58 protein-coding genes (2 of these 58 only partly in view) are annotated in these 57,096 nt (G+C 51.0%); 38 read left to right on the top strand and 20 right to left on the bottom strand.

The features are described 5' to 3' along the window. The 12 genes from nuoE to ACTS9Y_RS15710 all read left to right on the top strand — a co-directional run. Positions 1-144, top strand: partial view of an NADH-quinone oxidoreductase subunit NuoE gene (gene nuoE / locus ACTS9Y_RS15765; protein WP_442586844.1) — the 3' end only. The gene continues 336 nt to the left of window position 1, outside the view; only the last 144 of its 480 coding nucleotides appear in the window; its start codon lies off the left edge, out of view; its stop codon occupies positions 142-144. 11 nt (positions 145-155) lie between these two features. After that, complete coding sequence (nuoF, locus tag ACTS9Y_RS15760; protein ID WP_442586843.1) at positions 156-1,505, top strand: NADH-quinone oxidoreductase subunit NuoF; 1,350 nt, start codon at positions 156-158, stop codon at positions 1,503-1,505. Between the two features lie 50 nt (positions 1,506-1,555). Then, positions 1,556-3,988 (top strand): NADH-quinone oxidoreductase subunit NuoG, encoded by a 2,433-nt coding sequence (nuoG, locus tag ACTS9Y_RS15755; RefSeq protein ID WP_442586842.1) that lies wholly within the window; start codon positions 1,556-1,558, stop codon positions 3,986-3,988. A 1-nt stretch (position 3,989) separates the two neighbouring features. Further along, a complete protein-coding gene (gene nuoH / locus ACTS9Y_RS15750; RefSeq protein WP_442586841.1) occupies positions 3,990-5,018 on the top strand; it encodes an NADH-quinone oxidoreductase subunit NuoH in 1,029 nt (342 codons plus the stop codon). A 51-nt stretch (positions 5,019-5,069) separates the two neighbouring features. Beyond that, positions 5,070-5,561 carry an NADH-quinone oxidoreductase subunit NuoI gene (nuoI, locus tag ACTS9Y_RS15745; protein WP_379030951.1) on the top strand — a complete coding sequence of 164 codons (492 nt, stop codon included), beginning with the start codon at positions 5,070-5,072 and terminating at the stop codon, positions 5,559-5,561. A gap of 18 nt (positions 5,562-5,579) precedes the next feature. Next, positions 5,580-6,209 (top strand): NADH-quinone oxidoreductase subunit J, encoded by a 630-nt coding sequence (locus ACTS9Y_RS15740; RefSeq protein WP_442586840.1) that lies wholly within the window; start codon positions 5,580-5,582, stop codon positions 6,207-6,209. 2 nt (positions 6,210-6,211) lie between these two features. After that, on the top strand, positions 6,212-6,517 hold the full coding sequence (nuoK, locus tag ACTS9Y_RS15735) for an NADH-quinone oxidoreductase subunit NuoK (RefSeq protein WP_055825950.1): 306 nt from the start codon (positions 6,212-6,214) through the stop codon (positions 6,515-6,517). Positions 6,518-6,522: 5 nt separating this feature from the next. Then, positions 6,523-8,613, top strand: coding sequence for an NADH-quinone oxidoreductase subunit L (gene nuoL, locus ACTS9Y_RS15730; RefSeq protein WP_442586839.1), 2,091 nt, complete (start codon positions 6,523-6,525; stop codon positions 8,611-8,613). After that, positions 8,613-10,121, top strand: coding sequence for an NADH-quinone oxidoreductase subunit M (locus ACTS9Y_RS15725; RefSeq protein ID WP_442586838.1), 1,509 nt, complete (start codon positions 8,613-8,615; stop codon positions 10,119-10,121). The genes nuoL and ACTS9Y_RS15725 overlap by 1 nt, the downstream gene beginning before the upstream one ends. A 16-nt stretch (positions 10,122-10,137) precedes the next feature. After that, positions 10,138-11,583, top strand: a complete 1,446-nt coding sequence (nuoN, locus tag ACTS9Y_RS15720) for an NADH-quinone oxidoreductase subunit NuoN (protein ID WP_442586837.1) — start codon at positions 10,138-10,140, stop codon at positions 11,581-11,583. After that, positions 11,583-11,864 carry a DUF2818 family protein gene (locus ACTS9Y_RS15715; protein WP_442586836.1) on the top strand — a complete coding sequence of 94 codons (282 nt, stop codon included), beginning with the start codon at positions 11,583-11,585 and terminating at the stop codon, positions 11,862-11,864. The genes nuoN and ACTS9Y_RS15715 overlap by 1 nt, the downstream gene beginning before the upstream one ends. Before the next feature lie 136 nt (positions 11,865-12,000). Next, on the top strand, positions 12,001-12,534 hold the full coding sequence (locus tag ACTS9Y_RS15710; protein ID WP_442586835.1) for a phosphatase PAP2 family protein: 534 nt from the start codon (positions 12,001-12,003) through the stop codon (positions 12,532-12,534). Positions 12,535-12,638: 104 nt separating this feature from the next. Here ACTS9Y_RS15710 and ACTS9Y_RS15705 read toward each other — a convergent pair whose 3' ends face one another. Together ACTS9Y_RS15705 and ACTS9Y_RS15700 are read right to left on the bottom strand one after the other, a co-directional pair. Next, the gene (locus ACTS9Y_RS15705) at positions 12,639-13,277 is read right to left on the bottom strand and encodes an FMN-binding negative transcriptional regulator (RefSeq protein ID WP_442586834.1); all 639 of its coding nucleotides are present in this window, start codon (positions 13,275-13,277) and stop codon (positions 12,639-12,641) included. 18 nt (positions 13,278-13,295) lie between these two features. After that, the gene (locus tag ACTS9Y_RS15700) at positions 13,296-13,496 is read right to left on the bottom strand and encodes a hypothetical protein (RefSeq protein ID WP_442586833.1); all 201 of its coding nucleotides are present in this window, start codon (positions 13,494-13,496) and stop codon (positions 13,296-13,298) included. 103 nt (positions 13,497-13,599) lie between these two features. On the opposite strand from ACTS9Y_RS15700, the gene ACTS9Y_RS15695 reads away from it, so the two are divergent. From ACTS9Y_RS15695 to infA, 3 genes are all read left to right on the top strand, one after another. Then, positions 13,600-15,009 carry an aminotransferase-like domain-containing protein gene (locus ACTS9Y_RS15695; RefSeq protein WP_442586832.1) on the top strand — a complete coding sequence of 470 codons (1,410 nt, stop codon included), beginning with the start codon at positions 13,600-13,602 and terminating at the stop codon, positions 15,007-15,009. Positions 15,010-15,295: 286 nt separating this feature from the next. Then, the gene (locus tag ACTS9Y_RS15690; RefSeq protein WP_018985697.1) at positions 15,296-15,502 is read left to right on the top strand and encodes a cold-shock protein; all 207 of its coding nucleotides are present in this window, start codon (positions 15,296-15,298) and stop codon (positions 15,500-15,502) included. 88 nt (positions 15,503-15,590) lie between these two features. After that, positions 15,591-15,827, top strand: coding sequence for a translation initiation factor IF-1 (gene infA, locus ACTS9Y_RS15685; RefSeq protein WP_055825931.1), 237 nt, complete (start codon positions 15,591-15,593; stop codon positions 15,825-15,827). Positions 15,828-15,903: 76 nt separating this feature from the next. On the opposite strand, the gene ACTS9Y_RS15680 is transcribed toward infA, so the two are convergent. Together ACTS9Y_RS15680 and ACTS9Y_RS15675 are read right to left on the bottom strand one after the other, a co-directional pair. Next, positions 15,904-16,122, bottom strand: a complete 219-nt coding sequence (locus tag ACTS9Y_RS15680) for a DUF2798 domain-containing protein (protein ID WP_442586831.1) — start codon at positions 16,120-16,122, stop codon at positions 15,904-15,906. Between the two features lie 23 nt (positions 16,123-16,145). Continuing rightward, positions 16,146-16,889 carry an SDR family oxidoreductase gene (locus ACTS9Y_RS15675; RefSeq protein WP_442586830.1) on the bottom strand — a complete coding sequence of 248 codons (744 nt, stop codon included), beginning with the start codon at positions 16,887-16,889 and terminating at the stop codon, positions 16,146-16,148. Positions 16,890-17,022: 133 nt separating this feature from the next. Between ACTS9Y_RS15675 and ACTS9Y_RS15670 the strand changes: the two genes are divergently transcribed. Further along, entirely contained in the window at positions 17,023-17,664 is a 642-nt protein-coding gene (locus ACTS9Y_RS15670) for a TetR/AcrR family transcriptional regulator (RefSeq protein WP_442586829.1), read from the top strand. A gap of 13 nt (positions 17,665-17,677) precedes the next feature. Here the strand turns inward: ACTS9Y_RS15670 and ACTS9Y_RS15665 are convergent, their stop codons facing one another. Then, positions 17,678-18,232 carry a TetR/AcrR family transcriptional regulator gene (locus ACTS9Y_RS15665; RefSeq protein WP_442586974.1) on the bottom strand — a complete coding sequence of 185 codons (555 nt, stop codon included), beginning with the start codon at positions 18,230-18,232 and terminating at the stop codon, positions 17,678-17,680. A gap of 44 nt (positions 18,233-18,276) precedes the next feature. Next, positions 18,277-19,008 carry a hypothetical protein gene (locus ACTS9Y_RS15660; RefSeq protein ID WP_442586828.1) on the bottom strand — a complete coding sequence of 244 codons (732 nt, stop codon included), beginning with the start codon at positions 19,006-19,008 and terminating at the stop codon, positions 18,277-18,279. A 225-nt stretch (positions 19,009-19,233) separates the two neighbouring features. On the opposite strand from ACTS9Y_RS15660, the gene ACTS9Y_RS15655 reads away from it, so the two are divergent. From ACTS9Y_RS15655 to ACTS9Y_RS15630, 6 genes are read left to right on the top strand one after another with little or no spacing between them, the layout of a single operon-like run. Then, complete coding sequence (locus tag ACTS9Y_RS15655) at positions 19,234-20,280, top strand: AAA family ATPase (RefSeq protein WP_442586827.1); 1,047 nt, start codon at positions 19,234-19,236, stop codon at positions 20,278-20,280. Beyond that, positions 20,277-21,137: a DUF58 domain-containing protein gene (locus ACTS9Y_RS15650; RefSeq protein WP_442586826.1), complete on the top strand. Its 861-nt coding sequence runs from the start codon at positions 20,277-20,279 to the stop codon at positions 21,135-21,137. The genes ACTS9Y_RS15655 and ACTS9Y_RS15650 overlap by 4 nt, the downstream gene beginning before the upstream one ends. A gap of 9 nt (positions 21,138-21,146) precedes the next feature. Beyond that, on the top strand, positions 21,147-22,043 hold the full coding sequence (locus ACTS9Y_RS15645; RefSeq protein WP_442586825.1) for a hypothetical protein: 897 nt from the start codon (positions 21,147-21,149) through the stop codon (positions 22,041-22,043). Next, complete coding sequence (locus ACTS9Y_RS15640) at positions 22,043-23,008, top strand: vWA domain-containing protein (RefSeq protein WP_442586824.1); 966 nt, start codon at positions 22,043-22,045, stop codon at positions 23,006-23,008. The genes ACTS9Y_RS15645 and ACTS9Y_RS15640 overlap by 1 nt, the downstream gene beginning before the upstream one ends. Beyond that, positions 23,008-23,544, top strand: a complete 537-nt coding sequence (locus ACTS9Y_RS15635) for a hypothetical protein (protein WP_442586823.1) — start codon at positions 23,008-23,010, stop codon at positions 23,542-23,544. The genes ACTS9Y_RS15640 and ACTS9Y_RS15635 overlap by 1 nt, the downstream gene beginning before the upstream one ends. Then, complete coding sequence (locus ACTS9Y_RS15630) at positions 23,544-24,497, top strand: vWA domain-containing protein (RefSeq protein ID WP_442586822.1); 954 nt, start codon at positions 23,544-23,546, stop codon at positions 24,495-24,497. The genes ACTS9Y_RS15635 and ACTS9Y_RS15630 overlap by 1 nt, the downstream gene beginning before the upstream one ends. A gap of 9 nt (positions 24,498-24,506) precedes the next feature. Here the strand turns inward: ACTS9Y_RS15630 and ACTS9Y_RS15625 are convergent, their stop codons facing one another. Together ACTS9Y_RS15625 and ACTS9Y_RS15620 are read right to left on the bottom strand one after the other, a co-directional pair. Continuing rightward, entirely contained in the window at positions 24,507-25,664 is a 1,158-nt protein-coding gene (locus ACTS9Y_RS15625; protein WP_442586821.1) for a metallophosphoesterase, read from the bottom strand. A gap of 135 nt (positions 25,665-25,799) precedes the next feature. Then, a complete protein-coding gene (locus ACTS9Y_RS15620; RefSeq protein WP_442586820.1) occupies positions 25,800-26,663 on the bottom strand; it encodes a zinc dependent phospholipase C family protein in 864 nt (287 codons plus the stop codon). Positions 26,664-26,807: 144 nt separating this feature from the next. Between ACTS9Y_RS15620 and ACTS9Y_RS15615 the strand changes: the two genes are divergently transcribed. Further along, positions 26,808-28,007 (top strand): glycosyltransferase, encoded by a 1,200-nt coding sequence (locus ACTS9Y_RS15615; protein WP_442586819.1) that lies wholly within the window; start codon positions 26,808-26,810, stop codon positions 28,005-28,007. 339 nt (positions 28,008-28,346) lie between these two features. Further along, the gene (locus ACTS9Y_RS15610) at positions 28,347-28,670 is read left to right on the top strand and encodes a DUF1330 domain-containing protein (protein ID WP_442586818.1); all 324 of its coding nucleotides are present in this window, start codon (positions 28,347-28,349) and stop codon (positions 28,668-28,670) included. A gap of 87 nt (positions 28,671-28,757) precedes the next feature. On the opposite strand, the gene pstB is transcribed toward ACTS9Y_RS15610, so the two are convergent. From pstB to ACTS9Y_RS15580, 6 genes are all read right to left on the bottom strand, one after another. Further along, positions 28,758-29,537 (bottom strand): phosphate ABC transporter ATP-binding protein PstB, encoded by a 780-nt coding sequence (pstB, locus tag ACTS9Y_RS15605; protein ID WP_442586817.1) that lies wholly within the window; start codon positions 29,535-29,537, stop codon positions 28,758-28,760. A gap of 25 nt (positions 29,538-29,562) precedes the next feature. Further along, complete coding sequence (gene pstA / locus ACTS9Y_RS15600; RefSeq protein WP_442586816.1) at positions 29,563-30,501, bottom strand: phosphate ABC transporter permease PstA; 939 nt, start codon at positions 30,499-30,501, stop codon at positions 29,563-29,565. 90 nt (positions 30,502-30,591) lie between these two features. Further along, complete coding sequence (gene pstC / locus ACTS9Y_RS15595) at positions 30,592-31,518, bottom strand: phosphate ABC transporter permease subunit PstC (protein WP_442586973.1); 927 nt, start codon at positions 31,516-31,518, stop codon at positions 30,592-30,594. Positions 31,519-31,653: 135 nt separating this feature from the next. Further along, positions 31,654-32,649, bottom strand: coding sequence for a PstS family phosphate ABC transporter substrate-binding protein (locus ACTS9Y_RS15590; RefSeq protein ID WP_442586815.1), 996 nt, complete (start codon positions 32,647-32,649; stop codon positions 31,654-31,656). Positions 32,650-32,790: 141 nt separating this feature from the next. Continuing rightward, positions 32,791-33,792, bottom strand: coding sequence for an anion permease (locus tag ACTS9Y_RS15585; RefSeq protein WP_442586814.1), 1,002 nt, complete (start codon positions 33,790-33,792; stop codon positions 32,791-32,793). Between the two features lie 9 nt (positions 33,793-33,801). Continuing rightward, positions 33,802-34,458 (bottom strand): DUF47 domain-containing protein, encoded by a 657-nt coding sequence (locus ACTS9Y_RS15580; RefSeq protein ID WP_442586813.1) that lies wholly within the window; start codon positions 34,456-34,458, stop codon positions 33,802-33,804. Positions 34,459-34,626: 168 nt separating this feature from the next. On the opposite strand from ACTS9Y_RS15580, the gene prfB reads away from it, so the two are divergent. Continuing rightward, positions 34,627-35,731, top strand: a protein-coding gene (gene prfB, locus ACTS9Y_RS15575; RefSeq protein ID WP_442586812.1) for a peptide chain release factor 2 whose coding sequence is annotated in 2 segments (ribosomal slippage) — positions 34,627-34,707 and positions 34,709-35,731 — 1,104 coding nt in all. Because the reading frame shifts where the segments join, the coding sequence is not laid out codon by codon here. 66 nt (positions 35,732-35,797) lie between these two features. Here the strand turns inward: prfB and ACTS9Y_RS15570 are convergent. The 4 genes from ACTS9Y_RS15570 to acs form a co-directional block, all read right to left on the bottom strand. Next, complete coding sequence (locus ACTS9Y_RS15570; RefSeq protein WP_442586811.1) at positions 35,798-36,187, bottom strand: YchJ family protein; 390 nt, start codon at positions 36,185-36,187, stop codon at positions 35,798-35,800. Between the two features lie 65 nt (positions 36,188-36,252). Then, a complete protein-coding gene (locus ACTS9Y_RS15565) occupies positions 36,253-36,717 on the bottom strand; it encodes a hypothetical protein (RefSeq protein ID WP_442586810.1) in 465 nt (154 codons plus the stop codon). A gap of 24 nt (positions 36,718-36,741) precedes the next feature. Continuing rightward, on the bottom strand, positions 36,742-38,316 hold the full coding sequence (locus ACTS9Y_RS15560; protein WP_379056285.1) for a peptide chain release factor 3: 1,575 nt from the start codon (positions 38,314-38,316) through the stop codon (positions 36,742-36,744). A 195-nt stretch (positions 38,317-38,511) separates the two neighbouring features. After that, positions 38,512-40,488 carry an acetate--CoA ligase gene (gene acs, locus ACTS9Y_RS15555; protein WP_442586809.1) on the bottom strand — a complete coding sequence of 659 codons (1,977 nt, stop codon included), beginning with the start codon at positions 40,486-40,488 and terminating at the stop codon, positions 38,512-38,514. Positions 40,489-40,608: 120 nt separating this feature from the next. Here acs and glnE point away from each other — a divergent pair, with 120 nt between their 5' ends. After that, positions 40,609-43,326, top strand: coding sequence for a bifunctional [glutamate--ammonia ligase]-adenylyl-L-tyrosine phosphorylase/[glutamate--ammonia-ligase] adenylyltransferase (glnE, locus tag ACTS9Y_RS15550; RefSeq protein ID WP_442586808.1), 2,718 nt, complete (start codon positions 40,609-40,611; stop codon positions 43,324-43,326). A 29-nt stretch (positions 43,327-43,355) separates the two neighbouring features. Here the strand turns inward: glnE and dhaK are convergent, their stop codons facing one another. Further along, on the bottom strand, positions 43,356-44,354 hold the full coding sequence (gene dhaK / locus ACTS9Y_RS15545; RefSeq protein WP_442586807.1) for a dihydroxyacetone kinase subunit DhaK: 999 nt from the start codon (positions 44,352-44,354) through the stop codon (positions 43,356-43,358). 63 nt (positions 44,355-44,417) lie between these two features. Continuing rightward, the gene (gene dhaL / locus ACTS9Y_RS15540; protein WP_442586806.1) at positions 44,418-45,050 is read right to left on the bottom strand and encodes a dihydroxyacetone kinase subunit DhaL; all 633 of its coding nucleotides are present in this window, start codon (positions 45,048-45,050) and stop codon (positions 44,418-44,420) included. A 392-nt stretch (positions 45,051-45,442) separates the two neighbouring features. Between dhaL and rpsB the strand changes: the two genes are divergently transcribed. The 12 genes from rpsB to fabZ form a co-directional block, all read left to right on the top strand. After that, a complete protein-coding gene (gene rpsB / locus ACTS9Y_RS15535) occupies positions 45,443-46,198 on the top strand; it encodes a 30S ribosomal protein S2 (protein WP_442586805.1) in 756 nt (251 codons plus the stop codon). Between the two features lie 141 nt (positions 46,199-46,339). Beyond that, positions 46,340-47,215 carry a translation elongation factor Ts gene (gene tsf, locus ACTS9Y_RS15530; protein ID WP_442586804.1) on the top strand — a complete coding sequence of 292 codons (876 nt, stop codon included), beginning with the start codon at positions 46,340-46,342 and terminating at the stop codon, positions 47,213-47,215. Between the two features lie 134 nt (positions 47,216-47,349). Continuing rightward, a complete protein-coding gene (gene pyrH, locus ACTS9Y_RS15525) occupies positions 47,350-48,066 on the top strand; it encodes a UMP kinase (RefSeq protein WP_442586803.1) in 717 nt (238 codons plus the stop codon). Positions 48,067-48,110: 44 nt separating this feature from the next. Further along, positions 48,111-48,668 carry a ribosome recycling factor gene (gene frr / locus ACTS9Y_RS15520; RefSeq protein WP_442586802.1) on the top strand — a complete coding sequence of 186 codons (558 nt, stop codon included), beginning with the start codon at positions 48,111-48,113 and terminating at the stop codon, positions 48,666-48,668. A gap of 27 nt (positions 48,669-48,695) precedes the next feature. After that, on the top strand, positions 48,696-49,460 hold the full coding sequence (gene uppS, locus ACTS9Y_RS15515; RefSeq protein WP_442586801.1) for a polyprenyl diphosphate synthase: 765 nt from the start codon (positions 48,696-48,698) through the stop codon (positions 49,458-49,460). Positions 49,461-49,463: 3 nt separating this feature from the next. After that, positions 49,464-50,291 carry a phosphatidate cytidylyltransferase gene (locus tag ACTS9Y_RS15510; protein WP_442586800.1) on the top strand — a complete coding sequence of 276 codons (828 nt, stop codon included), beginning with the start codon at positions 49,464-49,466 and terminating at the stop codon, positions 50,289-50,291. A 9-nt stretch (positions 50,292-50,300) separates the two neighbouring features. Then, positions 50,301-51,509: a 1-deoxy-D-xylulose-5-phosphate reductoisomerase gene (gene ispC / locus ACTS9Y_RS15505; RefSeq protein ID WP_442586799.1), complete on the top strand. Its 1,209-nt coding sequence runs from the start codon at positions 50,301-50,303 to the stop codon at positions 51,507-51,509. Next, positions 51,506-52,882 (top strand): RIP metalloprotease RseP, encoded by a 1,377-nt coding sequence (rseP, locus tag ACTS9Y_RS15500; RefSeq protein WP_442586798.1) that lies wholly within the window; start codon positions 51,506-51,508, stop codon positions 52,880-52,882. Before ispC ends, rseP begins: the two co-directional genes overlap by 4 nt. A gap of 11 nt (positions 52,883-52,893) precedes the next feature. Beyond that, positions 52,894-55,215 (top strand): outer membrane protein assembly factor BamA, encoded by a 2,322-nt coding sequence (bamA, locus tag ACTS9Y_RS15495; RefSeq protein WP_442586797.1) that lies wholly within the window; start codon positions 52,894-52,896, stop codon positions 55,213-55,215. Between the two features lie 52 nt (positions 55,216-55,267). Further along, on the top strand, positions 55,268-55,765 hold the full coding sequence (locus tag ACTS9Y_RS15490; RefSeq protein ID WP_442586796.1) for an OmpH family outer membrane protein: 498 nt from the start codon (positions 55,268-55,270) through the stop codon (positions 55,763-55,765). 46 nt (positions 55,766-55,811) lie between these two features. Next, entirely contained in the window at positions 55,812-56,873 is a 1,062-nt protein-coding gene (gene lpxD / locus ACTS9Y_RS15485) for a UDP-3-O-(3-hydroxymyristoyl)glucosamine N-acyltransferase (protein WP_442586795.1), read from the top strand. 8 nt (positions 56,874-56,881) lie between these two features. Next, on the top strand, positions 56,882-57,096 hold the start of the coding sequence (gene fabZ, locus ACTS9Y_RS15480; protein WP_442586794.1) for a 3-hydroxyacyl-ACP dehydratase FabZ. The gene runs 250 nt beyond the window's last position; the window shows 215 of its 465 coding nt (coding positions 1-215); its start codon is at positions 56,882-56,884; its stop codon lies off the right edge, out of view.

Genomic DNA, 57,096 nt, shown 5'->3' with positions numbered 1-57,096 from the left:
GATGGCAAGTTCTGTTTGAAAGAGGGCGAATGCATGGGCTGTTGCGGTGGTGCGCCGTTGTTGCATGTCAACAACAGCCAGATGCATGAATTTCTGACCACTGAAAAAGTGGATGCGCTCATTAATGAGTTAAACAAGGGCTGAAGGAACTGTTTATGGCAAATACTTCAACTACCCAAACCAAGCAGGCAGCAGCCCACCAGGCTGCCGTGGTCAAAACCGATCTGGCCGGGCAAACGCTGGTCACTTTACGCACGCTGACAGAAGAAAACCCTGCCTCACTCGCTACCTATGAAAAGCTGGGCGGTTATGTACAGCTTAAACGGCTAGTAGCAGAAAAAACCAAAGCGCCGGAAATCATCAGCCAGATCAAAGTCTCCAACTTGCGCGGACGTGGCGGGGCGGGTTTCCCCACCGGCCTGAAGTGGAGCTTTATGCCACGGTATTACGATGGCACCAAATACCTGGTGTGTAATACTGATGAAGGCGAACCAGGCACGTTTAAAGACCGCGACATTATCCGTTATAACCCGCACCAGCTGATCGAAGGCATGGCGATTGCCGCTTACACCTTGGGCGCACGCGTAGGCTACAACTATATTCACGGTGAGATCTGGCAGGATTACGAGATATTTGAAGCCGCACTGGCAGAAGCACGTGAAGCTGGCTATCTGGGTGAAAACTTGTTTGGCACTACCTTCAGTTTTGATCTGTATGCAGTACATGGCTACGGCGCTTATATCTGCGGCGAAGAAACGGCGCTGATCGAATCGATAGAAGGCAAAAAAGGCCAGCCACGCTTCAAGCCGCCATTTCCTGCCAGTTATGGCGTGTTTGGCAAACCGACCAACGTCAATAATACCGAGAGTTACACTTCCATTCCGTGGATCATGCAGCATGGCGGCCAGGCATTTGCCGATCTGGGCGTGCCTAACTCAGGGGGTAGCAAGTTATTCTCAGTGTCAGGCCATGTCGGAAAACCTGGCAACTATGAAATCAAAATGGGTACGCCGTTTAAAGATCTGCTAGAGATGGCTGGTGGCATCTGGAAAGGCCGTACATTGAAAGCGGTGATTCCGGGCGGCCCATCAACCGCAGTGATGCCAGCGAGCGCGATTGAAAATGCGACCATGGATTACGATGGCTTGAGCAAAGCCGGTTCCAGCCTGGGGGCGGGTTCCATGATAGTCATGGACGAAACCACCTGCATGGTGAAGACCCTCAAGCGCCTGAGCTATTTCTTTTATGAAGAGAGTTGCGGTCAATGTACGCCGTGCCGTGAAGGTACCGGCTGGGTTTACCGCATCATTGAACGTATCGTGAACGGCAAAGGCAAAATGGAAGACCTGGATTTGCTGACCGATTTAAGCAATAACATTTCCGGGCGCACGATTTGTGCACTCGGGGATGCTGCAGCAACACCGGTGTTGAGCTTTATCAAACACTTCCGCCCAGAATTTGAATATTACATACAGCATGGTAAATCCATGGTGGATGGTAAATAAAAATCTATTTTTGAGACCACCTCAACAAATAAATTTTAGAGATAGCAGACATGTTAAATATCGAAATTGACGGCAAACCACTAGAGGTCGAACACGGCAGCACCATTATTGATGCTGCGGATGCGGTAGGCATTGCCATTCCGCGTTTCTGCTATCACAAAAAACTGTCGGTAGCCGCCAACTGCCGCATGTGCCTGGTACAGGTCGAAAAATTTAACAAGCCATTACCCGCCTGCGCCACACCAGTGGCCGACGGCATGAAGATTTTCACACGCAGCAAGGCTTCAGTCGAAGCGCAAAAAAGCGTGATGGAATTTTTGCTGATCAACCACCCGCTGGATTGCCCGATCTGTGATCAGGGTGGTGAGTGTGATCTGCAGGATATCGCGGTGGCTTATGGTGCTTCCGGTTCTCGTTACACCGAAGAAAAGCGCGTGGTATTCAACAAGAATATCGGGCCGCTGGTGAGTACCGATATGACGCGTTGTATCCAGTGTACCCGCTGCGTGCGCTTCCTCAAGGAAGTCGGCGGCATGCAGGAACTGGGCCTGGTCAACCGTGGTGAACATGCTGAAATCACCGCGTATGTCGATCAATCCGTAAACTCCGAACTCAGTGGCAACATCATTGATTTATGCCCGGTAGGCGCATTGACCAGCAAGCCTTTCCGTTATTCTGCGCGTAGCTGGGAGCTGGTGCGCAGACCTTCGATTGCCCCGCATGACGGCCTGGGTTCACATGTGGAAGTACACGTCAAAGATAACAAAGTCATGCGCATCCTGCCGCGTGAAAAAGAGTCGATCAATGAATGCTGGCTGTCTGACCGCGACCGTTTCTCCTATGAAGGCCTGAACAGCCCGGAACGCCTGAAAGTGCCTATGATCAAGCACAATGGGCAATGGCAGGAAACCGATTGGAAAACAGCGCTGGAATTTGCCGCTGGCCAGTTAAAAGACATCACCAAACAATACGGTGCTGACGCCCTGGGCGTGCTGGTGTCACCCAACAGCACCATGGAAGAAGGCTACCTGATCAAACAGCTGGCCGATGGCCTCGGTTGCGGCAATGTCGATTACCGTTTGCGTCAGACTGACTTCCGCCTGGACGGAAAGCGTACAGGTACGCCATGGATGGGCTGCAATATCCAGGAGATCGAAGAGCTGGACCGCATCCTGCTGATAGGGTCCAATATCCGTAACGAACATCCATTGCTCGCGCAGCGTATCCGTAAAGCGGTCGCCAATGGTGCTGAGCTGAGCATCGTCAGCCCGTTAGATAATGATCCATTGATGGATATTGCACACAAAGTCATTGTGCGCCCTAACGACATGGTGAATGTGCTTGGCCAGATTTTAAAAGGCATGTCCGGCCTGCAAAAGCTGTCGCTGTGCCTGCCGCCAACACTGAACAAGTTACTCGAAGAGATCAAGGTACGTCCAAACACGCAGAAAATCGCGGAAAGCCTGGCCGGTATCCGCGAAGACCTGATCCTGATCGCCCCTAAAGTCGGTATTTTCCTCGGCAATATGGCGCTGAGCGACCCACGCTTTACTGAAATGTACAGCATGGCAGAAGCCATAGGCGGTATCAGTGGTGCCAAGGGCGGTATCTTGCCACCGGCTGCCAACAGCACCGGCATGCATATGATAGGCGTGATGCCTTCCGCCACAGGCATGCACGCGCGTGCCATGCTGGAAGTGCCACGCAAGGCCTATTTATTATTGAATATAGAGCCTGAACTGGATTGCCAGCACGCGGCATTGGCGAATGATGCCATGGCAAAAGCGGAGTGCGTAATCGCATTAACCGCATATAAATCATCCGCTTTGGAAAACGCCGATATCTTGTTGCCGATCGCGCCATTTACCGAAACTTCCGGTACATTCATGAGCATGGAAGGCCGTGTGCAAAGCTTCCAGGCTGTGACGCGTCCTTTGGGTGAGTGCCGCCCGGGCTGGAAAGTCTTACGTGTACTGGCGAATACCTTAGGCCTGCCAGGATTTGACTACAACAGCTCAGAAGAAGTGAAAAATGCTGTCTTCAACGGTGAAAAACCTTCTGCTGTGGTCTGGCGTAGTCTGAATAACAACCTGAAAGAGCTGGTTGAAATCCAGGTCAATATCAAGAAACTGGGTTTGCAACGCATAGGCGAAGTGCCGCAGTATGAGTCTGACCCTATCGTGCGCCGTTCAGCCCCTTTGCAGAAAACCAAATATAACATCCGCCCGATGGCGCGCATGCATGGCGAGCAGTTGGCCGAGTTAGGTTTGCAGGATGGCGATATTGTGGTCGCGCGCCAGGATAAAGGCAGTGCAGTACTGAAAGTGCGCCTGGATAACCATGTGGCCAAAGGCTGCGTGCGCGTGGCAGCGGCACACCCGCTGACGGTGGGGCTGGGTGACCTGATGGGCGATATCACTATTGAAAAAGCGGCGGTCGAGCAAGTGGCGATTTACGAAAAACAACTGACCGAGATGGCATAACATGCAATTCTTCTCTGAATTATTTGGATCCTACTGGCCAGATGTGCAACTGGTGGCGTGGACACTGGTAAAAATCATTGCCATCGTGCTTCCATTGATGATTTGTGTCGCTTACCTGACTTATTTCGAGCGCAAGGTCATCGGCTATATGCAAGTGCGTATCGGCCCTAACCGTGTGGGCCCGTTTGGTTTGCTGCAACCCATCGCCGATGCTTTAAAGCTGTTGTTTAAAGAAATCATCCTGCCGACTGCGTCAAATAAAGTGCTGTTTTTTATTGGCCCTATCCTGACCATTGCCCCGGCGTTTGCTGCCTGGGCGGTGATCCCGTTTGATGCCACGCTGGTATTAGCCAATATTGATGCCGGTTTGTTGTATATCCTGGCCATGACTTCAGTTGCGGTGTACGGTGTGATTATTGCCGGTTGGGCGTCCAACTCCAAATACGCATTCCTGGGTTCACTGCGTTCCGCCGCACAAATCGTGTCTTATGAGATCGCCATGGGCTTCACACTGGTGGGTGTGCTCATGTGTGCCAATTCACTCAACCTGGGCAAGATCGTGATGGGGCAGGAGGGTGGTTTCTGGCATTGGTACTTTATTCCTCTGTTCCCGTTATTCATCGTGTATTTCATCAGTGCCGTGGCCGAAACCAACCGCGCCCCGTTTGACGTGGCAGAAGGTGAATCCGAGATCGTGGCGGGTTTCCACGTTGAATATTCCGGCATGGCGTTTGCGGTATTCTTCCTGGCGGAATATGCCAACATGATACTGGTGTCCATGCTGGCGGCATTGATGTTCCTGGGTGGCTGGTTATCGCCACTGCCATTCTTGCCAGACAGCATTTTGTGGCTGTTTGCTAAAGTCGCTTTCCTGTTGTTTATGTTTTTATGGTTCCGCGCGACTTTCCCGCGTTACCGCTATGACCAGATCATGCGTCTGGGCTGGAAAGTATTTATTCCAATCACACTGGTATGGATAGTCGTGGTGGCCGCCATGATGCAAACGCAGTGGGCTTATCTGTTCCATTAATGGATTTCAGACATTGGACAATGCACAACCAGGGATAACAGAAACCTTACCATGTTGAACGCGATTAAAAATACATTAGGCAGTTTGATGTTATGGGAAATGCTGAAAGGCATGGCCCTGACAGGACGCTATTTCTTTGCCAAGAAAATCACTATCCAGTACCCGGAAGAGCGTACGCCGCAGTCGAACCGTTTCCGCGGCTTGCATGCCTTGCGCCGCTACCCTAATGGTGAAGAGCGTTGCATCGCCTGCAAATTGTGCGAAGCAGTCTGCCCGGCGATGGCGATCACCATCGAGTCTGACCAGCGTGAAGATGGCAGCCGCCGGACTACCCGCTACGATATTGACCTGACCAAGTGTATTTTTTGCGGTTTCTGTGAAGAGTCCTGCCCGGTAGATAGCATCGTCGAAACACGTATTTTTGATTACCACGGTGAACAACGCGGCGACCTGTTATACACCAAGGAAATGTTGCTGGAAGTGGGCGATAAGTATGAGGCAGAAATCGCGGCCGATCGTACCCAGGACAAGGCTTATCGCTAGGCGCGGACAGGAAAAACCATGATATTTACCGATATAGTTTTTTATGTGCTGGCAGCGATCCTGCTGTTTTCTGGCATTCGCGTCATCACTACCCGCAACCCGGTGCATGCCGCCTTGTTCCTGGTGTTGTCCTTTTTTACCGCAGCCGGGATCTGGCTGTTGCTGGAAGCTGAGTTTCTCGCCATCGCACTGATCCTGGTGTATGTCGGGGCAGTGATGGTGCTGTTCCTGTTTGTGGTGATGATGCTGGACATCAATATCGACAAGCTGCGTGAAGGGTTCTGGTCTAATCTGCCACTGGCATTGACATTCGGGGTGGTGATGATGGCTGAGATGGTCATTGTACTATCAGCGAAAAACCTCAATCCTAGCCAGGCAGTCACAGCGCCTGAGGGCTTTAGTAATACCGCCGCGCTGGGCAAAGTGTTGTATACCGATTATTTGCTGCCGTTTGAGCTGGCCGCCGTGGTGCTGTTAGTGGCCATGATTGCAGCGATTGTGCTCACACTGCGTGAGCGCCAGGATAACAAATCCATGAACCCGTCCGAGCAGGTCAAGGTAAAGCGTAGCGACAGGCTGCGTATTGTGTCTATGCCTGCTGAAGTAGAGCCACCAGCACCACCCCCGGCACCAGAGGAGAAAAAATAATCATGGTCGGCTTGTCTCATTACCTGATTTTAGGCGCCCTGATGTTTGCTATCAGCGTGATCGGTATCTTCCTTAACCGCAAAAACGTGATCATTCTGCTGATGGCGATTGAGCTTATGCTGCTGGCGGTGAATCTGAATTTTATTGCCTTCTCGCATTACCTCAACGATATTGCAGGCCAGGTATTCGTATTTTTCATCCTGACGGTGGCGGCGGCTGAATCAGCGATTGGCCTTGCCATCCTGGTCGTGCTGTTCCGTAATCTGCATACCATCAATGTTGACGATCTGGATCAGCTAAAAGGTTAAGTGTAATGACAATCAAACAAATCCTGATACTTATTCCTTTGCTGCCCTTGCTGGCCGCAGCGGTCGTTGGTTTATTCCGCAATTACCTGCCACGCTGGGCTGCGCACGTTATTACCATTGCCGGCGTTGGCGCTGCGTTCGTCTTGTCTGTGAATATACTCAACCAGACGCTGGCTGGCTTTACCCTGAATGAATCGGTATACACCTGGCTGAATTCAGGTGACATTCATTTTGAAGTCGGTTTCCTGATCGACAACCTGAGTGCCATGATGATGGTGGTGGTGACTTTCGTTTCATTGATGGTGCACGTGTACACCATAGGCTATATGCATGAAGACCCAGGCTACAGCCGCTTCTTCAGCTATATCTCGCTGTTTACTTTCTCCATGCTGATGCTGGTGATGAGTAATAACTTCATGCAACTGTTTTTCGGCTGGGAAGCGGTAGGCCTGGTCTCTTACCTGCTGATTGGTTTCTGGTTCACGCGGCCCACGGCGATTTACGCCAACCTGAAAGCTTTTCTGGTCAACCGGGTAGGTGACTTTGGTTTCCTGCTCGGCATAGGCATGGTGCTTTATTATTTTGGCAGCGTGGATTACGCCACCGTGTTTGAGCGTGCACCTTCGCTTGCCGAGACACAGGTCAATATTCTGGGCAGCTCTTCCTGGTCATTGATGACAGTCACTTGCCTGCTATTGTTTGTTGGCGCGATGGGTAAGTCGGCACAGGTGCCGTTGCATGTCTGGCTGCCAGATTCTATGGAAGGCCCGACCCCGATTTCTGCCCTGATTCACGCAGCGACCATGGTCACCGCCGGTATCTTTATGGTGGCACGCATGTCGCCACTATATGAATTATCGACCACTGCTTTATCCACCGTGATGGTAATTGGTGCGATTACCGCCTTGTTTATGGGTTTCCTGGGCATTATCCAGAACGACATCAAACGCGTGGTGGCTTATTCCACGCTGTCACAGCTGGGCTATATGACGGTTGCGCTCGGTGCTTCAGCCTATTCTGTGGCCATCTTCCACCTGATGACACACGCTTTCTTCAAGGCATTGTTATTCCTGGGGGCAGGCTCTGTCATCATGGGTATGCATCACGATCAGGATATCCGCAACATGGGGAACCTGAAAAAATACCTGCCTATCACCTGGATCACTTCACTGATCGGTTCGCTGGCCTTGATCGGGACGCCATTCTTCTCCGGTTTTTACTCGAAAGACAGCATTATTGAAGCAGTGGAGTTATCGCATATCCCTGGTAGCGGTTTTGCTTACTTTGCTGTGATCGTCGGTGTGTTCGTGACTGCATTCTATTCATTCCGTCTGTATTTCCTGGTCTTCCATGGCGAGGAAAAATGGCGCGTGACATCGCATGCACATACTGCTAAAAATCACGCAGCACATGACCATGACGCGCACGATGCACATGCTGACGCGTATCATGATGATGATCACGCCCATGACGATGCCCATCACCATGGCCTGGGGCCTAACGATGATCCGCATGAACCAGGCTGGGTGGTGACGCTGCCGTTGATCCTGCTGGCGATTCCATCACTGGTGATCGGTTATTTCGCGCTGGAACCCATGGTGTTCGGCGACTTCTTCAAAAACGTGATTTTTGTGAATCCCGAAGCCCACCCGGCGATGGAGCATCTGGCACACCATTACCATGAGTTCATGCACAGCCCGGCAGGTATGGCGATTCATGGCTTCGCCAGCTTGCCGTTTATCCTGGCAGCCTCTGGCGTGTTGCTCTCCTGGTTCTTCTATATGAAACGTCCGGATATCCCGGCCGCGATCCAACAGCGCTTCGACCTGGTTTACCGCATACTGGATAACAAATACGGTTTCGACAGCTTTAATGAAAAATTCTTTGCCGGTGGCTCTCGTTACCTGGGCCGCTTGCTATGGAAATTTGGCGATATCACATTGATCGATGGCGCGATGGTCAATGGCACCGCCAGGACCATGGGCAAGATCGCTGCCAAACTACGCAATGTGCAATCAGGTTTAATTTATCACTACGCTTTTGCAATGATTATTGGCGTATTCCTTCTCATGTCTTTCTTTGTAAAAATTAATTAATGATGCAAGCCGACCTCACAAGTATTTCATGGTTAAGTCTGGCCATCTGGCTACCGGTATTCTCCGGCGTGCTGGTATTGCTGCTCGGGGGCGACCACAAGGCAACACTGACGCGTTGGCTGGCACTGGCTGGCAGCCTGGTCAGTTTCCTGGTCACACTCCCGCTGTACACACAGTTTGATGTGCAGGATGGTTTCTTCCAGTTTGAAGAGCTATTGCCGTGGATCCCCGCGTTTAATATGCACTATCACCTGGGTGTGGATGGCTTCTCCATGCCATTGGTACTGCTGACCAGTTTTACGACCGTGATCGTGGTGCTGGCCGGCTGGGAAGTGATCACCAAGCATGTGGCCCAGTATATGGCGGCTTTCCTGATCATGAGCGGCATCATGATAGGCGTGTTCACTGCGCTCGATGCGATCCTCTACTATGTGTTCTGGGAAGCGATGCTCATCCCCATGTTCCTGGTGATCGGTATCTGGGGCGGGCCTAACCGCGTCTATGCCACGGTCAAGTTTTTCCTGTATACCTTGCTGGGTTCCTTGTTGATGCTGGTGGCGTTTATTCACCTGTATCACCAGACTGGCAGTTTTGAGCTGGCCGATTACTACTTGCTGCCGCTGAGCATGCAGGCACAGATCTATATTTTTATCGCCTTCTTTATGGCGTTCGCGGTCAAGATCCCGATGTGGCCGGTGCATACCTGGTTACCGGATGCGCACGTGGAAGCCCCTACTGGTGGTTCTGTCGTGCTGGCGGCGATTGCGCTGAAACTGGGAGGCTATAGTTTCCTGCGCTTTGCCATGCCGATTGCGCCGGATGCCTCACATTATTTCAGTACCGCCATGATCGTGTTGTCACTGATCGCGGTGGTCTACATTGCCCTGGTCGCCCTGGTGCAGACTGATATGAAGAAACTGATCGCGTATTCTTCTATCTCGCACATGGGTTTTGTGACATTGGGCTTTTTCATGTTCAGCCAGCTGGCGCTGGAAGGGGCGGTGATGCAGATGATCTCGCACGGCTTTATTTCTTCTGCCATGTTCCTGAGCGTAGGCGTGCTGTATGACCGCGTGCACAGCCGTGAGATTTCCGCTTATGGTGGTGTCGCCAACAAGATGCCGGTATTTGCCGGATTCGCGGTGCTGTTTGCCATGGCCAACAGCGGCTTGCCTGGTACCTCAGGCTTTGTCGGTGAGTTCATGGTGATCCTGGCCGCAGTGAAGTTCAACTTCTGGGTCGGCTTTGCGGCGGCCACCACACTGATTTTTGGTGCAGCCTATACCTTGTGGATGACGAAACGGGTATTTTTTGGTGATGTGACTAACCATCATGTGGCAGAACTGAAAGATTTGAATAAACGTGAATTCCTGATCCTCGGCGTTCTGGCTATTCTAGTGATCGGCTTTGGTTTGTATCCGCAACCGATTACTGAAGTCATGCAGGCGACTAGTAGTGAATTCCTGAAACATATGGCGATCTCAAAATTGCCGGTCACAGGCTATTAAGGCAGGATGTAAGAAAATGGATAATATGCAATTCGATTTGCTCGCCCTGTTGCCGGAACTGGTATTGCTCGGCATGGCCATGTTTATTTTGCTGCTGGATTTATTTATCCTGCCGCAAAACCGTTCCATCATTTATGGCCTGAGCCAGTTCACGCTGTTTGCAGCGGCATTCTTTACCTTTAAAACGCATACGCCTGCGGTTGGCTTTGCCTTCTCGCATATGTTTATCGACGACACTCTTTCAGACGTCATCAAAATGATGATGTACCTGGGAACGTCATTGATTTTTATCTATAGCCGTAAATACCTGCAAGACCGCAACCTCTACCGTGGTGAGTTCTACGCCATGGTGCTATTTGGCTTGCTGGGCATGATGATCATGGTTTCCGGTCATAACCTGCTGACTATTTATATCGGTCTGGAACTGCTGTCACTCTGTCTATACTCCCTGGTGGCGTTTGACCGCGATAACCCGCGCGCCTCAGAAGCCGCCATGAAGTACTTTGTGCTGGGTGCGCTGGCTTCAGGCATGCTGCTATACGGCATGAGCATGATTTACGGGATGACCGGCAGCCTGGATGTCAGTGATATCGCCAATAGCATTATGCAACAGAACAAGAGCCCGATATTGATCATGGGGCTGGTGTTCCTGGTGTCCGGTATCGCGTTCAAGTTTGGCGCTGTGCCTTTCCAGATGTGGGTGCCAGATGTGTATCAGGGTTCACCAACACCCATGACACTGCTCATCGGTTCCGTGCCCAAGCTGGCAGCTTTTGCAATGACGGTACGCTTGCTGGTGCAAGGTCTGCACCCGCTGGCGCAAGACTGGCAGGATATGCTGATGTTGATGGCGATCCTGTCCATCGTCATTGGTAACTTCAGTGCCATTGTGCAAACCAACCTTAAGCGCATGCTGGCTTATTCCACCATCTCGCATGTCGGCTTTATTCTGTTTGGCATGATGAGCGCGAATGCCAACGGCTTTGCCTCAAGCTTCTTTTATATCAGCACTTATGTACTGACCTCGATTGCCGGTTTTGGCATTATTCTGTTGTTAAGCCGCCAGGGCTTTGAAGCGGAAGAAATCGATGACCTGAAAGGCCTCAACCAGCGTCATCCGTGGTTTGCTTTCCTGATGCTGATCATTATGTTCAGCATGGCCGGCATCCCGCCAACGATTGGTTTTTATGCCAAATTCACCGTCTTGCAAGCGGCATGGCAGGCCGGGTTCACCTGGCAAGTGGTGCTGGCAGTATTGATGGCAGTGATTGGTGCTTTCTACTACCTGAATATCGTGCGCAAAATGTATTTTGACGCACCTTTGGATAACACGCCGCTGACTGCCCCGGTAGATATGCGTTTTGTATTAAGCGTACATTCACTGGCATTGCTGGGCCTGGGCTTGTTCCCGGAGATACTGCTCAGCGTCTGTGGCCGTAGTTTATTGATGAGCCTGCAATAATGTTGACCAAGTTTCTATATCTGGTGTTAATGGTGTTTATGGCCAATCTGGGCTGGATCTCGGATAAATGGCTGGGCATCGCAGGCACTATCAATCAATTATGGCAACGCTTTGCAGTGTTGCTGCCTGCGTATTTCATCACACTGGTGATCGCTTATTTTGTCGAGCAGCTGGTCATGGGCCAAGTCTGGCCTCAAGGCTGGGAGTTTTATAGCATCACCCTCTGTCTGTTCCTGGTGTTTTCATTTCCGGGCTTTGTCTACCGCGTGTTGTGGAAATAGTTCCTGGCTATATAGGCACGTCACATTAGTTTCACGAATCCTTCACGATAGGTTCAAGCATCCCCGTCACACTACGCTCACCTAAGTAGTCGGCTAACCCCAGCAGTATCAAGGTTAGTCCCGGAAAGGACTTGAGATGCTAAAACTACAACAAACGTTGGGATGGGTGCAGTCGGTAGACAGCCGGTTGTGTGTCAAAGTCAGTCATACCGGGCAGTATCGTTTTATCCGCCACTCGTTTCGCGCTATCTCGCGCATGGGTGATGGCATGTTCTGGTACTTGCTGATGCTGGTGATCGCCGTGACTCAAGGGCAACATGGTTTGTATGTTTGCCTGCAAATGCTCACCGTCGGACTGTCCGGCACGCTAGTCTACAAATGGCTCAAACATCGCACCAGTCGCCCAAGGCCGTTCCAGGTGCGCCAGGATGTATTGTTAAGCGGAACGCCACTGGATTATTTCAGTTTCCCCTCTGGCCATACCTTGCACGCCGTCGCATTCGGCATGGTCGCCGTGCAGCATTATCCGCAATTATTCCCGATTATTTACCCGTTTGTCGTATTGGTCGGTATGTCGCGTGTGGTATTGGGACTGCACTACCCGAGTGATGTGCTAGCCGGTGCAGGCATAGGCTATGTGTTAGTGGCACTGTATTCACCGCTGTTTTAAACTGGCTTTCACATAAATAAAACGGATGCTGTGGCATCCGTTTTTAATTGCTGCATACGATCTAGCATTCCATCCTAAATTCTATCTGCACCCAAGCGCCTACCTTACAGATGATTGACGCGGGCAATGACAGATGCCATTGCATGGTCTTGCTGTTGATCACGCGCACGTAACCCCTGCAGCACACCCAACTGATTCTCAACAGCTTGATTCTGGCTGGCTTTGCATTTACCTGTCAGGTGGGTAATCTCTATTTCAATGCCCACAACAGCGTCTATGAGTTTGTCTATAAACGCGGCAGGTGCATCGTCAAGCCGCCACGGCTTTTCAAATCTACTCTCGTGATCTGCGGTCAGTGTTTCAAGATGCGCGCGCAACCATTGGGCATCATCCATGAGTTTGAATGTGCCGTGTGCATGCACCACCACATAATTCCAGGTCGGCACCACCATGCCTGCGCGCGCCTTGGTTGCATACCAGGAAGGGGAGATATAAGCATGCGGGCCATGGAAGATCGCCAGTACTTCCTGGCCATCCATGATCTCTTTGCATAGCGGGTTGGCTCTGGCGACGTGACCGATCAAACTGCCTAATGCGTCTTTCTTTTGCGCGAAGTGCAGCGGCAGGTGATTAGCATTAATACTATTTGATGAGGTTGATACCAGTGTTGCCAATGGGTACGCACGCACCGTCTCGTGCAAGGCATCCGTATCAGTCTCGGAAAAGTGTTTTGGTATATACATGCTCAATGCTTCTGTTAGTTAAAGCGGTAGAAGCTGGCCTCTGACCAGTACGAATTGCTGCTGCGCCTGCGCTGAAGGAAGGCACAAAGCGCCTGCAGAGATGTTGGCAACACATACTGCGCGGTTGCCATCTGCAACGATGCTCTGCGAAGGCGCGCTTCCACGCTGGATAAGTAAACAGATGACTGCCACTACAACGCTGATGATGAAGTATTTCATACGGACTCTTACCCTTGATAACGCTCGCATCATAAGCATGATTACATGTACACTACATATACAATTTATAAACAATTAAACACACTGTACCGGCCCTATGACCATGCCAGTTACGCAAGCACTCATTACATTAAATCCGCTGGACGCTATCCCGCTGGTGGAGCAGATCGTCACTGGTATTAAACAACTGGTGGAACAGCGGGTGTTGCGTGCCGGGATGCGATTGCCATCCATCCGCGATTTCGCCGTGCAGCATGACATCAGCCGTTTTACCGTGGTCGATGCCTACGACAGGCTGGTCGCGCTAGGCTATTTATTATCAAGACGCGGTTCTGGGTTTTATGTCGCCCCACTGACAAAAGTTGAAGAAGCCACGCCGCAAACAACTTTTCTCGAACGGGCAGATGATGTGCTGTGGCTGTTACACAATACTTTCAGGGATGTGCCCGATGTGGTCAGGCCAGGTTGCGGCTGGTTGCCCGGCGATTGGCTGGATGAAAAAGTCATCCAAAAAAGCCTGCATGAGCTTTCCCGCAAGCCAGGGTCGTTTTTGACTGCTTATGGCGATGTCAGTGGCTATCTTCCTCTGCGTCAGCAACTGTCTCAGAAAAATCTTGCCGATATCGGTATCAGTGCAGATGCACAGCAGATCATTATGACCAATGGTGCATCGCACGGGCTGGATCTGGTGGCCAGGCTATTTATCCAGCCAGGCGATGTGGTGCTGGTGGATGACCCAGGCTATTACACCTTGTTTGGTTACCTGAAATCCCTGGGTGCCAGGCTGATAGGCGTGCCACGTCTGACCAATGGCCCGGATATCAATGTGCTGCAACAGCAGCTTGAAACTTACAAGCCCAAGCTTTTCTTCACTAATACAGTGTTACATAACCCGACTGGCACCAGTACCAGCGCAGCGATTGCGCATCAGTTATTGCAACTGGCAGAAAAGTCTGGCTTATATATCGTCGAAGATGACATTTACGGGGATTTTCATTCGCAGCATGCGACGCGGCTGGCAGCGCTCGATCAGCTGAATCGGGTGATTTATGTCAGCAGTTATTCCAAAACCATCTCGGCCAGCATGCGGGTTGGTTTTATAGCCTGCCATCGCGAGCTGGCCATGCGGTTGCTTGACCTGAAACTGCTGACAGGGCTGACCACTTCCGAGATCAATCAGCGCATCATGTACCAGATCCTGGTAGAAGGGCGCTATCGTAAACATATTGAAAAAATACGCACAAGGCTGGAAATCAAGAGAGGGCAGGTGATACGCGAGTTAGAAGCCTGTGGGTTACAGATTCATGCCGAACCGGCTGGTGGCATGTTTGTGTGGGCGCAGCTTGCGGATGGGGGCAATGCTGCTGAAGTAGCGACCATGGCATCCAGGCAAAATATCATGCTGGCACCGGGCAATCTGTTCAGGCCGTATCAGGAACCATCATCGTGGTTGCGTTTCAACGTGGCGCATTGCGATGATCCCAGGATTTTTACATTATTAAGTACGCTATAAATGCAAAATACTGCCGAATATCATCTGAATTTGAGTCGATCTGATCTGATAAATCAGGGCTTTTATGCCCTGTAGCCCTTGAAATCTAATGATTTTTTTGATTTTTAAAACGTTTATCAAATATTTGTTGCCAATCTCGAATATTCCGTGCATAGTGTGCCCTCACGAAGTTCAAGTAGTGTCGTTGTTCTATGGTTCTATCTTTTGGTGTATCGTTACTTCCCGCCATCTTGATCCTCGTTATGGGCATTAGCCCGAATTATCAATTTTCATTCAAGGATTTATCATGGTAACAGGTTCAGTTAAATGGTTTAACGATTCAAAAGGTTTTGGCTTCATCACTCCTGACAATGGCGGCGAAGATTTGTTCGCGCACTTCTCTGCGATTCAATCTGCAGGCTTCAAAACTTTGAAAGAAAACCAACGCGTAAGCTTTGAAGTAGCTACTGGCCCTAAAGGTAAGCAAGCTGCAAATATTCAAATCATTGAATAATTCAATGCATGTCCGCAAGGCTGATTAATCGGCCTACCGGAAAAGGGCCCGGAAATTCCGGGCTTTTTTTATTGAAAAAGGATGCTGAATGGCAAAAGAAGAATTAATTGAGATGCAGGGTGCAGTCACCGAGATTCTGCCGGATGCACGCTACCGCGTGAAGCTGGAAAACGGTCATGAATTGATCGCTTATACCGGCGGCAAAATGCGTAAACATAAAATCCGTATTCTGGCGGGCGACAAGATCACGATTGAGATGTCACCGTATGATATGGACAAAGGCCGTATTATTTTCCGTCACCTGGAACCACGCAAGCCGTTCTAACCTGCCCGTCAGTCATATGCGAGCAGGCCTGCCAGCCTGGCAGACCAGCCTCGCGCTCGCCTTCCACAAGCCATGACTAATCGTGGTCTTGCACCAGCCGTTCCGTCAGCCGTAATAACCATGGCGCCACCACCAGAATACTGATAAATACGATAGGCCAGGCCACTACAATGCTGGTCAACCATTTCTCAAACAACAACGCCACCGGCACGCCATGTATGAGCAGAATTGAGATGCTCACAATATTCACCGTCACCAGTGACATCAACACCGCGAATAGCAACTGGCGTTTCATTGCCACTCGTGGATGAGTGTTTCCTACCATGGCAATGCCTGGTCTTCATGAAAATACCCACCTGTAGGGCCATTGTCGTCCAGCGTCGCCAGGCGCACGGATGTTTTCCAGCTATCGCTGATTTCCATAGGCGCATCAGGGCCACCCAAGTCAGTTTTTACCCAGCCAGGATGTGCAGAGTTGACTTTGATGTGGCTATCTTTCAAAGCGTGTGCCAGGTGGATGGTAAACATATTCAGTGCTGTTTTTGACGCGTTATAAGCCAACCCTTTTGCGACATCGATAGGTGAGTCGGGTGTGCTATGCAAGGTTTGAGAGCCGAGTATGCTAGACAGGTTAACGATACGTGCGGCTGGCGCTTTTTGCAATAAAGGCAATAAGGCTTGCGTCAGTGCCACCACGGCGAAGAAATTAGCTTCAAACGTTTCTTTCAAAGTGTCCTGGTCAACGGTGACAGTGTTGTTCTGGCCGATCAGTGTTTCTTTCAATATGCCTGCGTTATTAATTAAGATATCCAGTTTGCCAAAACGTGACTGTAAAGCTTCAGCCACCGCCTGTGGTGAGTTTGACAATGCAGCGTCATAATGCAGATATTCTGCATCGACACCTTTAGCCTTCAACTCTGCTACCGCCTCAGCCCCTTTAGTATTATCACGTGCGCCCAGAATGATTTTTATTCCTTGTTCACCCAGATGCTTTGCGGTTTCAAAGCCGATACCACGGTTTGCACCAGTGATAAAAGCGATACGTTGTTGGGAAGTGCTCATGTTGAATTTCCTTTTCATTTGACATTATTTAAATTAAATACCAATCGGTAAATAAATAATACTGTCGATATTTAAAGGTGTCAACATATTTTGTACCAAATGGTATAATAAATGAAAATTTAATCAGGTATCTATGATGAATGAATCTCTAACTCCCAGAAAACGTGGTCGACCAGTCGCTTTTGATTACGATACTGCGCTGGAAAAAGCGATGTATGCTTTTTGGCAGCATGGTTATGAAGGGACTTCGATGGCGACCTTGATGACTGCCATGGATATGAATAAAGCCAGTATTTATGCCGCCTATGGCAGTAAAGAGGCTTTATTCCAGAAAGCAGTAGAGGCTTATGTGCAAGGGCCAGCGGGCTTTATCGCCGAATCTCTGCAAGCAACGACTGCCGCAAAGGTGATCCATGCATTATTGACTCAAGCCGCGCATATGCTAACAGACGAAAGTCATGCAGCAGGCTGTCTGGTGACTAAAGGTGCGCTGGCTGGCAGCGCTGAAGCTGCCAGTATGCAGGCCTTGTTAAGTGGGTATCGGAATACGATAGAGCTAAAGCTGGGGCAGCGTTTTGAACGTGCCAAGTCGGATGGGGATTTAGCACCTCAGACAGACACGGCTGCGCTGGCTAAACTGGTGATGACCTTGCATCAGGGGATGACGGTTCAAGCGGTGAGCGGGGTAGAACAAGCTGAATTACTGGCAATGGTCACCATGGCGACGCAGCTGATTAACGCCTATGTCGTTACCATGCAAAAGGTAGAGACATAGGCGCTACTCTAAGTCAGGTGGCGTTGTGTACCAGGGTGATGGCTGCCAGTTTTGCACGTGTAGCCGCACCGGTATTTGGCGCAAGCCGTTCAACCAGAGCCGCCCCTTCAAACAAGATGGTTAATTGCTGGCCAAGGGCTTCCGGGTCTTTAGCACCCGCATTACGGGCAATCTTGCACAAGTAGGTTTGCAGCTCTACCGACAGCACAGCTGAATATTGATTGATAGGGTGCTCAGGGTCGGGGAACTCCACAGCGGCAATATGGAAAGGCAAACCATGAAACTCTGGCTGCGTGATCCATTGCTCCAGCAGTTCGCACAATTGAATCAGCAATTCGATCGATTCAGTTTTCTGTGTCGCCAGTTGCGCATTCAGCCAGCCATAAAACTTGTCAGACTTCTCACGCAAATAGGCGGTGATCAGCAGGTTTTTGCTGGGGAAGTGCTTATATAACGTGGCTTTGGCAACGCCAGCTTCCATGATAATCGTATCAACACCTGAAGCCTGGATGCCTCTGGTATCAAACAGGCTACTGGCAATGGTTAATATTTTCTCTCGCATGTTCATCACTTATCCTTTTTACCCATCACTGGGATATCCCGATTTTTTGCTTATGGCCTTGGTAAACGTTCGCGACCTTGCGGGCGCATGAGTTCTTGCGGATACAGGCAGCTGACGTATCCAAGCGCTTGTCGTAATTGCTCCACATGGTCAACATCTACCTTGCCTTTCGTTACAAACATGATAAACGCCTGACGCTGTGCATCGGGCAGCATTGCCGCCTGCGGCAGTTGGCAACTGCCAGCTTGCATCTTCTGATACGCCAGGTTCAGCAGGCTGATGGTCACCGGATCAGCTGTACCACTAGTTTCACTCAATTGCACTTCGTCATACGGCGAGTACTCAGAAGGCATAGGCTTGTGACCGGGTGTGACCATGGTCATCCATACCACACAGAGCGTCACCAGCATGCCCAAAGACAGTGAGCGTTGCCATGATTGCCCGCCTAACTGGGTATGGACTGATTGCTCAAATAAATGCCAGGCGGTGTCCTCACCCGTTTGCGCCTGCACACGTATGGCACCTACCGCCTGAAAAAACCATTGGTCCAGCAGAGTAGGCGAGATTTCTGCCGTCGAGCTTTGCTGCGCCTGGTCTATCAATTCGCGGATATGCAAAATATCCTGTGCGTTTAATGCTGCGCTCGCACCAAGTGCAGTCACGCGTTGCGTGTTCCAGGCCACTAACTGGTGTCGCAGCCTGTAAAACGGCGCATGCCTGCTCCATTGCTTCAACCCGAGCTGCCAAAGGCCATGCAATGTGTAAGCCTTTGCTGTACGCATACAACGCTGGCCTGTCTTATTCACAATCGCTAGTACATTCACGCTGATAACCCCTAAAAATCTTCTTGCTTTTTTTTCGATGGCTGCAGTAGACTAGAAATAAGTGAACAGACCTGTCTGCATATTAGCGTGGCAAACCACAAATTGCAACCAGTTCTTTCGCACCTTTTCCAGAAGCTACTTTGGCATCATAGCCCCGGCTGAATTTGTAAACAAGGGATAACCATGACATCCGTATCAATCGAAACACAATTGACCGAGTGGCGCGACCATGCGCTGACACTCGAAAACGAAGTGAAAAAAGTAGTGGTCGGCCAGGACAAAGCGATACGCGCGATTAATATCGCCATTTTCGCCCGCGGCCATGTGCTGCTTGAAGGCGGTGTGGGCGTAGGTAAAACCACCTTGCTGCAATCGATTGCCCGTGGTTTGGGTGGCGCTTATGAGCGTATTGAAGGCACTGTGGATTTAATGCCGAATGACCTGATCTACCATACTTTTTTGGGTGAGGATGGTCGGCCAAAAGTTGAAGAGGGCCCTTTGTTGAGGGCAGGTGAGCAGCTATCAGTGTTTTTCTTTAACGAGATCAACCGTGCCCGACCGCAGGTGCACGCATTGATGTTGCGCGTGATGGCTGAACGGCACATCAGCGCGTTCAAAAAAGAATATCGCTTGCCGCACATGCTGGTATTCGCCGACCGTAATCAGGTGGAAAAAAACGAAACCTTCGAGATTCCGTCCGCCGCACGTGACCGTTTTATGATGGAGATCCCGATCGAGATCCCCGATGACCGCGCGCTGCGCAAAGCCTTGATGTTCGATGTGAAGTTCCAGCATGCCGAGCGCCTGACGCAACAAGTGAATGCAGGCGTTCTTGCCTACGATCAGCTGAATGCGTTCTCAGACATATTGCAAAGCCATATCCGCTCCAGTGATGTGCTGGAAGACTATGCGCTGGACTTGTGGGAATCGACACAAAAACCATCTGCCTTCGGTATTCAGCTCGATAGCGTAGATGTTAATCGCCTGATCCACACCGGCGCCAGCCCTCGCGGCATGGGCATGCTGCTAAAAGCGGCGCGTGTACATGCCTGGCTCATGGGTCGTGACAGTTTGTTCCCGGAAGATATCCACGCGGTGTTCCATGAAATCATTGCGCATCGATTAGTGCTTAACCCGATGTTCGAGAGCCGTCGCACCGAGCTGTCGCGTGAACTGACCAACCAGATCCTGGCTTCAGTCAGCGTGCCTTCCAAGGCTAAAGCAGCATGATCCCAGACTACGCCCAGCCTTTTTTCTACCAGGTGCCCTGGCGTTCAGCCAGCGTGCACACGGGTGAGCACCTGGGCATACAGCGTGGTCCGGGGGATGAGTTCAGCAAGCATGTCTCACTGGTGGATTATCCAGATGCCAGGCGCGTGGATCTACGGCAAACCATACGTGACCCTTACGAGCAGGTTCAGGTACGCGTATTCAAGCAGGAAGCCTCTTCGCCGCTGTACGCCGTGTGCGATCTGTCCAGTTCCATGCAGTTTCAGGGGCAGATGCGCAAGCTGGATACCGTGAAAGCGGTGGCGGCATCGATTGCCTGCTCCGCGCACGAGAACAGCGACCTGTTCGGCTTGGTGAGTTATGACCAGCACGTGATCCCGCATTTGAGTATGCCGCCGGGGCATCATGCGCATCAATCGTTTGCCACCATTGCCGAGCTGGGTGATTTTCGCAGTGCCCGCCGCGATGGCAGCGGCATCGTTGAAGCAGCTGGTTTACTGGGTCAGCAAAAAGGCCTGGTGTTCTGGATTTCTGACTTCCATTTGCCATTGTCATTGATAGAGCATGGCTTGAACCTGATGGCCAATCACCAGATCATCCCCATCGTATTGTGGGACCCGCTGGAGTATCAGCGTTTACCGCGTTTTGGTTTCGGCAATTTGCAGGACCCGGAAACCGGCGAGCAAAAAACTATTTTCTTCCGTCAGGCCATCCGCGCGCAGTTCGTCGAGATGTTTGAACAACGTAAACAGGCGCTGGATCAACTGTTTGCGCGGTTTGATATCCGGCCACTGTATGTCGATGGGCGCTTTGAAGCCGCCTTGCTGTCGGACTATTTTGAACAACTTATCCATTAGAGTGTGCTGATGAAACAGATTTTTTTAGGGTGGTTGATCGCCTGTGTGTGCCCCAGCCTGGTCTATGCCGAAGATGCTGCACCTAAAGTGCAGGTGCTCAGTGTGCATAACCCGGCTTCTTATGCCGGGATACAGATTGGTGATGTGTTACAACGCACCATCCAGCTTTCGGTGGCAGCGAATGATCAGCTCAACGATAGCAACCTGCCGCTCAAAGGCTTGCAACGCAATGGCGTGGAACTCAGGCAATTGAAAGTCGATAGCCGCAAGCAGGGCGATAAACAAGTGTACACGCTGGTATTTGATTATCAGGTATTTGCCAGCAGTGGCAAACCGGTACAACTGCAACTGCCTGCCGAACAACTGACTTTTAACAGTGGTGCCACCGCTGAATTACCTTCCTGGCGCTTCTGGCTGATGGCGCAGTTGCCGGACCAGTTGCAAAAAGCCAAACAAAGTGTGATTGCCCAATATCCTCCCGCATTACTGGATACCCAGACGCCACAACGTGGGTTAGCCCTAAGCCTGTTGCTGGCACTGGTTGGCGGCCTGGTATTGCTTTACCGACATGCTGACTGGACCTTATTGCCTATGGTCAATGGCCAGTTTGCGCGCGCTTACCGCAAACTAAAAAAGCTGCCGGCGAATGCCGAAGGACAGAAGCAGGCGGCCCTGATCGTGCAAGACGCTCTGAACCAGCGCTTTGGACAGCAAATGCTGGGTAAACATGTGGCTGAATTTGTCGCGCAACAGCCTGCTTTTAAACCGCTGGAGCAAGAGTTGCATACTTTCTTTGCCCAGGCCAATGCGGTGCTGTATAGCGGGCAAACCCATGATGCCGCGGCCTATCTGCAGCAATGTAAAACCTTTACGCGCCAGTTGCGCGATTGTGAACGGGGCGTCTGATGCATTGGTTACACCCCTGGTTCTTGCTGCTGTTACCGGTAGCCGCCGTGCCTTTTCTGTTGAAAAGTAGGCATGCGCAATCTTACTCCTGGTTGCAAATGGTGCCTGCCGACCCGTTCTCTGATACTGCCAATCGCCTGGTGAAAGCTGCGACTTCACTGATGCTGCTTTGCCTGGTACTGGCGCTGGCCAGCCCGCAGGGTGATAGCCACCAGGAGCAAAAAGTCGGCAAAGGTGCGCAAAGCGTCTTCGTGATTGATCGCAGTGTGAGTATGGATCACCCGTTTGCCGGGCAAAGCACTGGCGGCCATGCGGCAGAGATTAAATCCGCCGCTGCCAGACGCTTGATCACCGCGTTTATTGATTCCCGGCCGGATGACATGATGGGCGTGGTTGGTTTCACCAATTCGGCCCTGTATGGCATGAAGATCACCACCAACCGCGATGGCATACACTCGGCGATACAGGCAGCCACTGGCCCGGCCTTGAACCAGACCAATATCGGCGCGGGCATTACCAATGCCGTGACCTTGTTTGAGAATATCGCCAGCACAGGGTCACGTGCGATTGTATTGTTGTCGGATGGTGCCGGTAAATTAAGCCCGCGCGTGAAATACCAGATCCAAAAACAGCTGACAGGTAAAAAAATCAATCTGTACTGGATCGTGCTGCGTGAACCGGATGACATCAGCATTTTCAGTGACAACATCTATGAAGAAGAACGTACGCCGGAAGCGATTTCGCTGGACAGGTTTTTCCGTTCACTCAAAGTGAAATACAAGGCCTTTGAGGCGGATAACGCCACGGCGCTTGAATCTGCTTTGCGCGAGATCGACGCCAAGGAAAAAAATGTCATTCAATACGCCATCATTATTCCCGGACACGACTACGCCAAAGACCTGATCGTGGCGGCCTTGTTGTTAGGCTTGGGCTTGGTGCTGGTTAAACATATAAGGATGTACTAATGGCAACACATGCAAAAAAAGCCAATTGGCTATGGGGTAGCATCACCGTGGCGGGCATTATCGGCGCAATCTATTTTGGTTGGCAGTTGCAGTCACTTCAGGCACTGAACCAGAAGATCCAGAGTGGCGGCTTGATCAAAGAGAAAGAATATCCTTACTTGCAGCGCTTTACTGCGGCTTATGACCAGGGTAAACACAACGATTACAAGCATGCGGTGCAGACTTATGCGCAACTGCTGGAAGTGTCGCCACCAGAAGCCGAGTTACCGCATATCCATTTCAATATCGGTAATAACCTGTTTTTGTCCGGCTTGGTGCGTACGGTCAATGAGGATGGCTCGTTCCAGGATGAAGCGCGCTACGCATTCACTCAGGCGAAAATCGCTTATGAGCAGTCATTGCGTTTGCAGCCAGCAGATAAAGCGGCCAAATTCAATTTGAGTTTATTGTACTCGGTGATGGCGCGTGGCATGCAGGCGGGTGCTAAAGACCAGTCGCATATGGAACTCAGTAACCTGCCGATCGGATTGCCATAATGAAAGTCATTGCATGGCTGAAACAGTATTATGAGCCGGTGCTGTATGTACTTGCATTGGCTCTGCTGGTTTTGGCGCTGGTGAAACCCAGCATACAGCTCAGGCAGCAGGTGCAGCATTATCTGCTGATCACCGATGTGTCGCAGAGTATGAATGCGGAAGATGAAACGCTGAACCAGAAAAAGGTCAGCCGCATTGCCTACGCCCAACACTTGATGAAACAGATCGTACATAAGGCGCCATGCGGCACTTATTTCAGCCTAGGCATTTTTGCTTCTGATAACGTGGCCATGCTGCAAACGCCGCTGGAAGTATGCAAAAACCTGGATGTGATCAGCGATGGTATTGACCACCTTGAGTGGCGCATGGCCTGGAAAGGCAATAGCCGGCTGAGTTTTTCCGTGCATGCCGCGACGCATATTTATGATGCGCTGAATCAACCGGCCCAGATGCTGTTTTTTACTGATGGCGATGAAGCGCCACGCGTGAATGTGACTATCAAGCAAGATTTAAGCGGCGTGCAGATTGGCGAGTTTTTCACGTTTGTCGGCGTCGGTGGCCCGGAAAAAGTGGCGATCACGCGTTATAACACAGCAAATAAGCCGGTAGGTTATTGGCCAGTCAGCGAAAATAATAATGCAGGCGCGGTGGGCGTGACTTATGCCGACCCGAGCAGCGATGAACCCGACCCACCCGTGGCTTACGCCGAATATGACCGCATGTTGTCACAACTGGAAGAAGACTACCTGAAAGAACTATCTGCCGAATTTAAAGGCAGTTATCTTAAAGGGCAGGACCAGCAGGCGTTTTATCAAGCGATTGCGGCAAAAAAAGCCACGGCCAGTTTTGTCACAGACTATCCGCTGCGCGTAGTGTATCTTGTGCTGGCAATCTTGCTGGTATTAGCAAGTTATTTGCCTGATGTACTGTACCGCAGACGCGTTGAAGCTTGATACACGGCTTTAATCATGATCAGGCACCAGCGTCAGGCAGGTGATTTCTGAGGGGGAGCCAAAACGGTTTGGCGGCCCCCAGTAGCCAGTACCTCTGTTCACATACACCCACAGATCTTTTAATCTATGCAGGCCTGCGACATAAGGTTGTTGCAGTGGCACAAGGTATTTCCAGGGCCAGAATTGCCCGCCATGCGTATGGCCAGATAACTGCAGATCAAAGCCTGCCGACTCGGCTGCTTTGGCGCTGAGTGGCTGGTGCGCGAGCAGGATCTTTGGCGCATGCGCGGGCGCTCCGGCAATCGCCGCATGCGGGTCGCTCTGGTGATGCGCATAAAAGCCGCCTGCGGTGAAGTCTGTCACCCCCGCCAGTACCAAGGTTGCCCCGTCATGCGATAGTTGCACATGTTCGTTCAGCAACACCTGTATGCCTAGGCGTTGTAACTCCTCAATCCAGTCCAGTGCGCCAGAATAATATTCATGGTTGCCAGTGACAAAAAAGCTGCCGTGGCGTGCCGTCAATGCAGCTAATGGCTGGGTATGGGTGGCGAGTTCGCTCACGCGGCCATCCACCAGGTCGCCGGTAATGGCGATCAGGTCGGCTTCCAGCCCATTGACGCGATTGACGATACGGGAAAGGTAACCTTGCTTGATGGTAGGGCCAACGTGGATATCGCTGATCTGCACAATACGGAAGCCGTGCAGCACCGTTGGCAGATTGCGCAAAGGCACCTTGATTTTCACCACACTGGCTAATCTGCGGGCGTTAAAGAAACCGATCACGCTGATGGCCAGCGCGCCCAGGATGGTCAGTAAAGCCGTATTCTTTTCCATGGCTGTGAAATCGGCCTGCAGCAGATGCAAGGCGTCCAAAAGGGCTACCAGAAGCAGGAAAACATCACGTAACAAGGTCAGTACCAGCAGCGAAGAAAACACCCCCATCAGCGTCATGGAGATCCAGCTGCTGATATCACGTAGCGCCTGATCGCGAAAGCGGCGCGCCAGGAAAGCAACCGGTTGTAACAACGTTGAGAGGATCAGGAAGCCCCAGCCTGACCACATCACCCAGTCTGCCCAGGCCAGGCTGTTGAGCAAACGTGTGCCTATGTAATAGTGTAAAACGCTGACCAGCGTGGTGACAGTAAGCAAAAAACGTAAGGGCGGCATGCGGAGATAGTGGGGTGGCGAGTGGGATAGGGGTTAGATGGTGGCTACTGTCTTAGATTCAAGTGAGCAGGCAAGTATTGTCGCTGTCACTGCCTGAACGCAGGCAATCTGGTGCACACCCAGCTAGCTCACGGCTTAACTATCGGGCTGGTTAAACCACTGATGCTGGTACTGCTCAAAAGCGCTGATGGCGCGGGTAGGGCGCAGCCTGGCATCTTGCAGGCATTTGCGGCGCCAGTCATCCAGCTGTTCCATGCCCAGATTCACATGCTCGGCATGCAATGACGGGAACGATCCATTCAGTAATTGCGGCAAGTCCTGCAATGCCAAGCCCACCTGATCGCGGTAATAACCCAATTTTTGTTCAAACTCGTTATCCAGCCTGCCATAGCGGCGCAACAAATATTGCGGGATATGCGACAGGCGCAAGGCCTGGTCGGCAGTGGCCAGTCTGGAAACCGCTTTATCCACGATGCCCGGCGCACATTGCATGGTGTGGGTTAAGGTCTCGACGATGGTTTTGCGGTGTATACGTAATAGTTTGGAAGGTGAGGGAAGCGCTGCGTTATGCAGGTAAGCATCCATCGCCCATTCGGCAGCCGCATGCGTGAGCACACTGTCGTGCTGCCACTTGGCTTCAAACGTAGGCACAAAATGCTGGTGGGCGACTACATCGGTGAGCAAGTGTATGTTATAGCCTATCCCTAGCGCCAATTGCCTGTCATTACGGGTGTGCAGTAACTGCTGGCCCATGCCCCAGCCATGGCTATGATTAAATGTGCGCGATACCACCGCCAGGTCTGGCAGGCAGGCGCCAGCCATCACCAGGCCCGGGTAGCGGCGCATGACGCCCAGCCACGGCAAAGGCAATAGCGGTAATGTTTGCAGCCAACTGTGGGTGTAAGCGACATGTGAATACAAGCCCCAGGCATGCGCCTCGCCTGGTATTGCAATCAATATCAGCAGCATCAATGAACATTGCAGGAGTCGCTTTTGCATGTGCGCACTTTGCGCGCGTGAGATGACAGATCAATGACGGTTGTATGACGTTGATATGAAAGCGATTTTCGTCATAAAAGCATCACGGACGCTTGTTAAAGTATGTGAGAATTGTTTACATGGAACCGGTCTACGGTATTTTGCATGAAAGTATTGATGATTTCAGATGTGTATTTCCCGCGTGTGAATGGGGTGTCTACCAGCATCCGCACCTTTGCAGAAAGCCTGCGTGCCGATGGGCATAGCGTGCACCTGATCGCTCCACAGTATACACAATCACTCGATAACTCGCTGATTGCTGATGAAGCCTGGATCACGCGTATCGAGGCACGCAAAATCGTGTTCGACCCTGAAGATTATTTAATGAAATGGTCAGCACTGGTAGCTTTTATCGAAAGCTTGCACCCGGGTGATTACGATATGGTGCATATCCATACCCCATTTATTGCCCATTATGCAGGGCTGAAAATCGCCAAGAAACTGCAAGTGCCGGTGGTGGAAACCTATCACACCTTTTTTGAAGATTATATGCATCATTACTTGCCGTGGGTACCACGCAAGTTTGCGGTGAATATTGCGCAATGGGTATCGCGCAAGCAATGCCAGCAAGTGGATACCGTGGTATCTCCTTCGGCGCAGATGCGCGATGTCTTGCAACAATATGGCGTGACCACACCTATTTCTGTGATTCCTACTGGCTTGGATGCTTCACGTTTTGTACCAGGTGATGGCGCAGCCTTCAGGGAGAAATACGCTATTCCTGCACAACGACCTTTGCTGATGTTTGTTGGCCGGGTGGCGCATGAAAAGAATATCCAGTTCTTGCTGGAAATGTTGTCGCTGGTCATTCAGGATCATCCCGAGGTCTTGATGGTGATCACAGGTGAAGGCCCGGCTGAAGCGATGTTGAAGAAAATGACCAAGGATAACGGCCTGCAACAGAACGTCATGTTCCTGGGTTACCTGGACCGCGCGGTTGGCCTCAATGCTGCTTACCGTGCGGCGGATATTTTTGTGTTCGCTTCCAAGAGTGAAACACAAGGCCTGGTATTGCTGGAAGCGATGGCACAAGAGACCCCGGTGGTCGCGATTGCCGAACTGGGCACGGCTTCCATCCTGCGCCAGGAGCAGGGCGCATTGATTGCACGGGATGATGAATTACACTTTGCCCAGCAAGTGCAAACCTTGCTGATAGACCATCAGTTGCGTGAACGTGTCGGCAAACAAGGCAAGCGTTATGTGGAGCAAGTATGGTCCAGTGAAGCACAGGCGCAAAAGTTGATTGAGTGCTACGACCGCTTACTGCTGAACAACCTGCCCCTCGCAGCTTCTATCGCTGCATAATCGTTGGTGGCCGGCAAGTTTGTCGCCGCTACCAACGCATTCCCACCCCTTTAGAATTTTTCCCGACGGTCTTGACGTCAGGCCTGCAGCACGCGAAGATGTGGGTAGGCTTGTACTGTAGGGCGGCAAACCATGTTGTGTATACTTTTGAGGCTTTGGCCAGCAAAGTTTGCGTAAGTATAAACAGGTTAATTATTCAATTGCATGATGCGCAAATACCGGAAGATTCCAGAGTATTAGGCAAAAGCTTCGTATGATTAGACCTACAGTAGGCCTGTTTTAATCAATACAATTTAGAACTCGAATCGATTATTTTTAATAAAAACGCTAGGAGTGAAAATGGCAGCATATTTAATTGCAGATGTATTGCTCAAAGATGATAAATGGGTTCCTGAATATGCAAAGCATGTTCACCTGATTGCTGAAAAGCATGGCGGAAAATATTTGAGCCGCAGTGCCAATATTGACGTGCTTGAAGGTAAACCATTGGAAAATACATTGATTGCATTGATCCAGTTTCCGAATAAAGAAGCAGCCATCGCGTTTGCGAATGACCCTGAATACGCTCCTTACTCCAAAGCCAGGCAAGATGGCACTGAAAGCCGCTTCCAGTTGATAGACGACTCTGATGTCGCAGGTACCATCCCTTACCTTTCCAAATAACGACTCAGCTTCACAGGTCATAGTTATCAGCTGTGCTTAGCAATAAAAAACGCCGCAATTTGCGGCGTTTTTATTAAGTGAGTGGAATTAACCAAACTTACCTGTAATGTAGTCTTCAGTTTCTTTACGGCCAGGGTTGGTGAAGATCCTGTCAGTATCATCATACTCAATCAACTCACCCAGATACATATAAGCGGTGTAGTCAGACACACGTGCTGCCTGCTGCATGTTGTGTGTCACTACCAGGATGGTCAGTTTGCTGCGCAGTTCTACCATCAACTCTTCAATGTTGGCAGTCGCGATCGGGTCCAGCGCGGAGGTCGGTTCATCGAATAGCATGATTTCCGGGTCGGTCGCCAGAGCGCGGGCGATACACAAACGTTGTTGCTGACCGCCAGACAGGTTGAATGCCAGGTCATGCAGACGGTCTTTTACTTCGTTCCATAGTGCAGCGCCTTTGAGGGCTTCTTCCACTTTGTCATCCATGATGCGTTTGTTGTTTTCACCACGCACGCGCAGGCCGTAAGCCACATTCTCATAAATGGATTTCGGGAACGGGTTAGGCTTCTGGAAGACCATACTGATGCGCATACGTACCTCAATAGGGTCGACGCCGCTATCCAGCACGTTGGTGTTATCCGGGTGCATCACGATCTGGCCCTGGTATTTGTTGCCTGGGTACAGGTCATGCATACGGTTGAAGCAGCGCAGGAAGGTGGATTTTCCGCAGCCTGAGGGGCCAATCAACGCAGTGATCTTGTTCTCGTACAAAGGCATGGAAATACCTTTGAGTGCGCGGGCACCGTTGCTATAAAAGAAGTTTAAATCGCGTGCTTCGGCTTTAATCGGGGTCGTTATTGTGGCCATGATGTTTCCTAAATCCTGTGTGGCATTACCATTTAATATTTTTACGAATTTTGTAGCGTAACCAGATCGCGCCACCGTTCATCAACAAGGTGACAACAATGATCAGTGCACCAGTGGCAGCCGCATTGACGTGAAATGCATGGTCAGGGCGCGACAGCCAGTTAAACATTTGAATCGGCATCACGGTGAAACCAGAAGACAGCCATTCAAAGTTAAGGAACGGCGGTGCTGTCGTGATCGGTGAGGGCGGCAGGAAGGCAATAAATGTGAGCGCACCAATCGTGATGATAGGCGCAGTTTCACCCAAAGCACGTGACATGCCGATAATCACACCTGTCAAAATACCGCCGTAGGAGTACTTGAATACATGGTCATACACCACTTGCCACTTGGTGGCACCGACACCGTAGGCGGCTTCCCGGATCGAGACGGGGATGGCGCGGATCGCCTCACGTGTCGACACGATCACAATCGGCAGAATCAACAGGCCCAGGGTTAAACCGGCTGTGAGTATGCTTTGGCCGAAACCCAGGATGTAGACAAACAAACCCAGCGCCAGCAAGCCATAAATAATCGAAGGCACACCAGCCAGGTTGGAGACGTTGATTTCAATCAGGTCAGTAAACCAGTTTTTTGGTGCATATTCTTCCAGGTACAAACCCGCTGCCACGCCCACAGGCACGGCTGACAGGAATGTGACGCTCATCACCAGCAGTGAACCTACCCAGGCGGAAAGCAAGCCAGCACGGCCTGCACGGCGGGAAGGGAATTCGCTCAAGAACTCAAGGTTGAATTTTGGGTAACCATCGGCAATCAATTGCCAGAACAGCAACATCAACGTCATCAGGCCAAACATCAGGCATAACAGACCTAATGCGGCAAACAGGGTGTCGTTACGCTTGTGGCGTTTAATCATGGCGCGTACTTCGCCCAGATTTTCAAGTACAGAAGCTTTATGTTCCATTTGGTGTCTTTCCTGCTTCTTCCGGTAGGTTGGCTAGCGGCAGTGTATCGTTGTTATATGTCAGTTTTGCGTCAAAGATTGCGTGAACAATTAGTAATTCTCACGGTAACGCTTGCGTACCCAGTGGCCGACGATATTGAAGGACAAAGTCATCGCCATCAGCACCAGGCCCGCGGCAAAAATACTTTGATAGCCTATGCTGCCATGCGGCAAATCACCCATAGCAACCTGCACGATATACGCCGTGATGGTCGCCGCGCTTTCGAGCGGGTTGAACGTCAAATTAGGTTGCTGGCCAGCCGCAATCGCCACTACCATGGTTTCACCCACTGCGCGGGAAATCGCCAGGATATACGCTGCTACGATCCCGGAAATCGCTGCCGGTGTCACCACTTTGACAGCCGTCTGGAAGCGGGTGGCGCCCATGGCATATGAGCCTTCACGCATGCTCATAGGCACCGCGCGCATGGCATCTTCAGACAGAGACGCAATGTAAGGAATAATCATAATGCCCATCACGATACCTGCGCCCAGCATGTTGAAGCTCGGCAGATCAGGATAGATGGATTGCAGTAATGGGGTGACAAAAAACAGGGCAAAATAGCCAAACACCACTGTTGGTACACCGACCAGCAGTTCAAGGATAGGTTTGACGATTTCGCGTGTTTTGTGTGAAGCAAATTCGGACAGGAAGATCGCTGACACGGTGCCGATAGGCACGGCGACTGCCAGGGCGATCGCAGAGGTAGTCAGGGTGCCTGAAACCAGAGGCATGATGCCATAATGCGCATCTTCAAACAGCGGCGTCCACTCGGTATCGGTGAAAAACTCAACCACAGAGACGGTTTTGAAGAAGCTCAATGATTCGTAAAGCAATACGCCCACGATAGCAAAGGTCGTCGCTACGGCCACCAGTGCCGCCATCATCAGTATCAGTTCAATGACACGCTCTTTGACGTTTCTACGGATGTTTTTAGCCAGTCTGGGGCTGATGGGCAGTTCCACGGGTGCTTGCATTGCTTGAGTCGCCATAATGTTGAACTTTAGAAAAGATCAAAAGTAATGATCTGTCGGGGTAAGAATTTTAGCGGATAATCCGCGTTACAGGCCGAATAGTCTCGAAAAAAGGGGCTTTATCAGCCCCTTTCATCATTACTTGATACGGGATAACAGGTCAGTGATTTTGATGCCGACTTCTGAAGTACCGTTAAAACCAGTACCTGGTTTCATGGCTTTGAAATGCGTTTTTACCGCATCGTAATCTTCTTTTGGCAGAGGCACGTATTTCACTTCTTTCACCAGTTCTGGCGCATTTTCCAGATAGAAGTTGATAAAGGCTTTCACTTCCGGTTTGAATGCTGCTGAAGTCGCGTTCACGTAAATAAACAGAGGACGCGCCAAGGGTTGGTAAGTACCGTCCATCACCGTCGCTTCAGAAGGCAATACCGCTTTGCTGCCTTCTTTGGCAACGATAGGCACTGCTCTCAGCTTGTCGGTATTTTCCAGGTAGTAAGCCAGGCCAAAGTAAGCCAAACCACCTACGTTACCTGAAACACCTTGTACTAAAACGTTGTCATCTTCTGAAGGCGTATAGTCTTTACGGCTGGCTTTAGATTTGCCATTGACCGCTTCAGTAAAGTAGTCAAACGTACCTGACGAAGTGCCTGGACCGTACAGGTTCATGGCTTTGTCAGGGAAAGTCGCGTTTACTTGCTTCCAGTTTTTAACGGAAGAGTTTGGCTCCCATATTTTTTTCAATTCAGCGACTGACAGTTGTTTCACCCAGTCATTTTTGCCGTTTACGACCACTGTTAACGCATCATAAGCTACCGGTAACTCGATAAACTGTACGCCACCTTCTTTACACAGATCGATCTCTTTTTGTGTGATCGGGCGGGAAGCATCTGAAATGTCGGTTTCGCCACGGCAGAATTTTTTGAAGCCACCGCCAGTACCTGATTCGCCCACAGTGACTTTAATCCCTTTGGTACGCTGAAACTCTTCAGCCACGGCTTCGGTGATCGGGTACACAGTGCTTGAGCCATCGATTTTAATGATCTTGTCAGCAGCAGTCGCTGTGTGAGAAAAACTGAACGCTTGCACAATCAGTGTAGCGATTAAAGTAGTGCGGAACAGCTGGGTATTCATTTATACACTCCTGTGTGTGGTGTTATCTTGCAATGCGTGAATCTTAGAAACTTTATATGACAGAAATGTGACAAAAAATAAAAAAGGCGCGCCAGAAAATAAGAAAGGCGCACTTGGCGCCTCTTTTTCATAACAATTTTCTTACAGCACACTTTCGCCGATATGGTAGGCGATCGCTGCCATGATGGCTGCGCAGGGGATGGTCAGCACCCAGGCCCAGACAATACGCGACGCCAGCCCCCAGCGTACCGCTGTCATGCGGCGGGATAGTCCGACCCCGACAATGGCGCCGGTGATGGTGTGTGTAGTGGAAACGGGGATGCCGAGGCTGGTCGCCAGAAACAACGCGATGGAGCCGGAAGTCTGCGCCGCAAAGCCACCGGTAGGGCGGATTTTGGTGATGCCCATGCCCATAGTCCGCACGATGCGCCAGCCACCAAACAGCGTGCCCAGGCCCATCGCCAGTTGGCAGGCGATCACCACCCAGAAAGGCACATGAAAATCACCTTGCAGGTAACCGTTGGCAAACAGCAATACGGTGATGATGCCCATGGTTTTTTGTGCGTCATTGGCGCCGTGGCCAAGGCTGAACAATGAGGATGAGATGAATTGCATTTTGTTGAAGCGGCTTTCGATCTTGTAAGGCGAAGAGCGCTGAAACAGCCACATGATGCCTATCGATAACAGCAACGCCAGCAGCATGCCGAATAGCGGGGAAAGAATGATGGCGATGCCGGTACTGATCAGTTTGGTGCCTATGATCACGCCCTTGGTGCCTGAGTGCGCCATGCCGGCACCGATCAGGCCACCGATCAGCGCGTGTGACGACGACGAAGGAATACCGAACCACCAGGTGATCACATTCCAGGCGATCGCGCCAAACAGGGCACCAAAGATGATGGTGTTGTTGACGATATTGGGGTCTATGATGCCTTTGCCTACTGTGTCTGCCACATGCAAACCAAAAAACAGAAAAGCGACAAAGTTGAAAAATGCGGCCCAGATCACGGCGGCCTGCGGGGTCAGCAAGCGGGTAGAGACCATTAATGCGATTGAATTGGCCGCATCATGAAAGCCATTCATAAAATCAAATATCAGGGCGACGAAGACGAGCACCGCCATGACGATTATCACGTGATCCATGGTGGTTCCTTAGATTCGTTCCAACACAACGCCGTGAATCACATCCGCGACATCCTCACAGCTATCGACGGCCTCTTCAAACAAATCATACAGTTGCTTGGAGCGAATCAGCGTGCGCGCATCATGGTCTTCGGCAAACAGCCTGTGCATGCCAGAGCGCATGATATGGTCCGCTTCGCCTTCAATGGTGCTGATCTCTTCACAGGTACGCAAGATACGCTCGGCATTTTTCATATCTGACAGCATGTGCACGGCATCACGTACTTTTTCAGCTGCGCGTAACAGGATTTGCGCCAGCGCCACCATCTCAGGCGTGAATTTGGTATGGCCATAGATTTCCGCGCTTTGCGGAATCGCTTCCATATAATCAATGATATCGTCCAGCGCCATCGCCAGTTCACGGATCTCGCGGCGGTCAAACGGGGTGATAAAGGTTTTGTGTAGCGAGAGCAGGATCTCTTTGGTGTACTCGTCCGCTTCGGATTCTATTTTGCGGATTTCAGCAAAATGGGTGTGAAAACCAGCCTGATCGACCTCTGCGGCCATTAATGCCAATACTTTGGAACCACGCACAGCACAGTCGGCCAAACGGTTAAACAGCACAAAGTAGTTATCGTTTCTAGGGCTGATTGCAGCCATAATGCGGCCAAAGGTGGCATGCGCCATTGAGAACTCCCGGACGGTTACAAGGTTTTGTGACCGTGATTTTACTATTTTGTGACAATGAATGTGACAAAAATATGAATTCTTTACTAAATTGATGCCTATACACAGCCCTGAATCACATGCCAGCCTGCGGTATAATGCTGGTTTTACTCACTGACCGATCGAAAAATGGAAGCTGAACACCTCAATAGTATCGCCAATGCACTCAGCGATCTGACGCAACGTCACCTGGCCCTTCGGGGGTATCTTTGACTACGAAAACAAAGAGCAACGCCTAGCCGAAGTCAATGGCCTGCTGGAAGATCCTAAGGTTTGGGACAACGCAGAAAAGGCCCAGAACCTGGGCAAAGAAAAGCGCATGCTGGAAACTGTAGTCATGACGCTGGACGATGTGCATCAGTCACTCTCCGATAGTCGCGAATTGTTCGATATGGCGCGCGAAGAAAATGATGACGACACGATATTGAGCGTAGAAGCAGATACGCAAAAGATAGAAACCATCATTGCCGCCATGGAATTCAAGCGTATGTTCTCGCAACCTATGGACGCCAATAATTGCTTTATTGAATTCCAGTCTGGCAGTGGCGGTACCGAGGCGCAGGATTGGGCCGGCATGTTGTTGCGCATGTATCTGCGCTACGTAGAGCGCAAAGGCTTTAAAGTAGAAGTGCTGGAAGAGTCCGAAGGCGATATCGCAGGTATTAAAGGCGCATCCATCAAAGTCAGCGGCGATTATGCTTTTGGCACTTTGCGGACTGAAAGCGGTGTCCACAGGCTGGTACGTAAATCTCCGTTTGATGCCAACTCCAAACGTCACACCAGTTTTGCCAGCGTGCAGATATTCCCTGAGGTCGATGATTCCATTGAGATCGATATCAATCCGGCTGATCTGCGCATCGATACCTACCGCGCCAGTGGTGCCGGTGGTCAGCACATCAACAAAACTGACTCAGCGGTGCGTATCACCCACTTGCCGACCAATGTAGTGGTGCAGTGCCAGAACGACCGTTCGCAACACCGCAACCGCGAAGAGGCGATGAATATGCTGAAAGGCGCCTTGTATAACCTGGAACTGAGCAAGCGTAATGAAGAAAAGCAGGCGCTGGAAGACGCCAAAACCGATATCGGCTGGGGACACCAGATCCGCAGCTACGTGCTGGATCAGGGGCGTATCAAAGACTTGCGTACCAATGTCGAGATAGGTAATACGCAGGGCGTACTGGATGGCGATCTGGATCCGTTCATTATGGAAAGCCTGAAGCAGGGGCTGTAAGTCACTCTGCTTTTCCAATAAAAAAGGCAGCGAGATCGCTGCCTTTTTTATTGCCTGGTTCTTTAATCAGGCAGCTGAATCAGGCTGCCCATCAACATACAGCCAGCGCCCATCTTCACGGCTAAAGTGACTATGCTCAGTCAGTTGTTCTTTTCTAAGTTTTCCGCTCTGGAAGGTGGCCACAAACCTGACAAACGCTGTATTGGCGTCGCGTTGCTCATGTGACAACACCTGAAGTTTCAGCCATTTGATTCCACCTAAATCCTCCAGGGTCAGATTTTTCGGACGGGTATCTACATGCCAGGTTTGCAAAATATAGGCTGGCAATTTCAACGCATAGGCGCTGTAACGCGAACGCATCAAGCGCTCTGCATCAGGCGCTGGTTGCCCTGCATGCAAAGGCTGGCAGCATTCTGCGTAAGGGTTGCCGCTATAGCAGGGGCAGGCGTTCTTCATATGCGTAACCAGTCTCTAACATTTCAAATCTGATCATATGCGTTGCTGCAAACGATGTCCACATATCAAAACAAGGCTTGTTGCGCAGCAGGCGGGGCAGCTAACAGCTTGTCTATATCAATCTCAAAGATGCCTAGTTTGCCTGCACAGGGTAGCAAGGGCAATGGTCTCGCCTGCTCAAATAAAAAACCGAAATATTCCTGGTGCACGCCACCGAAATGCGCGCGTTGCTCGCGACTGATGCCGGCAGGCAACTCGCCCGGCTTGCTGCATAACACCAGGTTTGCGATACCGACCACGCCACCATATTCCAGTTTATCCCTGTCGGGGATGGGCACATCTGTATTGGATCTGATGTGCTGGTAATACGCCTCATACAGGCCTTTGCTGGCATGAATCAGGATAGGGCCGCGATATTGCGTGCCCCAGCTGCGGTCATCTACCAGTAAATAGCCATTCGCAATCAGCCAGGCAAACGGTTGCTTGAGTGATAATGCCTTGAGGACGCCGGATGGCGCTAAAGTGGACATGGTTGGGCTGATAGCGAAAGTTGCTTAGGCGATTTCCCGTGTTTCCATAAACTGGATATCCGGGTAACGCTCTTGTGCCATTTGCAGGTTGACGCGGTTAGGTGCCAGGTAGACATAATCATCCGCACTATCCAGGCCAACGTTAAAACCGTATTTATCGGCTATCGCTTTCAAGTCGGCATCAGAGCCTTTCAGCCAGCGGGCGGTGTAACAGTCGTAGGGCTCGAATATCATGTCGACGCCGTATTCGTGCTCCAGCCTGTGGGCGACTACGTCAAACTGCAGCATACCGACTGCGCCCAGGATCAAGTCATTCGACAGCAGGGGGCGGAACAGTTGCGCCGCGCCTTCCTCAGACAATTGCTTGAGGCCGATTTGCAATTGCTTCATTTTCATCGGGTTCTTGATGCGCGCGCGGCGGAAAAACTCCGGGGCAAATGAAGGGATGCCAGTGAATTTAAGCGCTTCGTTTTCTGTAAACGTATCGCCCAGTTTAATCGTACCGTGGTTAGGGATGCCGATAATGTCGCCAGAATAAGCTTCATCCATAATCGTGCGGTCTTGCGCCATAAAGGTGATGGCGTTATTGACGTTAAGCATTTTGCCGGAAGCCACCTGCTTGATCTTCATGCCACGCTCAAAACGGCCTGAGCATACGCGCAAGAATGCGATACGGTCACGGTGTTTAGGGTCCATGTTCGCCTGGATCTTGAAGACAAAGCCGGCGAATTTTTCTTCATTGGCCGCCACGGAGCGGGTGGCTGTATTGCGTGCTTGTGGCGGTGGCGATAAGTCTACAACCGCATCCAGCAACGATTGCACGCCAAAGTTATTCACGGCAGAGCCGAAGAATACCGGGGTCTGCTTGCCGCTTAAATAGCGTTCTTTGTTGAACTCGTTAGAGGCGCCGCGTACCAGTTCGATGTCGACGCGTAACTCTTGCGCCTGGTAGCCTATCAGTTCGTCCAGGCGCGGGTTATCTATGCCCTGTATGGTTTCTGAAGTACCTTTTTCTGCCCGCGGGTCAAAAAACAGAATGCTGTCGGTGACCAGGTTATACACACCACGGAAGGTTTTGCCCATGCCGATAGGCCAGGTCATGGGTGCACATTCCATGCCCAGCGTGGTTTCGATCTCGTCCAGCAACTCGATAGGTGCGCGGCTCTCGCGGTCCAATTTGTTGATAAAAGTGATGATAGGTGTGTCGCGCATACGGCAGACGTTGAGCAGCTTGATGGTTTGCGCTTCTACACCGTTGACCGAGTCGATCACCATCACGGCGGAATCCACCGCGGTCAGGGTGCGATAAGTGTCTTCAGAAAAGTCATCGTGACCCGGGGTATCCAGCAGATTGACCATATGCTCACGATATGGAAACTGCATCACGGAAGAGGTCACGGAGATGCCGCGTTGCTTTTCCAGTTCCATCCAGTCAGAAGTCGCATGACGGGCAGCCTTACGGCCACGCACTTCACCGGCGACCTGGATCGCACCACCAAACCACAACAGTTTTTCAGTCAGCGTGGTTTTACCCGCATCCGGGTGAGAAATAATGGCGAAGGTGCGACGGCGTTGGACTTCTTGCTGCAAACTGGACATGAAAAAATAGCGGCTCGTTTAAAAGCCGCTATTTTAACCTATCCAACTTGTTTAACCTATTTACAGCCGGGCGGTTTAAAGAAGACGTGTAAGGCTTTAACTGCTGGCGCTTGGTTTATTTCCGCATCAGGAAAATCGCGATGGCGATAAACACGCATAAAATAATCAGGCCTTCCAAGTGCATTCAACCCGTGGTTAATTCACAGCCTGTTTCAACTGGTCCAGAATCGCCGGGTTATCCAGGGTAGAAATATCAGAAGTGATTTCTTCACCTTTCGCCAGGCTGCGCAACAAGCGGCGCATGATTTTTCCCGAACGCGTTTTCGGCAGGTTATCACCAAAACGGATCTCGTCCGGCTTGGCGATCGGGCCGATTTCCTTGCCTACCCATTCGCGCAATTCGGCGACGATTTTTTTGGCTTCTTCGCCTTCCGGGCGTTTGCCTTTCAGCACCACATAAGCCACTACAGACTCGCCTTTGATCGGGTGCGGTTTGCCGACGACGGCGGATTCAGCCACTAAATGGTTGGAAACCAGCGCAGATTCAATCTCCATGGTGCCCAGGCGGTGACCAGACACGTTCAGCACATCATCAATGCGGCCCATGATGGTGAAGTTGCCGGTGGTGGCATCACGCACCGCGCCATCACCCGCCAGGTAGATTTTGCCACCCAGTTCAGCCGGGTAATAGCTGGCTTTAAAGCGCTCCGGGTCGTTATAAATGGTGCGTATCATCGATGGCCACGGTTTTTTGATCACCAGCAGGCCGCCAGTGCCCCAGGGAAGGTCATTGCCTGTTTCATCCACCACATCAATATCAATCCCGGGGAAGGGCAGGGTACAGGAGCCTGGCACCAGTTTGGTCGCCCCTGGCAGCGGTGTAATCACATGGCCGCCGGTTTCGGTCTGCCAGAAGGTATCCACGATCGGGCAGCGGCTGCCGCCGACTTGTTCGTAATACCACATCCAGGCTTCGGGGTTGATGGGTTCACCCACTGTACCCAATAAGCGCAAGCTGGATAGATCGTATTGTTTGGGATGCGTCGCCGGGTCGGATTCACCGGCTTTGATCAATGAGCGGATCGCGGTGGGCGCGGTGTAGAAAATGCTGACTTTGTGGCGCTTGATCATATCCCAGAAACGACCAGCGTTAGGGAAGGTCGGGATGCCTTCAAACACGATCTGTGTCGCGCCTATCGCCAATGGGCCATAGGTCACATAACTGTGGCCGGTAATCCAGCCCACATCGGCCGTACACCAGTAGATATCGTCTGGCTTGATATCAAAGGTCCAGCGCATGGTGTTCATCGCATGTAGCAGATAGCCGGCAGAGCTATGCTGCACGCCTTTTGGTTTGCCGGTAGAGCCCGAGGTATACAGCAGGAATAAAGGGTGCTCGGCATTGACCATCACCGGCTCACATTCATCTGGTTTGCCTGCGATCAGGTCGTGCCACCAGGTACATTTGCTATCCCAGGCGACATCCTGGCCGGTTTTCTTGAATACGACGATATGGCGGATGCTTTCACAGCCACCCATGGCAATACCTTCATCCACCGCCTGTTTGAGCGGCAAAGTTTTACCACCACGGAACTGACCATCGGAAGTGATCACAGCCACAGCGCCAGCATCAATAATGCGTTCATTCAGGCTTTTGGCCGAAAAGCCGCCAAATACCACCGAGTGGATAATGCCCAAACGGGCACAGGCCTGCATGGCGACAATCGCTTCTATGCCCATGGGCAGGTAAATAATGACGCGGTCACCTTTAACCAGATTGAGTGACTTCAGGCCATTGGCAAACTGGCACACCTGGTGATACAGCGCTTTGTAAGTGATGTTTTTGACGTCGCCGTTATCGGCTTCAAAAATGATGGCGGTCTTGTTCGGGATGGTTTGCAGGTGTTTGTCCAGGCAATTGGCAGATACATTCAATTCGCCGTCCTCAAACCATTTGTAAAACGGTGCTTGCTCCTCATTCAGCGTTTTTGTGAATGGTTTGTGCCAGATCAATAATTCGCGTGCCAGTCTGGCCCAGAATCCCTGGTAATCCTGTGCAACTTCATTGCACAAGCGGTTGTATTCCTCCATGCTGCCCACCGCTGCCTGGCTGGAAAAGTCTGCGCCCGGCGCAAATGCGCGGTGTTCATGAAGTACAGATTCGATAGACATAGCGTCCCCCAAAAATCAATGTCAAAAAATGAAAGTCTGAGTGAACCTCAGGTATTATTATTCTGGTTCTGATTGACCAACTCTCCGAGCACACAAGACACCACATAAGAGCGATATCCCATGCAACAGCTTGACCAAATTCTAACAGAAAAGCAGGTGCCGTCTACAGAAGCGGCCTATTTGCTACATGCAGCGGCATGCAGCCCGTTTTTTGCCAGATTCGTTACAAAACACACAGATTCTCTGACTGATTTGTTAGATAACTTATATAAGACCTATCAGACTGAAGATGTGAATGCATTGTTTTTCAGCGAAAAATATTTAGAAGAATCTGTTTTTTTGCAACACATCCGCCAGATACGCCAGCGTCTGATGGCGCATATGATCTTGCGTGACCTGAATGGCCTGGCTGATTTTGCCGAAGTCGTAGAAATCACCAGTGCGCTGGCTGAATCGGCCATCACTGCGGCTGCGGATTTTTATCATGCTGAGCTGAGAAAAATCTACGGGGAACCGCGCGATGCACAAGGTCACGCGCAGCAATTAATTGTGGTGGGTATGGGTAAGTTGGGCGGGCGAGAGTTGAATGTGTCATCGGATATCGACCTGATTTTTGCCTACGAGCAGGAAGGTGAAACCGATGGTGAAAAGTCTATCAGCAACCAGGATTTCTTTACCCGGCTAGGCAAAAAGCTGATCACTGCACTGGATGATGTGACTGCCGATGGCTTTGTGTTCCGCATGGATATGCGCTTGCGTCCATTCGGGTCGGAAGGTGCGCTGGTTTGCAACCTGGATGCGCTGGAAGATTATTACCAGAACTATGGCCGTGAGTGGGAGCGCTATGCCTGGATCAAGGGCCGCGTGGTCTATGGTCCGGCAGATGCGTTGACCAGGCTGATCCGGCCATTCGTGTTCCGCAAGTATCTGGATTTTAACGCCTATGCTTCCATGCGCGATTTAAAAACGCAGATCCAGCGCGATGTGGTGCAACGCCGCTTATCCAACAATATCAAGCTTGGCCGCGGCGGTATCCGCGAGGTTGAGTTTATTGCACAGGTGTTTCAGTTGATCCGTGGCGGGCAACTGCCGGATTTGCAGATCAAACCTACCCTGGCGGTGCTGACCCGTCTGGCCGAGCGTGGCATGCTGCCGGAAGAAGACGTGGCAGCGCTCAAGGAAAGCTATATTTACCTGCGCAACCTTGAACACCGGTTAATGTATATTGATGACCAGCAAACCCAGGATTTGCCGGATTCTGACACCTATCGGCAATACCTGTTACGAATGCTTGACCATAGCGTGTGGGAAGATTTTATTGCCGAATTAAACGTACACCGTGACCGGGTGCAGCGCTTTTTTGACGATACCTTTAAAGATCAGCAAAACAATGATTTGCAGCAGGAAACCGCCATCTGGCAAGGTACTATCGCGGCTCCAGAGGCCGAGCAATGGTTGCAAGCGCAAGGTTATACGCGGTCTGGCGATCTGTTGCAGTTGCTGAAAACCACACGCGCCAGCCAGAAGATTCAGCAGTTACCTGAGCAAAGCAGGCGCCGCCTGGACCAGTTGATGCCGTTATTGCTGCGTGAAGCGGTGCAGCAACAAAGTACGGTACCGGATACCGCCTTGATCCGCACGCTGGATTTGCTGGAAAGTATTTGTCGCCGCGCCAGCTATCTGGCATTGCTGGCTGAGTTTCCGGATGCGTTGTCGCTCATCGTGAAACTTTGCGCTGCCAGCCCGTGGATCGCGCAATACGTGTCTGCACACCCGGTGTTGCTGGACGAATTGCTTAATAAACAGACCCTGTTCAAACGCCTGGATGCCGTGCAGTTGAAAGCCGAGTTAACCCAGCATATGGCACACTTGGCTGGCGATGTTGAAGCGCAAATGGATGCCATGCGCCACTTCAAACATGCCAACGTACTGAAAATCGCCGCCCAGGATTTAATGACTGCCTTGCCACTGGAGGCGATCTCAGACGACCTGAGCGCGCTGGCCGAGGTGGTTTTGCAGGTCAGTTTGCATACCGTTTGGCAGAATATCACCTTTAAACATAAGGAAGCACCGCAGTTCGCCGTGATTGGCTATGGCAAATTAGGTGGTAAAGAACTGGGTTACCTGTCTGATCTGGATATTATCTTTCTATATGACGATGATGCCGACAATGCGCAGGAAGTGTATGCGCGTTACGCGCAGCGGCTGAATACCTGGTTCAACACCATTACCAATGCAGGCCTGCTGTACGAAACCGACTTGCAGCTGAGGCCGGATGGCAATAGTGGCCTGCTGGTGAGCAGCGTGACTGCATTTAATGAGTACCAGGAAAGCAAAGCCTGGGTGTGGGAGCATCAGGCCATCACGCGCGCGCGTTTTGTGGCGGGCGAGCCAGCGGTGGGCAAGCAGTTTGAAAGCATCCGCCTGGAGGTGTTGAAAACCCGGCGTAAGCAGGCGGATATTCAGCCGCAGATTATAGACATGCGCCAGAAAATGCGAGCTTCGCATCGCTTTGACGCTGCCAAGTTTGATTTGAAGCACGAGGCTGGCGGCATTATCGATGTGGAGTTTATGGTGCAATACCTGGTGTTGCTACATGCAGCCGAGTATCCGGTATTGACCGAAAATAAAGGCAATATCGCCTTGCTTGGCGTGCTGGCAGACAATGGTTTGATCGATGCCAGCCTGTCAGAACAAGTGCAGCACTCATATCGCCAATACCGGGCATGGATACATGCCAGCAAATTGCAGGGCGAGCCTGCCAAAGTGGATAAAGCCCTGGCGGAGCCGCTACAGCAACCGGTAGTGCAGTTGTGGCAGGCGGTATTCGGCGCCTAGCTGGTAAGCCGCACGCGATGGGGTAGCGGTTATATGCCCCAGCGCAATCCTGCAGTGTGCACCGGGCTGTCCCAGTGCTGTTTGATCTCTTCATCGAGTAAACATATGGTCATCGATGCGCCTGCCATATCAATAGCCGTGGTGTAGTTACCAACCAGGCTTCGCACAATGCTAAAGCCTTTTTCAGCCAGCAAGCTGGCAGCCTTGTTGTAAATCAGGTACAACTCCATCAAGGGCGTAGCACCCAGGCCATTCACCAGCAATAAAATATCACCGCTTGCTGCTAACTGCTTGGCTTCAATATCGTGCACAATCGCCGCCACCATATCGCTCACGATCGCATCTGCTTCTCGCATGGCTTCGCGGCGGCGGCCAGGTTCACCGTGTATGCCAACGCCCATTTCAATCTCGGATTCGGAGATGTCAAAAGTAGGGCGGCCAGCCGCCGGCACAGTGCAACTGGTGAGTGCCACGCCTATGCTGGAGGTGCGCACATTGATTTTTTCGCCCAGTGTTTTACACGCCGCCAGATCGGCGCCAGTTTCCGCCAGGCTGCCCACACATTTTTCCACAATCACCGTGCCAGCCACGCCACGGCGGCCTGTGGTGTAAGTGCTGTTGACCACAGCACAATCATCTGAGGTGTAGATGGTGGCATGTTCAAATGGCAGCATTTCAGCCGCCATTTCAAAATTCATCACATCGCCCGCATAGTTCTTCACAATAAACAGCACACCTTTATCAGCATGCACGGCTTCCGCCGCGGCCAGCATCTGGTCGGGTGTCGGTGAAGTAAACACCTGGCCAGGGCAGGCCGCATCCAGCATGCCTTTGCCCACATAGCCCGCATGCAAAGGCTCATGGCCTGAGCCGCCGCCTGAAATCAACGCCACTTTTTGTTGTGCTTTTTGCTTGCGGGTGACAAAAGTAGGTTCAAATTGCACCTCTACCAGGTCAGCATGTGCGGTGGCAAACCCGCGCAGGCTTTCAGCCAGCATATGATCAACATTATTCAGAAATTTTTTCACTTTGATTCTCCCGTGTGCTTGCTTAAATTAGCGTCGCAGACCGTTAGTATTGATTATTGTTTATTACGGTTGCGCCAATAGTTGGTCGCACACCGCATGTATCATGACTTCGCAGCTTTTAGCGCCCGCATCCAGGTGACCAATCGCGCGTTCTCCCAGGCCTGATGCACGACCTTTGGTAGCCAGCAGGTTGCGCGTGGATTCCAGGCCTTCGCTGGCAACTAGCTTTAATGCCGTGGCGATTTCTTTGGTCGACTTGCCTTGCTCGGCCAATTGCTTGAATGTATCGGCGACCGGAATCAGCACATCCAGCATGGTTTTTTCACCGGCCTGCGCCTTGCCGCGCTGCATAATTGCCTGCACGCCCGCCTCAAAAGCCAGGGCAACGTCTTTAGTGGCAGTTGTATCGGTGGCCTTCAGTGTTTTGCCCACGCTCATGAAAAAACTGGCAAATAATGGGCCGGATGCACCGCCTATGGTGCTCAGCAGCTTCATGCCTATTTTATTCAGTGCATCGGCAGCTGATAAAGGCGCCAGCTCTTCCGCGATAGTGGTAATCGCCTCGCAGCCGCGCTTCATATTAATATAGTGGTCACCGTCACCGATTTCCCGGTCCAGGCTCTCAATATCAGCTTCATGCGCCAAAATGGCAGCGCGGATGGCTGCGGCCATGTGATTGATTGTGTCGCTATTCATAGTCGATGTCGTGTCGTCATTCAATTGTCGGGCATATGGTTAATGAAAGCACCATATGCCTTGGTTAAGCATTTCGTTCGCGTAAAACTTGAGTTTTCTGCTTGCTGCACTAGGTGTTTTGGTCGCGAACGTTTAAAATGCCGTCGCTGTCCTCGTGGTGAAACAGGATATCACCAGCCCCTCCTAAGGGCTAGTTTCAGGTTCGAGTCCTGACGGGGACACCCATTCCGCATGAATATTCATGGTAAGTGCTTGAAAACAAGCGTTTTCTGCCATATAATTGCGGATTGACTTTTTGGTCAATTAACTTGGCATGTATTCACATAGGGTGCCCGCAAGGGTGTTATTGAATGCATGTGAATGAATAACCCTTTGAAATAGAAAGACTTATTATGTCAGTGACTATGCGTCAAATGTTGGAGGCTGGTGTTCACTTTGGTCACCAAACTCGTTACTGGAACCCGAAAATGGCTGAGTTCATTTTTGGTGATCGTAACAAAATCCATATCGTTAACCTTGAAAAAACCCTGCCACTGTTTGAAGATGCGCAAAAATATGTGCGTACCCTGGCAGCAAACAAAGGTCGTATCCTGTTCGTGGGCACCAAGCGTCAAGCCCGCGATATCGTAAAAGAAGAAGCGCAACGTGCTAGCTGCTCATACGTTAACCACCGTTGGTTGGGTGGTATGTTGACTAACTTCAAAACTGTTAAACAATCTATCAAGCGTTTAACCGAGTTCGAAAACATGTTGCAAGATGGCAGCATCGAGAAATTCGGTAAAAAAGAAGCTTTGGGCATCAAACGCGAGATCGAAAAACTCGAGCGTTCCATCGGTGGTATTAAAGAAATGGGCGGCTTGCCAGATGCGATTTTCGTGATCGACGTTGGTCATGAAAGCGGCGCCATCACTGAAGCACGTAAACTGGGTATCCCGGTGATTGGTATCGTGGATACTAACAACTCACCAGATGGCATCACTTATGTGATCCCTGGTAACGATGACTCATCCCGCGCGATTCGTTTGTACGCTCGTGGTATGGCTGATGCAGTGTTGGAAGGCCGTGCTAACGCGATTTCTGAAATCGTGAAAGCCGCGCAAGAAGAAACAGCACCAGCAGCAGCGCCTGTAGAGGCTGTTGCCGAGTAATCACTCGCAGCGAAAAAAGGGGCTATGCGCCCCTTTTTCTATTGGCATCGCATGCAATATGGCTGACACACAGTCAGTGTATTGTTGATAAAGAATATTTAGTAAATCCTCAAGCAGGAATCCTAACAAAAGGAGTAGTAAATGGCTGAAATTACCGCAGGCATGGTGAAAGAATTACGTGAGCGCACCGATGCCCCAATGATGGACTGTAAAAAAGCATTGACTGAAGCTGAAGGCGATCTGACACGTGCTGAAGAAATTCTGCGCGTGCGTTTTGGTAACAAGGCAAGCAAGGCTGCTGGCCGTGTGGCTGCTGAAGGTACGGTTGGTATCAGTATCGCTACCGGTGGCAAACTGGGTACATTGATCGAAGTGAACTCAGAAACAGACTTCTGTGCTAAAAACGAAGAGTTCCTGAAGTTTGTCGGCGACCTGGCACAAGTGGTAAATGAAAATAACCCGGCTAACATTGACGCGGTTGGTACCGTGCCTTTGCGTGGTGAAACCGTTGAAGCTGTGCGTGCGCAACTAGTTGGTAAAATTGGCGAAAACATCACGCCACGCCGTTTTGTGCGTACTGAAGCCAAAGGCCAGTTGTTCAGCTATGTACATGGTAGCAAAATCGGTGTGCTGGTGGACCTGGTAGGTGGTGACGAGACTTTAGGTAAAGATATCGCCATGCACATTGCCGCAGCAAAACCAAAATCACTGGATGCCAGCGGCGTAGATGCTGCGTTGATCGACGCAGAGCGTCGTGTCGCGATTGAAAAAGCCAAAGAAGCTGGCAAACCAGAAGCCATGCTGGAAAAAATTGCTGAAGGTACAGTGCAGAAGTTCTTGAAAGAAGTCACGCTGCTGAGCCAGACTTTTGTGAAAGATGACAAACTGTCAATTGAGCAATTGTTGAAATCCAAAGGCGCTTCTGTTGCTTCATTCACTATGTATACAGTTGGTGAAGGCATTGAGAAAGCAGTTGTGGATTACGCAGCTGAAGTAGCGGCAGCAGCTAAAGTTTAATCGCTTTAAATCGCTGACGATAAAAAGTGGAATCCGTGGATTCCACTTTTTTTATGCGTAAGGGGTCGGTTTACGGCCCAAGAAACCGCGTTTTGTGATTAAATAGGCACATTTTGAGTTTGGGAAAAATAGCAATGGCACAACCTGTTTTTAAGCGTGTTCTCCTCAAGTTATCCGGTGAAGCGCTGATGGGCGATGATGCTTACGGCATCAATCGTGAGACGGTGAATGCGATTGTCTTGCAAGTCAAAGAAATCGTCGACATGGGCGTGCAAGTCGGTATCGTGATTGGTGGCGGTAATATTTTCCGCGGCATCGCACCCGCAGCCGAAGGCATGGATCGCGCTACTGCGGATTATATGGGCATGCTGGCGACAGTCATGAATGCCATGGCCTTGCAGGATGCCATGAAGCATGCCGGCGTGGCTGCACGCGTACAAAGTGCGTTGAACATTGAAGCGGTGGCTGAACCCTATATTCGTGGCAAAGCGATTCGTTACCTGGAAGAAGGCAAAGTCGTGATTTTCGGCGCCGGTACCGGTAACCCTTTCTTCACTACCGATACCGCAGCGGCATTGCGTGGTGTGGAAATTGATGCGGAGATCGTATTGAAAGCCACCAAGGTCGATGGCATTTATACGGCTGACCCGAAGAAAGACCCATCCGCGACACGGTATGACACGGTGTCTTACGATGAAGCGATCAATAAAAACCTGAAAGTGATGGATGCCACGGCATTCACCTTATGCAGGGACCAGAAAATGCCGATTGCGGTATTCAGTATTTTCAAAGAAGGCGCTTTGAAAAGCGTGATTCTGGGTGAGAATGAAGGCACACGCGTCAGGGCTTAAGGCCACTGAGGCGTGTAGAAGTAAAGCGAGATTGGAGAGCAACCATGGTTGAAGAAATTAAAAAATCTGCTGAGCAGAAAATGCAAAAGTCACTGGAATCATTAAAGACTGACCTGGCAAAAGTGCGTACCGGACGTGCGCATGCCGGCCTGTTGGACCATGTAATGGTGGAGTACTATGGCTCATATGTGGCCGTCAACCAGGTCGCCAACGTCAACCTGGGCGATGCGCGTACCATCAACGTGCAGCCTTATGAGAAGAACATGATCGCCAAGGTGGAAAAAGCCATCCGCGACAGCGACCTGGGCCTGAACCCGGCCACCAATGGTGATCTGATCCGCGTGCCTATGCCTATGCTGACGGAAGAGCGGCGCAAGGATTTGACCAAGATTGTGCGCACCGAAGGTGAAGGCGCGAAAGTGGCCATTCGTAATGTGCGCCGTGACGCCAACGATGCCTTGAAAAAGCTGGTGAAAGACAAAGCGATTTCAGAAGATGATGAGCATCGCGCACAAGACGAAGTGCAAAAAATGACCGATAAAGCCGTGGCTGAAGTCGATAAACTGTTACAACAAAAAGAAACCGATTTGATGGCAGTGTAAGCTGCGATCTGGCTGAGCGTATATATTTTGGGTTTCTTCTCCAGTTCTACCAAGCAAGTCCCCGACACCAATGAGCTGCCACAACATGTGGCGGTGATTATGGATGGTAATGGACGTTGGGCAAAAAAACGATTCTTACCCCGGGTAGCGGGTCATCAGCGTGGGCTGGAGTCTGTCAGGCAACTGGTGAAAGCCTGTGTCCGCCTGGATATCAAATTTCTCACCTTGTTTGCATTTAGCAGTGAAAACTGGCGCCGTCCTTCCGAAGAAGTGACTTTCCTGATGGGCTTGTTTCTGGAAGCACTGGAACGCGAAGTCAGCAAGCTGCATGAAGCCAATGTCATCCTCAAGCTGATTGGTGACCGTAGCCCATTTAACGAAGTGCTACAGCAGAAGATGCTGGAAGCCGAGCAAAAAACAGCAGCTAACACCGGCCTGACCCTGTCGATTGCGGTGAACTATGGCGGCCGCTGGGATGTGATCAATGCGGTGAATGCGCTATTGCAAGCCAATCCGGGCCAGGTCGCAGAGATCAGCGAGTCTGACCTGACGCCTTATCTTTCCATGCCTTATGCGCCTGAACCTGACCTGTTTATCCGCACCGGTGGTGAGACGCGTATCAGTAATTTCCTGTTATGGCAGCTCGCCTATACCGAACTCTACTTCACGCCGACCTTGTGGCCCGATTTTGATGATGCGGCATTCGAGGAGGCATTAGTTTCCTATCGTCAACGCGAGCGTCGTTTCGGACGCACCAGTGAACAGTTCAGCACCGATAGCAGCCCCTCTTAATCTATGTTGAAAACCAGAGTCATCACGGCACTTGTGTTGCTGGGACTATTCCTCCCGGCGTTGTTTTTCCTGCCCATGCTATGGTGGGCGTCTGTCATGCTGGTGCTGACGCTGGTCTGCTTGCGTGAGTGGGCCGGCTTTTTGCAGCTAAGCCCGCTGCAGACGCGCGTTTACCTGGCCATTTCTACAATCACTGGCATCAGCCTGCTGGGGTTGCTGCAGCAATGGGGCTTCCACTGGTTCTTTTATCGAGCCCTGCAAGTATTTATGGGCATGACTGCTTTCTGGTTGATTGTTGTACCAGTGGCGATGTTTTTTAATACCTTTTTTAAACAGCGGGCGGTGAATCTCTTTCTCGGCTGGTGTTTGATGTTGTCGTTGTGGATGGCGTTGGTGATCGCTCAGGAAATCAATCCTTACGTCTTGCTGGTGATTATTTCTACCATCTGGCTGGCAGACAGCGCGGCTTACTTTTTCGGCAAACAGTTCGGGCGGCACAAGCTGGCACCCGCGATCAGTCCTGGTAAAACCTGGGAAGGTGTACTGGGTGCTTTGCTGGCTGTTGCGGTGTATGCTGTCACTTTGAAAGCCACCGGAGCGGTAGCCACCTGGTGGCTATTGCCAGGCCTGTGGGTGATCACGATCGTCGGCATATACGGCGATTTATTTGAATCCTTTTTTAAGCGTCGCGCCAACCTGAAAGATAGCGGGCAGTTCTTACCTGGGCATGGCGGGTTGCTGGACCGTGTCGATGGCGTGATTCCAGCGCTGCCAGTCGGCTTGTGCCTGATGTTCTGGTTTAATTACTGGCAACAGTTTTATTCATTTTAAAAGGCCACTTTGCAATACGTCACCATACTGGGTAGTACCGGCACCATCGGTCAGCAGACGCTGGATGTGATTTCACAGCATGCCGACAGGTACGCCGTGTTCGCCCTGACTGCCCACCAGAATGTGGACGCCATGTTGCAGCAGTGTGTGCGTTACCAGCCACAATATGCCGTGATGCAGGATGCAGAGGCTGCGCAGCGTTTACGTCAGCGACTACAAGCAGAGGGTTTTCAAATCACAGTGCTTTCCGGCGTGGAAGGGCTGATCGAAGTCTCTGCGCATGACGCTGTCCACGCGGTGATGGCCGCCATCGTGGGAGCTGCCGGTCTGCTGCCTGCCTTAGCCGCCGCCAGGGCTGGCAAAAAAATATTGCTTGCCAATAAAGAAACACTGGTCATGGCTGGCCAGTTGTTTATGGATGCCGTCAAACAAGGGCAGGCGACTTTGCTGCCGATAGATAGCGAACATAACGCCATCTTCCAGGCCATGCCAGGCCAACCGTACACTGATTTGGCGGATGTCGGTGTCAACCAGATCATCCTCACTGCTTCAGGCGGGCCGTTCCGCTGTTACACCAAGGCGCAACTGGCTGAAGTGACGCCCGCATTGGCGTTGCAACATCCCAACTGGGTGATGGGCGCAAAAATCACTGTTGATTCTTCTACCCTGATGAATAAAGGTCTGGAAGTGATAGAGGCCCACTGGCTATTCAATGCCCGCCCGCAACAGATTGAAGTGGTGGTGCATCCGCAAAGCGTGATTCACTCCATGGTGTCGTATGTCGATGGCAGTATCCTGGCGCAATTAGGCAACCCGGATATGCGCACGCCGATTGCTTATGGCCTTGGTTACCCTGAGCGCATTGCCTCCGGTGTGAAACCGTTGAGTCTGGTGGAAATCGCCAAACTGGAATTTGAAGCGCCGGATACCGATCGTTTTCCTTGTTTGCAGCTGGCCTATGAGGCCCTTGCCGCTGGCGGGACTGCACCTGCTGTGCTCAATGCAGCCAACGAAGTAGTTGTGGCTGCTTTTCTGCGCGATGACATTCATTATCTGGACATTCCGCGCCTGCTGGATGACACGCTGCAAAAGCTGCCTGTAGAAAAAGTGACTTCTATCGATCAATTGCTGGAAATCGACGCTCAGGCCCGCGCCTTTGTACAGAAAGCCATGACCCAAACCACCATTGCACCTGCCTGTAAAGCGGTCGCGCTATGATGTCGGTATTGGCATTTATCGTCGCTATCGGGGTACTGGTCACCATCCACGAGTTTGGCCATTACCTGGCTGCGCGTAGCTGTGGCGTCAGGGTGCTTAAGTTCTCAATCGGTTTTGGCAAACCGATTTTCCAATATCAGCACACGCCACAGTCTACTCAATGGGTATTATCCTGGATCCCGCTCGGTGGCTATGTCAAAATGCTTGATAGTCGCGACACCGAGTCATTGCAGTCGGCGGAACACAAAGTGTTGGCAACCGACTGGTCGCGTGCTTTTGACCGGCAAAAAGTCGCCGCTAAAATGTGGATCGTCTTTGCCGGGCCATTGGCGAATCTGTTGCTGGCATTTGTGTGTTACTGGGGCCTGATCGCGCAGGGCGAGGTGGGCCTGAAACCTTACATTGGGCCGGTAGAATCCGGTTCACTGGCGGCACAGGCCAAGCTACGCTCTGGCGATCTGCTGGTTTCCCTGGATGGCAAGCCGATAGGCACCTGGCAAGATGCGCAATGGCAATTGCTTGAGGCCTGGGTGGCACATCGCTCATTAAAGGTGGTGACGCGCACAGTGCAGGGCGAGTCCCATACGCATGTGCTGGCCATGTCCAAATTGCCTGGCGAGCCTGAAGGCGATGTCTTGCAAAAAGTGGGTATTTCCATGCTGATGCCTGTGATTCCTGCAGTGGTAGGGGAGATCCTGCCAGGTTCTGTCGCAGAGAAAAGTGGGTTGCAGGTTGGTGACCATATCGTCAGAGTGAATAACAAGCCGGTTGAAGACTGGCAACAGTTTGTGAAATGGGTCAGAGCCAATCCGTCACAGCCATTAAAAGTGGAGTATCAACGTGGTAGCGAAACCTTGCAGGTTAAATTGCTGCCTGAAACGGTGATAGAAGCCGGGCAAAAGATAGGCCGCCTGGGTGCTGGCGTCAATATGGACGCTGTTGACCTCAAACCGTATCGCGTAGAACGCCATTACACGCTGACAGAAGCAGCGGTGCGTGCAGTGTACAGAGTGCAGGAAACGATTGTTTTCACATTGAAAATGATAGGTAAAATGCTGACTGGACAGGCATCACTGAAATCGATCAGCGGCCCTGTCAGTATTGCGGATGCGGCTGGTGAAACCGCCGGTTTGGGCCTGAAACCGTATATCGGGTTTATCGCGCTGCTGAGTATCAGCATCGCAGTCATGAATCTGCTACCAATACCAGTATTGGATGGCGGGCATTTGTTGTATCATATGGCGGAATTGATTCGAGGAGAACCTTTGCCTGACAGGGTGCTGGAGATTGGCCAGCGCCTTGGTTTGGGGTTACTGGGTGCATTGATGTTCATTGCGTTTTTTAATGACATTAATCGTTACCTGGTAGGTTGAGAGCATAGTTAATGAGAATAAAGTCTAGTTCCAAGTTATTGTTGTGCCTGTTAACAGCAATTATCCATCTGAAAGCCTACGCGACAGAGCCGTTCGTCATCTCTGACATCCGCGTAGAAGGCTTGCAACGTACCGAAGCCGGTACGGTGTTTAATTACCTGCCTATGCAGGTAGGCGATGTCATGAGCGACGAAAAGGCCGCACAGGCGATTAAATCCCTGTATTCCACTGGTTTTTTCAAGGATGTACGTATTGAAAATGACGGTGATGTACTGGTGGTTACCGTGCAGGAACGTCCTTCCATTTCACAGATCGATTTCAGCGGTAACAAATCTTTCCCGACTGACAAGATGAAAGAAGGCCTGAAACAGATCGGCATTGCCGAAGGCCAGATTTTTGATAAAGCACAGCTAGACCGCGCCGAACAGGAAATCAAACGCCAATATCTGTCGCAAGGTAAATACAGCGCCGAAGTGAAAGCGGTTTCCAGCCCGCTGGAACGCAACCGTGTTTCTATCCGGTTTGAGATCACAGAAGGCCCGGCTGCCAAAATCCGCGATATCAACATCGTCGGTAACCACTTGTTCACCACTGAAGATTTACGTGCTAACTTTTTGCTGACCACGCCAAACTGGATGAGCTGGTGGAACAAAGATGATCAGTATTCCAAACAAAAACTGACGGCTGACTTAGAAGCACTGCGTTCGTTTTATATGAACCAGGGTTACCTGGAGTTCTCTATCGACTCAACGCAGGTGTCGATTTCTCCAGACAAACGTGATGTCTACATCAACGTCAATATCACTGAAGGCGAAAAATACAACATCAGCAAAACCAAACTGGCTGGTGAGATGTTGTTGCCTGAGGAAGACTTAAGGAAGCTGATCAATATTCAGGATGGCGATGTGTTTAACCGTCAAAAAGTGACGGATGCCAGCAAAAACATCAATGACAAGCTGGGCGAAGAAGGCTATGCGTTTGCCAACGTAAACGCGGTGCCTGAGATCAACAAGCTTGAGCATACGGTTGCCTTTACCTTCTTTGTCGATCCCGGTAAAAAAGTCTATGTGCGCCGCATCAATGTACAAGGCAATACCAGGACGCGTGACGCAGTGGTGCGCCGCGAGATGCGTCAACTGGAATCTGCCTGGTATGCCGGTGATAAGATCAAACGTTCCAAAGAGCGTATCCAGCGCCTGAACTTCTTTGACAGTGTTGAACTGGAAACGCCATCCGTCCCAGGCATTAACGATCAGGTGGATATGACGGTGACGGTGGCTGAAAAAGCTACTGGTAGCGTACAGTTTGGTGCTGGTTTATCCAGTAGTGATGGTGTGGTATTGGGCTTTAACGTTAACCAGCCTAACTTCCTGGGTACGGGTAACCGCGTGGCCTTGCAAGTCAACACCAGCAGTTACAACACCGTGTATTCATTGTCTTACACTGACCCCTATTACACGCCGGATGGCATCAGCCGTGGTTTTGATGTGTACCGCCGTGATGTGGATACCAGCAGAAGGAACTCCTCAACGCTGAACGTCGGTACTTACAATAGCCAGTCATATGGTGTGGGTATGCGTTTTGGCATGCCTATGTCTGAAATGGATTTCCTCAGTGCCGGTGTGACGCTGGATATGACCAGTGTTGATCTTTCCGCTGACAGCCCGATTCAGTACTTGAGATTCTGCGAAAACAGCAGCGGTTGTAGCAGTAACTCTATTGTGTTGAACGCGGGCTGGACGTTCGACTCCAGAGATAACATCCTTTTCCCACGTCGCGGTGTGTTGCAACGTTTATCTGGTGATGTGGCATTACCAGGCCTTGATTTGCAGTATTACAAAATGAGTTACCAGCACAGCTGGTTTAAAGACCTGGGCAAAGACTTTACCTTGATGCTGAATGGTGAAGCGGGTTATGCCAAGAGCTATGGTGGTAAAAACTATCCGTTCTTCAAGAACTTCTACGCCGGTGGTGTAAACAGTGTGCGTGGTTTCCTGAACTCTTCATTAGGTCCGCGTGATGTTAACCCGATTTCGGGCTCTGATTTTGCGATTGGTGGTACAAAGCGTATGGTGGGTAATATCGAATTATTCATGCCAGTGCCTTTTGTGTCGCAGTCTAATCAATTCAGGTTAAGCGCATTTGTTGATGGCGGTGGTGTTTTCGGTGAGAACGATCCCATCAGTTCTGAATATCTGAGATTCTCAACCGGTGTCGGTGTGACCTGGGTTTCCCCATTTGGTCCGCTGAAGCTGGTACTGGCCAAGCCGCTCAAAGAAAAAGAGAACGACGATACGCAAACATTACAGTTCCAGTTTGGACAGCAGTTTTAATGACGGACTGGCTTGAATCAGCAATAATGCCCGGGCGGAAAGGAATGGCTGCATGAGAAATATTTTGGTGTTGTGGCTAAGCCTGCTGCTATGGAGCGGCCACGTCTGGTCCGCTGACTTCAAAGTGGGCTATGTGCAGGTGGACAAGCTGCTGCAAGAAGCGCCTCAAACGGTAGAAACAGGCAAGAAGCTGGAGAAAGAGTTCAGCCCGCGCTCGCTGGATCTGGAAAAGCTGCAAAAGCAGATTCGTGACATCGAAGCGCAGCTGGATCATGAACGTACCAACGTCAATGAGTCAGAGCGCCGTGTCAAGGAGCGCCAGCTGAACAATATGCGCCTGGAGTTCCAGAGCAAGCAACGTGAATTACGCGAAGATATCAACCTGCGCAAGAATGAAGAACTGGCAGTGCTGCAGGAGCGTATCAATAAAGCCGTGCAAACCGTGGCCGAAAGCGAAGGTTACGACCTGGTCGCTTATAGCGGCATTGCATACGCCAGCAAACGTATCGATATCACAGATAAAGTACTCAAGCTGCTGGGCAAGAAATAAGCTTGCGATATAAAGCAAGAAAGCATTTTTAAGGTCAAATCAGTCCATGGCGCAACTTTTTTCATTGCAAGACATTGCGGCGTCATTGGGTGGCGAAGTCAATGTCGGGCTTTCTGCCGCGACTCCCCGGGAAATAACAATCTCACGCATGTCCTCGCTGGCACATGCGCAAGCTGGCGCCATCAGTTTTTTCAATGACACCAAATACACTCAGTCGCTGCAAAATACACTCGCCACGGCGGTTATCCTGCGCCCTGAGCACCAGCATCTGACAACATTGCCATGCATACTGACTGATAATCCTTACGCTTATTTTGCCAAGCTGTCTGCGCTGTTGAATCCGCCCAAGCAATATACGCAGCATGTGCATGCCAGCGCTGTGATCGGCTATGAAACCAAGCTGCCAACTGATCTCACCATAGATGCCATGGTCAGCATCGGCGACCGTGTGACCTTGGGTAAAGGCGTGCGCATTGGTGCAGGCTGCGTGATCGAGGATGATGTCACCATTGGTGCCCATACCATATTAGAACCACGAGTAGTGATTAAGCATGGCACCGTCATTGGCCATGATTGCCACTTTTTTTCCGGGGCAGTGATCGGAAATGATGGTTTTGGCTATGCTGAAGAACAAGGCCAATGGGTTAAAATACCGCAAATAGGGCGGGTGGTTATAGGCAACCATGTTGATATCGGTGCCAATACCACCATAGACCGTGGCGCTTTGGACGATACTGTCATTGAAGATGGTGTGAAGTTGGACAATTTGATACAGGTCGCCCATAATGTCCGCATTGGCGCGCATACAGTGATTGCAGGCTGTACGGGCATTGCTGGCAGCGCTGTGATTGGGCAGCATTGCAAGATTGGCGGCGCTGCGATGATACTGGGTCACCTGCACATCGTGGATGGCGTGACGATATCGCCTGGTTCCATGATCATGCGGTCCATACAGCAACCGGGTACCTATACTGCACTCATGCCTTTCCAGAAACATGAAGACTGGCTAAGGACGGCTGCAAATATCCGGCATTTGGAACAAAACAACCTCAAGCTCAAGCAGCTTGAGCAAGCAATAAGCAGTATAAAAAAACATACAGAAGATTGAGAGAATTTATGGCTGAGAATGCAATGAATAGCATGGATATTCATGAGATTTTAGAACACCTGCCGCATCGTTACCCGTTTGTATTAGTGGATCGTGTACTGTCGATGGAGTTGGGTAAAGAAATCGTGGCGGTGAAAAATGTCTCAGTGAATGAGCCATACTTTCCAGGCCATTTCCCATATCATCCGGTCATGCCAGGTGTATTGATTGTTGAAGCCATGGC

Origin of the sequence: Methylophilus sp. (assembly GCF_052173275.1) — a bacterium.
Classification (GTDB): Bacteria; Pseudomonadota; Gammaproteobacteria; order Burkholderiales; family Methylophilaceae; genus Methylophilus.
This window is presented reverse-complemented; position numbering and strand designations above follow the sequence as displayed.

Coding starts and splice junctions, on each gene's coding strand:
- nuoF (WP_442586843.1), top strand. CDS start 156: ATGGCAAATACTTCAACTACCCAAACCAAGCAGGCAGCAGCCCACCAG.
- nuoG (WP_442586842.1), top strand. CDS start 1,556: ATGTTAAATATCGAAATTGACGGCAAACCACTAGAGGTCGAACACGGC.
- nuoH (WP_442586841.1), top strand. CDS start 3,990: ATGCAATTCTTCTCTGAATTATTTGGATCCTACTGGCCAGATGTGCAA.
- nuoI (WP_379030951.1), top strand. CDS start 5,070: ATGTTGAACGCGATTAAAAATACATTAGGCAGTTTGATGTTATGGGAA.
- ACTS9Y_RS15740 (WP_442586840.1), top strand. CDS start 5,580: ATGATATTTACCGATATAGTTTTTTATGTGCTGGCAGCGATCCTGCTG.
- nuoK (WP_055825950.1), top strand. CDS start 6,212: ATGGTCGGCTTGTCTCATTACCTGATTTTAGGCGCCCTGATGTTTGCT.
- nuoL (WP_442586839.1), top strand. CDS start 6,523: ATGACAATCAAACAAATCCTGATACTTATTCCTTTGCTGCCCTTGCTG.
- ACTS9Y_RS15725 (WP_442586838.1), top strand. CDS start 8,613: ATGATGCAAGCCGACCTCACAAGTATTTCATGGTTAAGTCTGGCCATC.
- nuoN (WP_442586837.1), top strand. CDS start 10,138: ATGGATAATATGCAATTCGATTTGCTCGCCCTGTTGCCGGAACTGGTA.
- ACTS9Y_RS15715 (WP_442586836.1), top strand. CDS start 11,583: ATGTTGACCAAGTTTCTATATCTGGTGTTAATGGTGTTTATGGCCAAT.
- ACTS9Y_RS15710 (WP_442586835.1), top strand. CDS start 12,001: ATGCTAAAACTACAACAAACGTTGGGATGGGTGCAGTCGGTAGACAGC.
- ACTS9Y_RS15705 (WP_442586834.1), bottom strand. CDS start 13,277: ATGTATATACCAAAACACTTTTCCGAGACTGATACGGATGCCTTGCAC.
- ACTS9Y_RS15700 (WP_442586833.1), bottom strand. CDS start 13,496: ATGAAATACTTCATCATCAGCGTTGTAGTGGCAGTCATCTGTTTACTT.
- ACTS9Y_RS15695 (WP_442586832.1), top strand. CDS start 13,600: ATGCCAGTTACGCAAGCACTCATTACATTAAATCCGCTGGACGCTATC.
- ACTS9Y_RS15690 (WP_018985697.1), top strand. CDS start 15,296: ATGGTAACAGGTTCAGTTAAATGGTTTAACGATTCAAAAGGTTTTGGC.
- infA (WP_055825931.1), top strand. CDS start 15,591: ATGGCAAAAGAAGAATTAATTGAGATGCAGGGTGCAGTCACCGAGATT.
- ACTS9Y_RS15680 (WP_442586831.1), bottom strand. CDS start 16,122: ATGAAACGCCAGTTGCTATTCGCGGTGTTGATGTCACTGGTGACGGTG.
- ACTS9Y_RS15675 (WP_442586830.1), bottom strand. CDS start 16,889: ATGAGCACTTCCCAACAACGTATCGCTTTTATCACTGGTGCAAACCGT.
- ACTS9Y_RS15670 (WP_442586829.1), top strand. CDS start 17,023: ATGATGAATGAATCTCTAACTCCCAGAAAACGTGGTCGACCAGTCGCT.
- ACTS9Y_RS15665 (WP_442586974.1), bottom strand. CDS start 18,232: ATGAACATGCGAGAGAAAATATTAACCATTGCCAGTAGCCTGTTTGAT.
- ACTS9Y_RS15660 (WP_442586828.1), bottom strand. CDS start 19,008: ATGCGTACAGCAAAGGCTTACACATTGCATGGCCTTTGGCAGCTCGGG.
- ACTS9Y_RS15655 (WP_442586827.1), top strand. CDS start 19,234: ATGACATCCGTATCAATCGAAACACAATTGACCGAGTGGCGCGACCAT.
- ACTS9Y_RS15650 (WP_442586826.1), top strand. CDS start 20,277: ATGATCCCAGACTACGCCCAGCCTTTTTTCTACCAGGTGCCCTGGCGT.
- ACTS9Y_RS15645 (WP_442586825.1), top strand. CDS start 21,147: ATGAAACAGATTTTTTTAGGGTGGTTGATCGCCTGTGTGTGCCCCAGC.
- ACTS9Y_RS15640 (WP_442586824.1), top strand. CDS start 22,043: ATGCATTGGTTACACCCCTGGTTCTTGCTGCTGTTACCGGTAGCCGCC.
- ACTS9Y_RS15635 (WP_442586823.1), top strand. CDS start 23,008: ATGGCAACACATGCAAAAAAAGCCAATTGGCTATGGGGTAGCATCACC.
- ACTS9Y_RS15630 (WP_442586822.1), top strand. CDS start 23,544: ATGAAAGTCATTGCATGGCTGAAACAGTATTATGAGCCGGTGCTGTAT.
- ACTS9Y_RS15625 (WP_442586821.1), bottom strand. CDS start 25,664: ATGCCGCCCTTACGTTTTTTGCTTACTGTCACCACGCTGGTCAGCGTT.
- ACTS9Y_RS15620 (WP_442586820.1), bottom strand. CDS start 26,663: ATGCAAAAGCGACTCCTGCAATGTTCATTGATGCTGCTGATATTGATT.
- ACTS9Y_RS15615 (WP_442586819.1), top strand. CDS start 26,808: ATGAAAGTATTGATGATTTCAGATGTGTATTTCCCGCGTGTGAATGGG.
- ACTS9Y_RS15610 (WP_442586818.1), top strand. CDS start 28,347: ATGGCAGCATATTTAATTGCAGATGTATTGCTCAAAGATGATAAATGG.
- pstB (WP_442586817.1), bottom strand. CDS start 29,537: ATGGCCACAATAACGACCCCGATTAAAGCCGAAGCACGCGATTTAAAC.
- pstA (WP_442586816.1), bottom strand. CDS start 30,501: ATGGAACATAAAGCTTCTGTACTTGAAAATCTGGGCGAAGTACGCGCC.
- pstC (WP_442586973.1), bottom strand. CDS start 31,518: ATGCAAGCACCCGTGGAACTGCCCATCAGCCCCAGACTGGCTAAAAAC.
- ACTS9Y_RS15590 (WP_442586815.1), bottom strand. CDS start 32,649: ATGAATACCCAGCTGTTCCGCACTACTTTAATCGCTACACTGATTGTG.
- ACTS9Y_RS15585 (WP_442586814.1), bottom strand. CDS start 33,792: ATGGATCACGTGATAATCGTCATGGCGGTGCTCGTCTTCGTCGCCCTG.
- ACTS9Y_RS15580 (WP_442586813.1), bottom strand. CDS start 34,458: ATGGCGCATGCCACCTTTGGCCGCATTATGGCTGCAATCAGCCCTAGA.
- ACTS9Y_RS15570 (WP_442586811.1), bottom strand. CDS start 36,187: ATGAAGAACGCCTGCCCCTGCTATAGCGGCAACCCTTACGCAGAATGC.
- ACTS9Y_RS15565 (WP_442586810.1), bottom strand. CDS start 36,717: ATGTCCACTTTAGCGCCATCCGGCGTCCTCAAGGCATTATCACTCAAG.
- ACTS9Y_RS15560 (WP_379056285.1), bottom strand. CDS start 38,316: ATGTCCAGTTTGCAGCAAGAAGTCCAACGCCGTCGCACCTTCGCCATT.
- acs (WP_442586809.1), bottom strand. CDS start 40,488: ATGTCTATCGAATCTGTACTTCATGAACACCGCGCATTTGCGCCGGGC.
- glnE (WP_442586808.1), top strand. CDS start 40,609: ATGCAACAGCTTGACCAAATTCTAACAGAAAAGCAGGTGCCGTCTACA.
- dhaL (WP_442586806.1), bottom strand. CDS start 45,050: ATGAATAGCGACACAATCAATCACATGGCCGCAGCCATCCGCGCTGCC.
- rpsB (WP_442586805.1), top strand. CDS start 45,443: ATGTCAGTGACTATGCGTCAAATGTTGGAGGCTGGTGTTCACTTTGGT.
- tsf (WP_442586804.1), top strand. CDS start 46,340: ATGGCTGAAATTACCGCAGGCATGGTGAAAGAATTACGTGAGCGCACC.
- pyrH (WP_442586803.1), top strand. CDS start 47,350: ATGGCACAACCTGTTTTTAAGCGTGTTCTCCTCAAGTTATCCGGTGAA.
- frr (WP_442586802.1), top strand. CDS start 48,111: ATGGTTGAAGAAATTAAAAAATCTGCTGAGCAGAAAATGCAAAAGTCA.
- ACTS9Y_RS15510 (WP_442586800.1), top strand. CDS start 49,464: ATGTTGAAAACCAGAGTCATCACGGCACTTGTGTTGCTGGGACTATTC.
- rseP (WP_442586798.1), top strand. CDS start 51,506: ATGATGTCGGTATTGGCATTTATCGTCGCTATCGGGGTACTGGTCACC.
- bamA (WP_442586797.1), top strand. CDS start 52,894: ATGAGAATAAAGTCTAGTTCCAAGTTATTGTTGTGCCTGTTAACAGCA.
- ACTS9Y_RS15490 (WP_442586796.1), top strand. CDS start 55,268: ATGAGAAATATTTTGGTGTTGTGGCTAAGCCTGCTGCTATGGAGCGGC.
- lpxD (WP_442586795.1), top strand. CDS start 55,812: ATGGCGCAACTTTTTTCATTGCAAGACATTGCGGCGTCATTGGGTGGC.